Consider the following 57671-nt stretch of genomic DNA (forward strand, 5'->3'; position numbering starts at 1 on the left):
ACTGCGAGCACCTCCGACATCTCGCTATTCTCAATCGTTTTGGTTCGACCCAAGAATTCATCAAGCCGAAGTTCGGCGTTCTCGACATCATCCGCGGCCAAATGGCAGAGAACGTCCTGAACGAGGTGCCGCCTGCAGGTCGCCGAGATTTCCTGACAGATCACGTTGATTTCGTTTGCCGTCACGGCTCCATCGAGCTGACTCAATTTCAGGACGGTTCTTGGCGTTACATTTTCCAGGAGCTCATCGAGCCGAGGTAAGGGCAATTTTTCAATGATCGGTCCTTCAGAGGGTCGAGGCGAGGGAGACAAGACGACGCCTTGTTCAGGAGTAGATTTGTAAATCGTCCGAAGGGTCCCAGCCTCCTTATCGAAGGCCACCTCAAGCCCCCTGTTTCTGTTCAGCCAGTCCTCACAGGAGGCATGGTTTCCGACAAACAGCAGCACTACGAACTTGTTGGCCTGTTGAGTAATCAGCCGAAAACCATCGCCAAGGTCGAATTTCACACATGACTTGATTCTGCTCTCACCATGGTTGGTAACACGAAATCTCTTCAGATCATCCAGTCCGCTGTAATCAATTGCCTCAATAATGCCGGTGGCTTTCTCATACCGCTTCCTATTTTGCCCTCCAAGTTTAAATAATTTGTGGAGAGATGCGTCAAAATCCTTGTGACGAAGAAGTGCAACGCTCTGCTTTACTGATTTTTCTTGCTGAAATTGTTTAACCATCTGTCAATCTCATTAGACTTTTCGTTATGTTCACGCCATTTGTACCAAAATAGTAGGATGCAGTGCTCCTTCTGCATGGAACGTTCGGTGCAATGCGGCGCTCGATTTAATCGAATGCAATGAACAGACCGGTGATGTAGGTTTGGTCTGCGCCTCGCCCTACTCGTCCCGCGTATATCGGTAGACCTCGTAGAGCCGCGCCGAAACTGCTTCTTTGACGCGGAGAATGAGCTATGGACCAGCTCTGGGCCATCACCTCGGCGGCGCTGCAGAGCTGTTCCCTGATTTTAGCCGCCGCGAATTTGCAGTTGACTTCGGCCTTCCGGCAGTCACTGGCCCCTCGTTTCGCCCGCCCTTTTTTACGTCGAGTCACTTTGCGGATGTGTTCGCTGAGGTTTTCGTAGGCGCCGCGCTCAACGACACTCGCGGTGAAAATCCGCTAGGCACGCCGCTGACGGGGGCGGTCATAGTGGTGGGAGACATTTGGTACCTTCTCTGAAACCTTTCGCTTACAGGATGATCAAACTAACATAACACGACAAGATAATAGTCTTCTGAATCACGTCGTATGGTGTTAATTGGTGGATTTATTGTGAACCTTGGCCAGTCTCGTGCCTTTCGGAGAAATCAGCTTTACCATAATAAGGAACAATCGCCGTTATAAGGAGGTACTGTCTTCCTCGATTTTTACCGAAATTATCATGTTTCTCACCCGTACCAAGGGATCGTTTCTCCCAGCCACATCGATGCTTGCTGTCTCAAGAACTTTGTTTTGTCCTGTAATCTGAAACTTGCCTTGGATCCCCTCTGAAGCACCAAGCCCATGATGATGGGGGTAAAGAAGCGTCAGCCGCGGTGCTTTATAAAGATGAGCGTAGGCCATCATCTGATAGATATCTGCCTGTGAAACACCTTGTTTCGGATCGTCAACTCGAGGCGAAATCATCTTCCACTTCGTATCAATGACATGGACGACATCAGCGCCGCGGAAGATCAGGATATCGGGTTTCGTCTGAAACACCCCTCGCCCGTCTTCCTGCGCAGTCAGACAGTAAAGCCTTCCACCTTGCAGCCTCACATCAAGCCCGGTGCCGGCAAGGGCCTGCTTAACCTGTCGGCCGACATACTCCTCGAACAGCATGTTCATCTCGAACAGGAGTGCTGTTCCTTGCCCTGAACCCGTGCTGGTCGTTTGATAGCGATTGCGGAGAAACAGCTGCGCCATTCCCAACAAGTCCTGCCAGGTCCGGTTGGTTCGGTCTATGACCACCTCGCTCCAGCCCAGAGCAAATACCGGCACCGTCGATATGTCAGCATAGACAAAGGCAAGCTCGCGCAGTCTTTGGAGGTTTGCGGCACTGCGCGACATTCTGGATAGATGTGTAACGGTTGCCTTCATGATGCGGTTCAGCGCGATGTCCTCTGACAACTCGTCGAAGCGACAGGCGAGACGGCTTGGATTTGCCACATGGCGGGTGAATTGGCGCGGGAGGTCTAGCGTGCCGCGCAGGGCGCGAAGGTCGTCCTCTTGCGCGAGGTATCGTCGCAGCATGCCACGCCGAACCGCTTCAGTGAGCTTGTCGCAGAAGATCCGGATCAGGATCTCGAGAAGCGTTTCCTGCTGCCAAGCCAGATCCGTCAGCCGCCCTGTCTCGATCTTCAGATCAAGTGCTATGGCAAGCATGTGCACAAGGCGCTTACGAATTTCACCGCGCTCCTCGGCCGATCCTTCAACTGCTTCAACATCGATCTTCGGGAGGATCTCCAGGCTGCAATCCTCAGCGGAAATGACGCCCACTACCCCACGCGCGCGCAAGGCATGCCGCTGATCCTCCAGTACACCACTCTCACCTCGGCCTGCAAAGGTTGACCTCTGCGCAGCAGCCACCAGGCGAGATGCAAGATGTGCAGGAATGCAACCTGGCCCCTCGCCGTGAGGCAGCGACCTATATTCAAGCACGCTGAAAGCGGGCATCAGGCTTCGAACTCAGCGAAGTCGAAACCTCCGTGTCCACTGCTGTCCCGCTCCGCCTTGACGCGCCAGCGTTGCCGGGGACCGGCGAACGAGTCGCTTTCCATCCCTTCGGGCGCAGTCATGTCCTCGCGCACGAGGAAGCGTGGCTTGTCCTGCTTCGTATCGCCAAGAACGGCAGCAACTTTAGACCAGTCTTCATAGAAGTACTCGGCCAACAGGGGGATGACCTTGTGGCGCATGACGGCCTCGACATCGTCCCGTGTTGCGCAGCCGGTGAAATAGGCATGACCGATCTGATGCTCGCGATCGAAGAGATACTCGATCCGCTCGTTGATTGTGCGTAGCAGCTTCTGCAGGTTGATACCTTCAACATTAGCAGCCAGCACAGTCGGGTCCGGCATCAACTCGCGAAACGTGAAACGGCGGCGCAGCGCGGTATCCAACAGCGCGATGGATCGGTCCGCGGTATTCATCGTGCCGATGATGTGAAGGTTTGCGGGCACGCCGAAGGACTTCTTGGAATAAGGCAGCGTCAGCCGAATTTCATTTGTCACTCCCAGGCGCTTGTCTGGCTCCAGCAGGGTTATCAGCTCGCCGAAGACCTTTGAGATGTTGGCGCGGTTCACCTCGTCGATGATCAAGACGTGGTCGCGCGCGCCTTGGCCGACAGAAGGCGCCTTGATTTCCGGAACAAGCGTCTCAAGCTCGTCCCAGTCTACGAGCGACTGGTCCAGTTTGTAGACCGAATGTTGTCTGAATGGGTTCGGATAAATGCGGCTCCGCTCGATCCCCGCCTTGTCATGCCAAATCCACTCCACACCTCGGCGGTGGGGATGAAATGAAGCATCCGCCTCATAGAAGTACTCGCCGGTCACTCTGCCGAACGCCCGGATCCGGTCGCGGCCATCCGAGACGACGACGTAGTCTCCCACCTGCATGTCTGATCGGAACGACCAAGTGATCACCACATTGCCGTTGTGCCCGTTCGCTTCAGGCTCCTTTCGAGCCCGCCACTCGGCTAGAATTTCGCTGAGCTCATCGTAGCGCTCGTCGGACCAGTCGATATCTCCGCCCCAGCCAACATGGATTAGGCCAGTCTCCAGACCGAAACGTACCCGGTCCTCTTGGGTATGCCGCCGGCCCAAAGCCACCTTGAATACCCGAGCAGAGCGGTCCAGCCGTCCCGGTGTGTTCTCCTGCCCTGCATCTAGCCGGGCTCGCTCGCTGATGCGCTTGAAGACGCCGTCGTAAGGCTTCAGGCGGAAGCCCGTGCCACTTTCAGTTATTGCGAGATCGTTGTCTTCGCCGGTATCAGGCCGCAATCCTTCGACGAACTCCTCGTAAGACATGGATTGGTGGAAGGTTACGAATTCGATCCGACCTTCGCCAGCAAGGCGGCGATATTCGGTCATCAGGGCATTGCGGTCATCGCGCAACGGTTCGGCCGAGGTCTCGCCCAAGCAAAGGCGCACCGCCTCCCAAGCCGTGGCGTAGGTCTTGCCGGTGCCAGGGGGGCCGTAAATGATCAGGTTTGTTGCTGAAGGCAATGAGATTTCCATTGGGTCTGTCACGATCGCGGTCTCCGCTTGCCCTTGGAGCTTGTAGGTGAAGATGGTTGAGCTACTGGGGTTAGGCAGCGTGTGGATAGGCGGCGGCACTTGGGCTAACTGCTGAAGTTTTCTGCCCTCGAGCACTTGGCAGATATTAGGAAATGCATCTTGAAGACCCATTGCCGCGGCAAGTTCGCTCGCCCGGATAGAAACTGTAGTGGCACCCAGTTCACGTGCGGGTTCAATGAAGTAGTTTGCTGCGCACAGACGTATACGGTCAGCGTCACCAATCATGTAATCAAGTTTGGGAGGTGCGAATGGTCTGTCGTCCTCATCCACAATGATGAAACCAGCGTTGTGAAGCAGGGTGACTGGTCCGGTCGGCTTGTTCCATCCACCATGCACATCATGCGCCTTTGTTTCCGTGGCAAAGCCGAATATAGGCTTGGTCGGATAGACTCGTCTCTTGCGTACCCGCGTTGACCTCACCCAGTACTTTGCCGGGCTGCCAAAATCCTCGAAGAAATCCTTTTGTTCTCCTCGGGCGCGATACCTGTCGAAGGCGTCCATTGCGGCTTCGACATACCCACGGGACAGGTCGCCAGAGCCGGAGCCCAAGCCCTTGCGGAAAACCTCGTATCCCAGCTCCTCCAGTCTGGCAAAGGCTTGCGTCTCGCCAAAGCCGTTGAAGAATTCCTTGGCAGACAATGCACGCCCGTCCGGCAGATAACCCAGCGCCGCAGCCACAGTTGCTTTGGCTGGATAGGACTGGCTGCCCGTCAAGCTCTTAACCCAAACCTGCGGACGAACGAAGCCTCCACGTGCCAAGAACGTACTGAGCCCAAGGGCTTCGCAGTCGCCCATCGCAGCGTCTATCTCTTTGCGGGTCAGGAGGCTGAGCAATGCTTGGAGTGAGGCGAGACCTGTGGCGACCGCTGTCAAAGAACCGTCTTCCTTCCAGTGGTCGCCATGGCTGTTACCGTCGATGACAACTCCCGCTGCTGTGCTGATACTGCTGAAGACATGATCCACTGCGAACCGGAGCAGCGCTGGGTTATCGTCCGGGACGAGGACGCCAGATGAGACCAGATGATCACGTTCGTGCGATTTCGTTTAACAGTGGGAGAGCCCTCGCGCATTGCGGTGGACCCTGCCCGAACCAGGAAACCATCCGGAACGCGCTTCCCGAATGCCAAGGCTTGTTCCTTTCGGATCACCAGCCATTCTTCTTCCTCAGTCATACAGTACCCTTCTCCACTGCAACGCTAGGCAGCGCACATAACGTATTGACCAGCCGCATCTGCTCGACGGTCTCGCATTTCGTCTCGCGCAGACCGGGATTGCCAAACACCAGCGCCAGCCCCTTGGCTCGTGAAACCGCCACGTTGATCCGATTGAGCGAAAACAGAAACTCCATTCCCCGAGCGGTTTCATCAGCCGATGAGGCGGTCATCGACACCAGGCAGACCGGCGCCTCCTGACCTTGAAACTTGTCCACCGTGCCGACGCGAATGCCTCTTGGCAGCGCATCGCCCAGAGCGTTGACCTGTGCGTTGTAGGGAGCAACGACGATGATGTCGCTCACGCGCAGGGGACGCGTGGTGCCGTCCTTGTCAGTCCATGTACCCTGCAGCAGTTCGGCTGTGGCTGCCCGGACGGCGGCGACTTCCTTAATGGCGATCTGGGCATTGCCTTCATGTAATACTGGCAGCCAGAAGGCTCCGGCGCTTGGAAAGCACGTGCCGGCCACACCCTGTCGTTCGGCGTCAGGATGGCTCTCCAGCCGGCCCTCATAGACCTGATCCGAGATGAACCGGCAGACCTCCGGATGCATCCGCCGCGAGATGGGCAGGAAGATGCCCCGGTCAGCCGGAACGGTTGAATGATCTCCCAGCATCCACTCGAGGCAGGAGAGGTTCGCCGGCTCGGGATGTGATCCTTGAATGACCTGGGGCAACTGACGTGGGTCGCCGACCAGCACGATGTTGCGCGCAGCGCGGCCCATGGCGGCCATATTGGCAAGACCCACCTGCCCCGCCTCGTCCACGAACAGCCAGTCGAAGGCCTGCACGTTTTCGTCCCTGGCAAAGAAGAACGCCGTGCCGCCGACCACGTCGCCACCCGCTGCGGCCTGGGCGTTGTCGGTGGTGCGCAGGATCGGGCAGTTGTCCGGATAACCGTCTTCGCCACCCGAGACCTTATGGACCAGGTCGGGCGTGCTCGGCAGATCATTATCCTCGAGCGCGCTCAGGCAGCCCATCAGCACATTGCGGATGGCTTCATGGCTGTTCGAAGCCACGCCGATGCGTGCGCCCTTTCGCACAAGCGACAGGATCGTTCGCGCAGTGACGTAGGTCTTGCCAGTGCCGGGTGGTCCCTGGATCGGCAGCACGGTTTCATTCATCGCCCCGACAGCCGCAATGCTGCCTGCAACCGGATCACTTCCACCCAGCAGGTCAGCGCTGGGTCCGGTGCTCAGTCGTGGAGCCGCACGCGACAGGAGATCATCGACGGCCCCATAGGTCCGGGGGCCACATTGGTCCGCGACCACGTCGCGCACGGCCTCTGCGATTACCTTGGTGTCAAGCGGCCAGTCCGGGTGCAGTGTCAGCCGGTCGGCCAGCAGATGGTTCTTGCCCGGTCCCGCCTTGATCGTGACCTGCCGGGCCCTGCGGTCCATTTCCTCGATGGTGACAGAGACAGGCGGTCCGTCGAACACCGGGACTGTCGCCTTCTTTCCGGTTCGCAGTTTCGTCTCCTGAGAGGGAAAGCGATAGTGACGTGCAAAGGAGCGCTTGATCGGCTCCACAGGTCCGATCGCCTCTAGTCCGGCCAAGGCATCAAGATCGTCTATCAATTCGTCCTCATCCTTGGCGGTACTGTCGAATACGGCCCACTGCGCGGGCTTGACCTCGCGCTTGTGGAAGAGACCTAGGTTGAACAGCATCGCTTGCCGGTCCTCGGGCAGTCCCGAAGCGGCGAGATTGGCCCGCAGAGCTTGTGTCTCGGCATCTTCCTCCGCCTCCTTTGCGCCTGCGTCAGCACTCCACTGGGGCCAAGGTCCAGCAGGCCGGATGCCGACAAGCCAGTTCCGCAGCTCCTCGGTGGAGATGCAATCGATGCGGTTATAATCCTCGATCTCATCCAGGACGTGCTGGTCGGCTGTCTGGCGCCAGCGCTCGTAGGCGACGACTGATCCACCGGCGGTCTTGACCTCCCCCTCTCGCGTACGGCCATAAAAGACCTCCATCGACTTGATGGAATAGTTTGGCTCTGACGCGATCAGCCCGCCGCGCACCACTGCGAAGAGATCCACGAACCGTCGCTCCCGCAGCAGCCGGTCAAGAAAGGCTTCTCCAATCCCGTATTTCGTGGTCAGGCGGCGCAGGGCAGTGATCTCGTACGGGGCGTAGTGGTAGATACGCGCGCCCGGATGCCTCTCGATCCCTGCGCGGAAGAACTCCAGCAGGTTGGACATCGCTTTAGCTTCCGCATTGTGGTCATGGGCCCAGAAGGCGCGGAACTGCCCATCGCACCAGACCCCGTGCAGGTATTCCAGGCCACCCTCGACATGAGGATAGCCCTCGATGTCATAGAAGATGTCGCCGGCGCTGGGTTCCGGCAGCAGGTCGAAGCCCCTCCCCGGCTCAGGCGCGCGCAGCTGATAAGCGGGCTTTCCTGTCTTGCGGTCGTGCTGCAGGCGCGCCTGGGCGACGAGGCGCTGTCGGGTGCTTTCTGCTACACCGCGGACCGGCTGATCGAGACTGCCCAGCGCCGCCATTGTCGTGATGCCCGCCGCTTCCAGCTTCTTCACCAGCGTGCGACTGACACCCGCTACACCAAACAGACTGTCCTCGGCCTTCCAGACGGTTTCGCAATGCGCCGACCAGCGACACAGGGCGCAATCGGCTGTCGGAACGGGACGCGTTGCGCTGGGCGCAGCCACGAAGTCTTCCAGCCGTTTCCGTGCCATTCGGGCATAGGCTGCGTAGTCGGCCAGCCGCAATGTGGCGCGCTCTCCGGTTCCCAATTCGACATGAGCATCGTCGGGCATCACGCCTTGAATATCCGCCAGCATGTCGGAGTAGAGAACCAGCTGCAGGACATGCTTGGGGTACGGTCGTCGCTTGAGCTTGGTGTCTGCCACCTCGTAGCTGAAGGGACCCAGCGCCGAGGGACGATCAACCCGCAGCAGGAAATCCGACCAGCCGCCCAAGTTCCCCGACAGGAATGCTCCCTGGAACACGACCTCGGCGCCGTCTGCCAGTGCCTTACGCGTTGCAGCGGCATCTTGTGCCAAAGTCCCTCGCGCGATTTCGACAACGTGTCGGCCCGATGCCTTCAGTCGTTCCAGATGTGCAGCCTCATGCGCGTCACCCTGCTTTTGCAACAGCGAGGCGTCCTCGCTATCCGTGCCTGGCTCCGGCCCTTCGCCGCGAAGGTGCATCAGGTCCAGCGAGGTCGCATGGGCGCAGCCCATGAACCGCATCAGGTCGGTTGCTGAAAGGAGGATGTTCCCGTCTACGTTCCGCATGGGCTACCCAATCCTCAGTGAGCGCAACCCAGTAGGAATCGTCACGATAAAGGCTAATCTCCTCAGCATTCTACGCTCTGTCAATGCTTGCAGCCATAGCTTACTTCGCCAGCATTCTGTGACACGCGCGCTGTCTGGATTGTTTCGCCCTTCGCGCTTGTAGCTCAACGAGAGCGATTGCAAGGTCGGGTCAAAACAGGTGCCAAGTTGATGCTCATGCAAGACGACAAATCGCTGCGGGAAATACGGTCGTTCCTTACCGCGATCACCGGACGCATTCTGCAGCTTTCTGACCACAAGGCCGGTGTAGCCCTGGGTGCGGCGACCAGCACGCTAGCAGGTACAACCGCAGCCAGCACAATCATGGGCATCGTAGGTACGCTTGGAAGCGCTTCCACCGGTACGGCACTTGCAAGCCTGGCGGGCGCGGCCAAGACCTCCGCGACGCTATATTGGATCGGCGGCATCGCTGGAGGCGGAGCTGCGGCCGGTGCCGTTATCGTTGGTGCCGGAGCCATAGGCGCCGGGATTTATGGTTCGCGGAAAGTCAGACGTGCGCTGCTTGGGCAGACCCGTCGCGATACCCTTTCGGAGAGGGAACAAGAGGTCGTTCTTGCCATCACCACGCTAGTTCAGGCAATCGACGAAACGCTGGCCTCTAGGCGTGAGCTCGCGCGCAGGGAACTGGAACTCTTTTCCCGTATAGGGATCACACCTCTTCGAGAGGCCGTCCAGAAGCGGCTCGCTGACGGAGCCTTCTCAGAGTTGACGACCTACAACCGAGTTCGGCTGCGCGGCCACCTCAATAATCTGGAAGCTCTGCAGGGAAGATTAGCGCTATGACGCGTCGCAGTGCAGCGGTCACATTGGCGATCACGCTCGGCCAGGTCCTTGCCGGACGGCGCAATGGATGGAGCGAAGATCAGGAGCTGGTGCTGTCGGCCTTGCGCCGGTCCACGAAGAAGCTGGCCGACGCCGATGAGGACATGCTCGCAAGCTACCTGTCCGGTCTTTCGCCAGAGCAAATGCGCGGCGTGGTTTCGAATGTGAAGGGGATTTACCACGAATTATTGGTCGCTCGTGCTGAGAACATCGACGGGGATGATGTATCGGCCTGCTTGTTCGACACAACGAACCACCCTGGGGCAGACATCGAGTTCATTTTGGACGGCGACGTCATTCGCGACGTGCAGCTAAAAGCAGTCCAGACGCCGGATGCAATCATGGATCACCTCGAGCGGTATCCCGACATCGAAGTTTTGGCGACAAGCGAGGTTTCTGCGGTGCTGGGCGGCATCTATGGTGACCAAGTGATGACGTCCGGGTTCAGCAACGAAGCGCTTACCGAGGAAACCCGAAGAACGCTGGAGACCTTGGCTGGTGAGGATATCGGCGATTTTCTCCAAGATGGACTTCTGGTGTCGCCTCTCATCGGTGGCGCCCTTGTTGCGCGCTCTGCCCTCGAAGGTCGTCTGCCCAGCAGAGCCGAAATGAAGTCGGTACTGGAATTGGCTGGTATCAGTGCAGGTGCTGCCTTTGCAGTCGATGCGTTGCTTGACCTTGTTTGAGGGTCAGGACCTCAGCCCGTGCCCAGTCGACCGCTAGACTAGATTTCAGGGATGAGAGTGTCCGGCAATCTTCCTGGTGTACCTGCAGCTGGATCGGTGATGCTCTTTGCTGGCCCAAAGCGCATCACAACCCCGGAATAACCTGCCAGCGGCCGTCGTATTGACCGCATCGGCCACGACCGTCCACAAGGAGGTCCTGCTGTAACGGTGTCACCATGACTCAGCTCGTCCAGCCCCGCCTTGTGAACCCGCCCGATGGGGATCCTGGCGTTTATCTCGACTTCCGTTTCGGTCGCCGTGCCGTCCTTTTCGACCTCGGCAGCCTTGAGCCCCTGACGCCCCGAGAACTTTTGCGCGTCAGTCATGTCTTTGTTTCGCACGCCCACATGGACCACGTGGCAGGCTTTGATCCCCTCCTCCGCCTGCGCCTCAACCGGCCGCGCCCCCTGACAATCATCGGCCCAGCGGGGTTCGTGCGCCAGACCGAAAGCCGGCTCGGCGCCTTTAGCTGGAACCTCTTGAACGCGACGTCCGTCGACTTCCGCCTCGCGGTCCAAGAATTTGACGGCCAGCGCCTCTCGGCAGCAGCCGAGTTCCGCGCCCGCGACGGGTTTCGCCGCCGGGACCTGCCGCCCCCTGTAATTGGCGATGGCCTGGTCCTTGCCGAGGACAATCTCGTGGTCGAGGCGGTGGCGCTGGACCACGGTGGCATCTCCACCCTTGCCTTTGCCCTACAGGAAAGCCTTCGCATCAACGTTCGGCGGGCCGCACTTGAAGAACTCGGCGTGCCGGTCGGCCCCTGGTTGGAGATCGCCAAAGCCGCTATCCGCACGGGCGCCCCCGACGAGCAACGCATCGCGGTACCTCAAAAGGGCGAGATGCCCCTCGGCGAGCTCCGCGAGCGTGTCGTTCATATCGAACCAGGGCAGCGCGTTGCCTACGTCACTGACGCGGCGGACACTGTTGAGAACCGAGGAAGGATCATTAGTCTTGCCCGTAGAGCCGATCACCTGTTCATAGAAGCCGCCTTTACGGACGCTGACAGCGACCGTGCTCGTGTCACGGCGCACCTGACTGCCCGCGCCGCCGGAGAGATTGCGCGAGCCTCTGGCGCACGTCGTGTCATCGGCTTTCACTACTCGGCCCGCTATGCTGGATCATCCGAGCGCATCTCCGCCGAACTTGCCGCAGCGCTGGACCCCCAGGCACCTCGCGAGGTCATCGGGGAGCCCAACACCGAGGAGGAACAACCGGACTGGGTGGAACAATGGCACAGCAATGGCCTCTCGACCGAAAGAGCCCTCGCCCGCTTTGACAGCCTACCAGGCGTCGAGATGGAGGAACTGACGGGTACCTGGCGGGGCTCGGAACTGCCCACTGGCCATCCGCTCGACGGCCTTCTCGAGAGGTTCGGCTGGCAGGGAAAGCGCTTCGAGAGCAAGGAGCGCGTTCACCCCCTGATCTTCCACCCCGGCATTGCGCTCGATCCCAGCCGTTTGCCCCTGTCGGTGGCCCTGCGCTGGCCCCGCCTCGCCCGGAGCATTCCCGCGCGTGCTGGTTTTGCCTTTGTCCGCAGAACTCTGCGTGCACGTGGGCCTTCGGCAAGCTTGGCGCGCATCGAGTTTCGGGACTGTCTCAGCACCGCCATGATCTACGACCGCCAGCCGATCATCGACCACTTCCGCCGCATCGACGACAGCCGCTTGCTCGGGCTGATGCAGGTCCGTTCGGTACCGCCCTACTTCTTCCTGTTGACCGCTGAGAAGTGATGGACTCTGGGGTCCGACGGCCCCACCTCCATCGCAATGCCGGGTCTGTCTCACACCGGTGCAGCGGGCGACAAGCACGCCTCGTCGCTTAGTCCTTGTAGGGGTCGAACTCGTCCCCTCCGGCCATTCTCAACCCAAACGGTAGCTCTCTGCGTTATGGCTATTCTTTTGTACAATTACTCGCGCCAAGCGCAGTCTGATGTTCTACGTTCCTACTCCATGCTGCAGCCAAACTAACAGACCTCGTTGTTCCAGATCAGTTATGTAACTGATTGAAACGTCGATCTTACGTCTACGTCTGACGGTTGAAATCTTGGCACACGAAAGGATCGACCAAGGACAATCAGCGCGCACGTGAACTGAACGCGTCCGGAACCTGTGCGAAAGATCAGGTTTTCACAGGCCCAGGCCCCAGTTTAGTTATGCGTGTACATAATGAGTGACTTGGATGTTTTCCCATGAGCCAGAACCAGCAGCAAGCCGACCTTCGGCCGTTTGTCTCAGCGAAAGACCTGACGATGATCCTTTCCGCTATTGGCGCTTATTCTCACAATATTGAATATCGCGATCTGCAGGATCGGTTGCAGCATCAGGCCGTGTCGTGGGGTGTTGTCAGGACCTGCTAAGCTGACCTGGGACGCGCAAGCCTAAGTGGTTAAGGCCCTCCTAAAAAGAGACGAAACGGTCGGAGGTTCCATGTTGGATAATAAGCAGATGGAGCATCTAGCGGAGTTTAACAAAGCTCCGCAACAAGCCGCGTATCAACAACCAGGGATGCTGAACCTGTGCCGGCCTCAACTCCAGCACGATGAAAAAAACCGGCTCAGCTGACTACCGTTCAGATGATTAATGCCAGAACTCGTAAAGCGTGACGTGAGAGGTTTGCCATGTTTGTGAAAAAGTCTTCAGCCCCCCGCATTGTGACGGTTGATGACGGACGTGTCCTGAGCGCCGCGGATCTTCCGGATGCGGACACACGCTGGGTAGCCAGTCGAAAGCAGACGGTGGTTCTGGCCGTGAGCCATGGCCTGATCAGCCGAGACGAGGCACTAAGGCGCTATGGGCTTTCTTCTGAGGAGTTCGATGCTTGGTGCCGCGCCAACACTGCTCATGGAAAGGCGGCGCTGAGGGTCACGGCCTTGCAGAAGTACAGACGGTCACAAGTCCATACGGCACCTGAAAGTCGCATCGGCTAACCACCCAGGAAGGCTCGGATGGCCAGTGCTTGCCGATGGCAAGGCAGGCCTCCTGCCGGGTCTGGCGGATCATGGAAAGATCGTTCACGCGCATGGCCCATGTCTGCCCGCACGACCCCGAAGCCTCGTGTGCAAGATGCGTCAGGTTACCGAGTCCCGATAGGTCAGGGCCGCCTACAATAAGGAGGTTTGAACGGTGCGAGTTTTGGGTTTAGTCCCGGCCACCTTTCCCGCCACCGTTCCCATTGCCACCGCCGTTTCCGCCTCCGCCGCCATTGCCATTTCCGCCGCCATTGCCATTGCCGCCACCGTTGCCATTGCCGCCGCCGTTTCCGTTTCCACCACCGTTCCCATTGCCGCCGCCGTTCCCATTGCCACCGCCGTTCCCGTTGCCGCCACCGTTTCCGCTGCCGCCATTGTTGCCACCGCCGTTTCCGTTACTGCCACCGTTCCCGTTACTGCCGCCGTTGCCGCCACCGTTGCCACCGCCGTTTCCGTTTCCGTTTCCGCCACCGTTCCCGTTACTGCCGCCGCCGCCCGCGCTGCCACTGCCGCCATTGCTGCTGCCGCCGCCCGCGCTGCCACTGCCACCATTGCTGCCGCCGCCGTTTCCACTGCCGCCCGCGCTGCCACTGCCGCCATTGCTGCTGCCGCCGTTTCCGCTGCCGCCCGCACTGCCGCTGCCGCCGCCAGTGCCTCCGGGGTCGCTGGATATACCGTCGCCAGCGCCTCCTTTGCTGCTCCCGCTGTTGCCTTCGGTGCTATTCCTGACGCCAGCCAGATTGCGGCTGTTCGAGGTTCGCAGCCATTCGTTGTTTCCTCCGCTTGAGGCCGCCCGTCTGCGGACACCAGAGGTCGTTTGCGGCACCTCATTACCGCGGCCCGCCCCATTGGCCTGGACGGGTGCCGGCGTTTCTCTCCTCGTAGCGACAGCCTTGGGCTTTGGAGGCGCTCCTTGGCCGCCCAGCCACAGCTCCAGGTAGCCCTCCTTCGGAGACGGCGTAAAGCTGACGAAGTCCCGCGCCTGAGTGTTCAGCGAAGCTGCCAGTTCCTCGGCTGCCGCCCGATCCTGCGGGTGATAATACCGGACATGCGTCTCACCGATCGTGAAGGGTGTCGATGCTTCCTCGGGCGACCATCCTGTTTCCGAGAGCCGCGTCATCGTCTGATGCCGCCGCTCGCCCGCAAGACGCTCCGGGACATAGACGGCCAAGCGCATGGTTGGCTTTTCCGCATTCGACAACAGCAGCTGAGGGCTGGCATCCGACGCCGGCACCGGGGGACGGGCAAGCTGTGGCCGTGACACAAAGGGTGCCTGTTTGGCCTCCCCGGAAGCCGAGTCGAGTGCCATTGTGGCCATCTCGGGGCTCGTCCCGGAGCCGGGCTGTTCGGAAGCGATAGGACGTGCGGCAATCGCTGGCATGCTGGGCGCAGCAGCCGCTGTCGCTAAGGCAGGCAGCTCCAGTCCACGAGATGACGGGGCAGACAACACGTCGAGTGATGCAAAGGCAGTCTCTTGTGCATCGGCAAACGGTACAACGCCACGGCCTGGAGACCAAGTCGCCAAAGGCGGCGCCGTCACCGGTGTCGCATAGGAAGGCGCAGCATCCACGGAAGGACCAGCCGCGGAAACAGGCAGATCACCGCGGCTTTCCAGATCGATACCGCTGTTGCGGATGGCGCCAATGCTGACAAGGGAGGCGCCTGCCAGGCCGCCAATCACCAGCCCCAACAGCATCGGAGGCACACGACCGCCAAAAGGGGTCTTTCCCCTTATCTGCGCCAAGGCCGCAAGAACCTGACGCGAACCAAAGAAATAGGGTATGGGGCCTGCGGCTTCTGGCTGCTCGTCTTTAAAAGCGCTTATGAGTACCGGCGCGGCTGGCGTCGGTACCATGATAGGCAGGTCGGCGCGTTCGGAAGGCCTGACGCTTCCGCGTTCGGCCGCCTGCTGCTGCTCTGCCGCACGCTGCCGCAGCACTTCCTCTCGCTTTGCGCGGGCAGCCGCTACCCGTTGTTTCCATTCTTCGGGATTATAGGGCAGTAAGTTGGCAACCGGAGCATCAGCAGCAGGCTGGTGCTGCGGTTCTCGCGCAGGCTGAACCATAACTGTACCACCTAAATGCGCGCCGTTCTGACGCGTCTGCATCCATAAATACCACCTCCGGACCCGATCTACAAAGCCGAGAGGATCTGACGGTTGCGGACCGGCGGTTATTCGCAGGACAGTTGCGGGACGAGTGGGGCCGGTGATTGAACGGGCATGTAGCACATTTTGTAGGATACGATTACGCCTGGGGTCCTCAGTACCATGCTCGTGTCTCCGCTCACGAGCATTGTCATCCCTCATCTGCCGCACGCAGTGAGCAGCGCAAGACACCTGTCTGCCCAGACGCTGTAAGGACCCCGCGGCCAAAATCGGTCTGCCGATGCCAAGGCCGGATCCTTACCGGCGCAGAGTGCGTTGGCAGTGGTACTGACAGATCGTCTTGCCGATCCGGTCCAACCATCGCAAAGAAACGTGTGGGACTCGTCATGAAGCTGTTCATTCACGGGGTACCTGACACAGGCTATATGTGGACCCCGCTCGTGGAAGCGCTGGATCTCTCACAGGACAGATGCGCTGGTGCCCTTGGGCGGATCATGGTGAACCGCCATCACACCTCTAGCTAAGCGCAAAAGGCTCGGCGTGAAAGGATCGGCACTCTTTGGAAATCGTCGCGCCTCTTAGCACCGTCACTCAACCATTGCGTTGACGCGTTAACCAACTGCACACTGCGAATGTACTTGGTCACGCCCTCACATGTTTAACGGAATGCTCGGATGGTTTCGAAAGCATTTACCCCTCGTCTTGCAGCACATAGCCCGGCGCTGGGGCAGAGCCGGACGTCTCGCCGAGGATCACTGCCAAGTCACTGTCCTCGGAAGAGACAGATGTCGTCATAAGTTACCTTGAGGAGGAACCCCAATGATACGTATCGCTCTAAGCGCCGCCCTCTTGGCGGCGGCGGCCACGCCGCTTGCCGCTCAAAATCGGATCGACGGGCAGGCGCCCAATGCCCCTGCTCTGTCACCTTATGGCAGCTATGCCGTCGGGGTGAGGCAGTTCGACTTGGTCAACAAGAACCAGATCAACATTGTCGCTATCGACCCCTCAGCCGAAGAACCCGCAGAGTTGCCGCGATATGACCGGCCGCTGACGGTAGAGATGTGGTACCCGGCCGCAACGGACTCGATCGGCGCTACATCCTTCAACACCTATCTACGCGACGGCGTAACCGAGGTCACCCTGGAAGGGCGCGCCATCCGCAATGCCGCGCCGCCCCCGGAGACGAACCCCTTCCCGCTTGTCCTGATGAGCCACGGCTACCCTGGCAATCGCTTCTTAATGTCCCATTTGGCCGAGAACCTCGCCTCGAAAGGATATGTGGTCGCCTCCATCGACCATACCGACTCGACCTACCGCGATCAGGGTGCCTTCGCGTCAACACTGGTCAACCGGCCGCTGGATCAGTTGTTCGTATTGGACGAGATGGCGCGGCTCAATGCGGACGCCAGTTCCGGAGTGGCCGGGCTGATCGACACGGACAACACGGGCCTGATCGGTTATTCGATGGGCGGGTATGGCGCTGTCGTGACGGCCGGCGGCGGCCTCAGCGAGAACGCAGTAGGTTTCGGCCCCCAGGACACGCTGGCCATCCACCGCGAGGGCAGTGAAACGCATGACGCCCTGCCCGATCCCCGCATCAAGACCGCCGTTGCCATCGGCCCCTGGGGCATGAATGTCGGCCTGTGGGATGCCGAAGGCTTGGCCGGGATCGAGATACCGATGCTGTTCATTGCCGGCTCGGACGATGAGACCTCGGGCTACGAAAACGGTATCCGCAAGATCTGGGAAGGTGCGACCAGCGTCGACCGCTCGCTGCTGACCTTCGAGGGTGGTGGCCACAATACCGTAGCACCGATCCCGGCCCCGATCGAAAGCTATGCCGCAGGCGTGTCCGGCCACTATACCGATCCGGTCTGGGACACGGTGTTCATGAACAATGTCGGCCAGCATTTTGTAACTGCCTGGATGGACATTGAGTTGAAGGGCAACTCAGCCATGCAGAGATATCTCGACCTCCAAGCGAATGGCAGCGACGGCGTCTGGTCGGTCGATGAAAGCGGTGCCTTCACGGACGATCACACCTATTGGTTCGGCTTTCCCGAAGGCGCTGCCGAGGGGCTCCGGTATGAGGTCCTGAGCGCCGAAGTGGCGCCGGTCCCGCTGCCAGCATCGGTTTGGCTGCTGGGGGTGTCAGTCGCAGGCCTTGGCGCTCTCCGCAGCAGGCGCAACAGGAAGGCGTGATTGTCCTTGTCTTAGTGGCATGGGATGCAGGTCCCGTGCCAATCCGCCATCAACAGATCCTTCCTGTTTCCAGTCTTAGCTCCGCCCCCTGCATTCGACCTGAGACCCCGCTCTTTTTGGGTCCTTCCCGGGCAGTCACGTATGCGGTGGGCTTTGTCCCGCACATTCTCTAGTTGCACCTCCAAAATCGGGGTTCGCACCCGGTTCGCGGTTCGCACCTGCCGCTCAAGGTCGGTGCCACTCGTTGCAACTGGCTGGAACAAGGCGGCAGGCCGACCGTTGAGCAAAACTCCCTGTTGGAACTGGCCCCGCCGTGACTGGCGGGGCGCTTTTCCTCTACAATTGGCCGCCAAGTCAGCCGGAGGATGCAGCCATGGATCTGGAGCGCGCGATAGAGATCGCAGCCGGTGCTCATCGTGGGCAGCGGGATAAGGCAGGAGAGCCGTTTATCCTGCACCCGCTGCGGGTAATGAACGCTTGCTCGACCAGGCCCGAGCAAATCGTGGCTGTGCTTCACGATCTGGTCGAGGACAGCGAGTGGACGCTCGAGGACCTGCGCAGGGAGGGTCTGTCAGAAGACTTGGTGGCCGCGGTTGACGCCATGACCCGGCGTGAGGGCGAGACCTACGTCGACTTCGTGGACCGCGCGGCGCGCAATCCCATCGCGCGGACCGTCAAGATCGCGGACCTGCGCGACAACCTCGACATGACCCGCCTCGCGGATCCCACGCAGTCCGATGTGCAGCGGTCGCAGAAATACGTAGAGGCGCTCAGGGCGCTGGGCATGTCGCCCGAGTAAAGAGGCGGAGCCTTCCGGCACGCCTTCTGGGTCTCAGCGCTCGCCCTTCCGCCAGTCCCACGGCAAGACGAACTCGCTGCTCCAGATCCCACGCTGCGCCACCCGGGCCACGACTTCCTCCGGATCATAGATGGGGCCGCCGTATTGCCGATAGGCGACAGCCCAGCCGCTCTCAACCATCCACGCGTTCAGGTTCTCTGCCCCTGCCCGGCAGATCCCGACGATCCGTCCATAGCGGTCCCTGTCCTGCTCTTCGCACCTGACCCCCCGCCCAGCGATGGCGGAAACAAGCGCTTTCTCGGCATCTGCCCCGCATGCCCAGTTCCGACCAGCGCGCCGGCATGTTTGTCCCGCTTCAGGTGCGTCGATACCGAAAAGCCGCACACGGGCTCCTGCCACGTCCAGCGTATCGCCGTCGATGACAGTGGCATTCCCTGCCTGCTGATCGGCCAGAGGCTCGCCGGTGATGACCTCCTGCAGCATCTCTGTCAGCGCTTGGCGCAGCTGCGGATTGCCATCTCCGATCAGGAACAGCGCAGCGACAAGGGCAATAGCGGCAAGCCAAACCTTTGGGCCTGCACGGCGCTTTGTTTTACGGCTCTTCTTCATGCCAGCGGTGTCTAACAGGCGCAGAGCATCGGCAATACCCAAGCGCTCACGATTGGTGGTCTACGGAGATGCGGCGATGTGGGCCCAGCGGCATCCATAGGGTGCAGATCTGAACAACAGTAGGCCCCGGTTGGCGGTGGGTCTCGAAAGGGGCGCCCAAACGGGATGGCTAAATGAGTCAGATAAGGCAGAGGAAAAGCTATAGGACATGCGAGCCGTACGGACGAAAGCGCATTGAAAGGCGATCTGGATGCGAGACCCGTCCCAAGGCCACCGGGAAATGAGAACGCCCGTCTATGCCTCACTTTCCTGTTCCGGTCTGCTAAACAGAGAGCTCCGCTTGATCCGGAATGACGCTCCGTCGTCGAGCGCTTCAGAGCACCTCGAGCTTCACGCGGCCGACACCGGTTGAAACGAGGCCAATGTCCTCTGCCGCTTCCTTGGAAAGATCGATCACCCGGCTACGTGCGTGAGGACCACGATCGTTAATCCGCACCACAACCGACTCGTCAGTCGCTTCGTTCGTCACGCGAACGCGCGTTCCGAAAGGCAGGGTCCGGTGAGCGGCGGTCAGATCGTTCATGTCGAAGGTTTCCCCGTTCGCTGTTTGGCGCCCGTGGAAGCCGGGTCCGTACCAGGACGCCATTCCGGCTTGCTGCTTCCCAGCAGAGCCGCCTTCGTGCGCCAAAGCGACGGGTACCATCGCTAAAGAAGCAATCGCTGCAATTGCAGCCCGGCGAATGAATTTAGGCTTGATCAAGGGTCACCTCGGATTGGGACATGTCTCGCTGTCAGGTGCCGTCTGGACGCTGACGGCTCCCGAGGCAATGAAAGCATGGCCGCGGTTCCACCCGCTCCCCGGTTCAAGCGAGACCTCGCCAAACGCACTAGTCGCGGCCGGCCGATATCCGCCACCCAGGGCAGGTCGTTAGAACGTTACGCGCAGCTCCCTTGACAGAATGGGCCCGAAACGACCTCGAGCGCGCCTCTTTCGAATGTGGTGAGGCCTTATGACACCCTATGATTTCACACACAGACTCGTGGCCTTCCACGCTGGAGGACAGCAACCGCTGCGGAGAACAGAGCGCTCAGGCTGAGGCACAGCTTGGCCTGACGCAGGCCGCCCGTGCCGCCATCCAGCGTAGACTCGCTGCGCGTGGCTATTACATAGCCCGCATCGATGCGGTCTTCGGTGCGGGGACACGGCGCGCGATAAGGGTTTGTCGCGGATCCCGGCCGACGCGAACCCGCCTGGATCGTTTCCCGGACTCGCCGCGTTAAACCCCATGCAGCCGCAAGTGCCCAATCCCGCCTCGACACTCAACTTTACCCGCCAAGGCTCGGGAAAGCCGCTACTCATGCTGCACGGCCTCGGCGGCAACATCGCCTCATGGGACAATCTTGCTGCCGATCTGGCGATGACGAACGAAGTCATTGCGCTGGATCTGCCAGGCCATGGCGCGTCGCCTGTGACGCCTGGCTCGCGCACCTTTGGTGGCATCGCCGATGAAGTGGCCGATTTCATCCGGGCCGAAGGTTTTGAAGGCATCGCTGCCGTCGGCATGTCGCTGGGCGGACGAGTGGTTCTGGAGATGGCCCGCCGCGGCCTTGTCGGCGCCACGGTCGCACTTGCCCCGGGCGGCTTCTGGAATGACAGGGAGCGGAAGTACCTTAAGGCGTCGCTCATTGCTGGTGGCAATATCTCGAGGATCGCCCGCCGCGCGCTTCCCGTTCTGACACGCTACAAAGTTGGTCGCGCTGCCCTTCTGGCACAGATATCAGCAAAGCCAGGACAGGTTCCGCAGGATACCGCGCTGCGGGAGCTTCGTTCCTTTGCAAGCACCCCGACCTTCAAGGACCTGGTGCGCGATCTGGCCGAAGGGCCGACACAGGAAGGAAGCGCGAGTACACCGGGGCCCGTGACGATCGTCTGGGGACGCAAGGATCGGCTGCTGCTGCCACGGCAGGCCGAGCAGGCGATGCAGGCGTTTCCCGAGGCGCGGCTCCACTGGGTGGATCAGGCCGGCCATTACATCTCATGGGACGCACCGGATGAAGCACTGCGTCTGAGCCGGCAGGGGATCGCGTCAACAGGCAGCACCACAACTGCCTGAAGCAGCCGGCTTCTGCGAACAGCTTCAAGCTCCCTCCCCTCTCGGGTTTTTATCTTAGTTTTCCTGATGCAGTGGGCGTTGTCGCGGGCATTTTCAGCTGCGGGTAGAAATCGGCGTCGCACCTAAGGTCTGCAGGTTCGTACCAGCCAGAGTGCAAAGGGCGAAACAGCAAAGTCCAGGGTCAGGTAAGCGCATCGAACGTAGCGGTGGCATTCCGAATAGCAAGGCCGGCCCCCTGACTACCGACCGCCTGAAAACACATCGCTCGGTACGTGGCCTAAGGCTACGACACCGTGTCCCCTGCCATCGCATCACTTTGCTCAGCCAATCAAGGCGCTTAGCAACGGACGGACCGCACCGGATGCATTAGGCTGCCCTGTCCGTTTTAGGCGCCACAGGCAGGTGGCAAACTTCACACGCACGAACCGACCGCCTGAAAACCCGTCGATCGGTTTTGCCTTCCGCGGCCCGTTTTGCTCGCGCTGCTTTTCAAGCCCCAACTTTCCTGCGGCCGGTGTATACGAGAGGAGTTCGTTTGGCGTCGATCAGCGGCTGCATTTTAGTCCGCATCTAGTCAGTATTGATCCGCGATCTCGACCCTGGATCGCGTTGGCCCAATAAACGAGACTTGCGGAGAGGGAGGACGTCATGCAGTTCCAGCGCACCATCGGGATCGACTACTCTGGAGCGGAAACGGCAGACTCCAGCCTCCCGGGCCTGCGGGTCTATCAGACCGAAGGCGGTGGCTCTGCCCTGGAGATCGCCCCGCCACCAGGCCCCAAGCGCTACTGGACGCGCCGGGGGCTTTCCATATGGCTGATCGAGCGCCTCGCCGAACCCATCCCCACCATCGTGGGCATCGACCACGCCTTCTCCTTTCCCGAGGCCTATTTCAGTAAGCATGCCCTGTCCCGCGACTGGGATGTCTTCCTCAACGACTTCCATCATCACTGGCCTACGGACGCACCCAGCCTCTACGTCGACTTTCTGAGACATCAGGGGGATGCAGACGCGGCGCTGGCAGCCCGCCGTACTGGTGAGACGCGCTGGCGCCGCAGAGTGGAGGAATTGGCCCGAGCAAAGTCAGTCTTTCATTTCGACGTCACAGGTCAAGTCGCCAAATCGACCCATGCTGGCCTGCCCTTCTTGCGCCGTATCCGCCGTGCGCTGCCGAACCTGCACGTCTGGCCGTTCGATGGGTGGGAGATACCCCAGAACCGTTCGGCGCTGGTCGAAGCCTATCCCCGCCTTTACAGCGCCGCATATACTGCAGAGGACCGGACACCTGATCAACACGACGCATTTTCAACAGCATCATGGCTGCGCGATGCGGATGCGGAGGGGCGGTTGGCTGAGGCTTTGGCACCAAGGCTGAGCGAGGCCACCGCCCGTCTTGCGCGGCACGAGGGCTGGATCCTCGGCGTGATGTCAGACCAACCGCCTGCCTCGAAAACAGCGGCGGGCAAGGCAGTCAGGTCTCAGCACTCTCGCTCAGCCAAAGGAACTACAAGACCTGGATATCGCAATCCCAATGGTCAGGTGGTGATTGCTCCAACAGGCCGCGCTGGTACGGACCACAACCAGCAGGTCTATCACCTTTGCTGCGGGCAGTGCGGGCTGAACTACGGAGCAAACGGCTCGGACATCCACGCACGCAAATGCCCAGCTTGCGGCGGCGGCAAGCCCGGGCTGGTGATCTGAGGGTACGGCCCTTAGCCGCCATTCACTTGTCTCAGCATGCTGCAGCGCGCTCAGACAATGCTCACACTGGGTAGACCATCTCGTGTGCCTGCGCCCAACTTAACCCTCATGCACTGGTAACGCATTTCAGAGTAAGAAGTCCTGCTCGATCAGCGAGACCAGTCTTGAGAGTTCAACCGAAAAATCAGCTCTACTGTCTCCGTCTGTGTCTGCCAGAACCAAGGTGGTGGTGTTGCTACGCTGATAACGCAGTTCGCCTGCAGAACCTGAGAAGCTTGCCGTTCCAATAAACGCGAAGGCTTGATTGCCGAAGAGGTGCAGGTCTGCGTCCATAGAGGCTAGATTTATCCTGTCGCCCTGTAGGCGGTTAAAGTCGGAAATTAAGTCCCGTCCCACTGCCCCTATACCTGACTCAAGCCTGTTACCGAACACAAATTGATCTGCTCCGAGGCCGCCTGTCAGGTAGTCTTTACCTAGTCCACCTACCAAGCGGTCACTGCCAGCACCGCCCATTAAGGCGTCGCTTCCATTATCGCCGATCAGCCTATCATCGCCGGCACCGCCGGCCAGGGTGTCAGCACCCCCGCCACCGTTCAGGAGGTTGTTGCCGGCATTGCCGGTGAGACGGTTGCTCAGCGTGTTGCCGGTACCGTTGATGCTTGCGCTGCCTGTCAGGACCAGGTTCTCGACATTTGCCGAGAGGACATGGGAGACGGAGGTGTGGACGGTGTCTGTTCCGGCAGTGGCGGCCTCGACAACCCGGTCGCCGACGTTGTCCAAGATGTAGCTATCGTTTCCGGCACCGCCGGCCAGGGTGTCAGCACCCCCGCCACCGTTCAGGAGGTTGTTGCCGGCATTGCCGGTGAGACGGTTGCTCAGCGTGTTGCCGGTACCGTTGATGCTTGCGCTGCCTGTCAGGACCAGGTTCTCGACATTTGCCGAGAGGACATGGGAGACGGAGGTGTGGACGGTGTCTGTTCCGGCAGTGGCGGCCTCGACAACCCGGTCGCCGACGTTGTCCAAGATGTAGCTATCGTTTCCGGCACCGCCGGCCAGGGTGTCAGCACCCCCGCCACCGTTCAGGAGGTTGTTGCCGGCATTGCCGGTGAGACGGTTGCTCAGCGTGTTGCCGGTACCGTTGATGCTTGCGCTGCCTGTCAGGACCAGGTTCTCGACATTTGCCGAGAGGACATGGGAGACGGAGGTGTGGACGGTGTCTGTTCCGGCAGTGGCGGCCTCGACAACCCGGTCGCCGACGTTGTCCAAGATGTAGCTATCGTTTCCGGCACCGCCGGCCAGGGTGTCAGCACCCCCGCCACCGTTCAGGAGGTTGTTGCCGGCATTGCCGGTGAGACGGTTGCTCAGCGTGTTGCCGGTACCGTTGATGCTTGCGCTGCCTGTCAGGACCAGGTTCTCGACATTTGCCGAGAGGACATGGGAGACGGAGGTGTGGACGGTGTCTGTTCCGGCAGTGGCGGCCTCGACAACCCGGTCGCCGACGTTGTCCAAGATGTAGCTATCGTTTCCGGCACCGCCGGCCAGGGTGTCAGCACCCCCGCCACCGTTCAGGAGGTTGTTGCCGGCATTGCCGGTGAGACGGTTGCTCAGCGTGTTGCCGGTACCGTTGATGCTTGCGCTGCCTGTCAGGACCAGGTTCTCGACATTTGCCGAGAGGACATGGGAGACGGAGGTGTGGACGGTGTCATTCCCTCCGTTCTCAAGCTCAACAACACGGTCACCGAAGGAAATGTGATACTGATCATTTCCACCCGCACCGATTAGGTCCTCTGCATCCGAGGTGCCACGCAGGGTATCGTTCCCCTGACCGCCAACCGTCTTGTTGTCATCAATGATATCGATCCGAATGACCTGCATATTACCGCCATCAGCGAAGGTCATGTTGCCTGAAAGTTGCACCGTCAAATAAGCGGTCTCAGTCTCCTCGGCTATGCCGTCTCTGGTGGCCGAGATTGAAAGTGCCTCAGTCCTACTGGTAGGGAACGTCGAAACAGCATTGATCCAGTTACTTCCGGCGAGCATTCCGAGGTCATAATTCGATGCCGTGCCACCGAGCACTGACGTTTCGTAGCTATAGCTAACCCAGTGGTTGATCATACCTGTAAAGTTCAGTGCTTGATCCAGCGTCTGCCCTTCGCGAATGGTGATCACCTCTGGTAAGGTGTCCACATAGGTGGCCAGCAAGGGCGGCGGAGATCCAGTTAATTCGAACGATGTGTCGAATCCCAGGGCGCGCAACTCGGAATTGGTGTAGGTCCGGTTGTTGCCGTAAACATCCTGGATCTCGACGCGTTCTATGTCGACGACGCCAGCAGCATTAGCCGCAGAGTAAAGATACTGGTAAGAAGCCCGCCCGTCAGACCAGTCGTCTGACGTCATTCCAAAAATTCCAGCCAGATCCCAGTCGCTGAAAGATGGAGCGCCACTGACGCCGAAACTATACGTTAGATCGCGATCTAACCAGATCCACACCTGATCGATTTCGTTACTGTCGCTACCTGCAGCAGAGAATTCCACGACGGTATTGCCGCTGCTCAGATCGACATGCTTAGGCAGGTTTAGTTCCGTGAGCACCGGCGCGATCATATCTGCATCGACGCTGTGCACAATAATCTCGGTGTTGAAGCCAAGGTCACGCAAGGTCTGGGCGGGGATCGTCGTCCGATTGCCTTCGAGGTCCACGACCTCGATGTCCGTGATATTCAGAGGACCTGCAATGTTGTGGGGTAGGATCGACTCGGTATAGCTGTGGCTACCATCGGCCCAGTCGCTGCCCCATCCGTGAATGATCTGAAAATTGTATGATCCCGAGGTCGTCGCAAGTGGTCGATCATAGTTGACAACCACATAATCTATCCCGTCTGGATCCTGGATGCTTGCCGCTAAAGTCAGTTCGATCTGGCCGTTGCGCAGGTCGAGGATAGAAGGAACGGTGAGAGAAGTGATCTGCGATGGAGCAGTGTCAACCATGGAAAAAACCTGAGCTTGTGCGAAGCGAAATACGGCGCTTCTCCGCACCAGAGCAAAGGCGCACTTTCGTAAGGCTTTCAAGAGCTTTTGTAAAACAGGCTTAACGTCCGGTTATGTCAAGATCGAAAGAGCACACGCGTCGAACATCAGAGAACGGGAAAGCCTTTGACCTGTCCCAGGTCGTCCATCGTTCATAACAAGGAACCTTTGTTATTGTGCGCTGTCACAATTGCATCACGCCGCTTTCCGCCCTTCGCGTCTTCTGCTGCGATATCGCCGTCCTTTCATACGCGGGGCAGTCATATTGCGGGCCTTATCGCCGATGTAATCTATCTCAGCCGCTGTTGTTGCGAACGCATTCGAGAACAGGTCAGGAAGATATCTCCAACTCATTGATTGGGGGCCGGTTGACAGCACCCACCCCATCGGAACAAAACAGGAACTCCAACTTTTCGTCTGCAACCGCTTTCCTGGGTGCCCTCCGTCATGCCCCCGTCCTTCAACCCCGCAATAGCCGCCCTGTGCGATCAGATCGCGCGGATGGAGGGTGAGAGCGGACCGACACGCGAGGTGCTGCCCTTCGGCGTACCGGCGCTTGATCGCCGCCTGCCGGGAGGTAGACTGGCCTTGGGCTGCCTGCACGAGGTGGCAGGTGACGGCAACGGCGCGGTGGATGGGGCTGCGGCCTCCTGCTTTGCGGCCGGCATCGTCGCCCGTCTTCGTGGACAGGTTCTCTGGTGCGTGACACAGGCGGGTCTCGGCCCGGACCGGGTGATCTATGTGGAGGCCGGCGATGACGTCTCGGTGCTGGCCTGCATGGAGGACGGGCTGCGCCATGGTGGCTTGGGCGCGGTGGTGGCCGATGTCGCGCGGCTCTCGATGACTGCGTCCCGGCGGCTGCATCTCGCCGCGAAAGGACCTGGCACCCCCGGCATCGCGCTGCGCCGCTGGCGCAGGCAGCAGGACACCTATGACTTCGGCCAACCTACGGCGGCGATGACGCGCTGGCGCATCTCGGTCCTGCCCTCCGCGCCCCTGCCCGTCCCCGGTCTCGCCCGGGCCCGCTGGCTCATCGATCTGATCCGGGCACGGGCAAGCGATTCTCTCGATATTGAACTAGAGGCGTGTAATGGCACGGGTCATATCGGTCACCCTGCCGCTCTGGCCGATCGACCGGCTCAGGCGGTCAGCGCCTGAGGAGGCACCTGCGTCGGACGAGAGGCCGCTGGTGCTGGCAAGCCGGGTCGGCAATCGCCGGCTGGTGACCGCGGCCTGTTCGGTAGCGCAGGAGTTGGGCCTTTCCGTCGGCATGCCGGTCAGCAAGGCCCAGGCGCTGGTGCCGGGGCTGCAGGTTGTGCCTCATGATCCGGCTGCCGATGCTGTGTCCCTGGAGCGGCTGGCGCTCTGGGTCTTGCAGCGGGTCTTGCCCATCGTAGCAGTCGATCCGCCGGACGGGTTGGTGATCGACTCGACTGGCGCTGATCATCTCCATGGCGGCGAAGAGGCCATGCTGGAGACGCTAATCGGCAGGCTGGTGATGTCGGGCGTGACCGCTCGGGCAGCCATCGCCGATAGCTGGGGTGCCGCCCATGCCCTGGCCCGCCATGTCGCGGAACCGATGCATGTGTCCGAGCCGGGCGTGGCCGAGGCCTTACTCGCCCCCCTACCCCTTGCGGCGCTGCGGCTGCTGCCCGCGACACTTGCCAGCCTGGGCACCTTGGGCTTCACCTGCATCGGCGATCTTCTGCATTAGCCCCGCGCACCTTTGACCCGGCGCTTCGGCCTGGACCTCTGCCGCAGGCTGGATCAGGCCTTGGGGCAGGCGTCCGAGCCGATCGAGCCGCTGCGGCCCGCGGACCTCGTCGAGGTGCGCCGCGGCTTTGCCGAGCCGATCGCTGCCGCCGAGACCATCGCCCGCTATATCGGCAAGCTGGTGGTGAAGCTTTGCGGTGCCCTTGAAGAACGCGGCCTTGGCGCGAGGCAGCTCGATCTTCTTTGCTGGCGGGTCGATGCCCATGTCCAGACGGTGCGCCTGGGTCTAGCCCGCCCGCAGCGCGACCCGCAGCGGCTGACCCGGCTCCTCTGCGAGAAGATCGAGACCATCGCGCCGGGCTTCGGCATCGACATCCTGTCGCTGACGGCGGTGATGGTAGAGCCGCTGGAAGCCCGGCAGATGGCCAGCTCGCTTCTGGAAACCGCCGCTCCCGATCTTTCCGGGCTGGTCGATGTGCTGGCCAACCGCGTCGGCACCCGCGGCGTCTACCGCATGGCCCCGGTGCCCAGCGACGTGCCGGAGCGCTCTGTGACCCGCATTCCGGCCCTCTCCGAACCGGGCGGTGTCGGCTGGCCCGATCACTGGCCGCGGCCTTCCCGCCTCCTGCCCCGGCCCGAGCCGAACGAGACCCTGGCGCTCTTACCCGACCATCCCCCCGTCTGGATCGCTTGGCGCGGCATCCGTCGCAAGATGGCCCGCGCCGACGGACCCGAGCGGGTCTTCGGCGAATGGTGGAAGCGCGATGCTGAACTGATCGCGGTCCGGGACTACTTCCGTATCGAGGACGAGGCGGGAGAACGCTATTGGGTGTTCCGGGCCGGCGACGGCGAGAACAGTGAGACCGGCAGCCACCGCTGGTTCCTGCATGGGGTGTTCGGATGAGCCGGAACCCCATGACCGAGTGATGCGAGTTCGAGGCTGAACTTTGCTTAGTAAGTCCCTGCCTTGGCCGGCCCGCGCTCTGTGAAGGCGTAGAGGGCTGGAGCCGGGCGCGTGTCCCACCCCCGAACTCGAGAAGGTGCTGGGCAAGACCCTCGTCGTGCCGCTCTTTCAGGAACAGGCAATAAGGTTGCGATCGAGTGATCGGGCTTCACGCCCGGTGAGACCGACATGCTCATAGAGTTCATGGCCACCTTCAAGTTAACCAGCGAGGGTATGTCTTCAAGGACAAGCTCGTGACGAGGATGGTCCGGGGCGCCTTTGACGTGGACTTCGCCGAGCGCACCTTCAGACAGTTGGAAGGCTTCAGCTCCTACGGCTTTCCCGACAGCCATGCCGCTTATTCGCGCCCGTGGCCTATCCAATAAGGTCTTCGGTCGGGAACGCGTGTACAAATCACCCGTGCCCTGGCGTCGTCGCTCCTCTCGCAACGATGCACCCCTCCTAGACGCGGAACAGCTGCGCTTGACGCCAGGCGCGCTGTCCCTGCCTCACCTAGATAAGAGTTGCGGCTTAGATCCAACTTTGCGATGAATGGCGGCCAAGGATTTCCTCTCTGAGTGGTTCGACAGTCTCTTGGACCTACCCCGCGCAACCCTTGCAACTGCTCTGGCGGTTCTCTCTTTTCTTCTCTTTGCCGGCTTGATCGCAAGTTGGCTTCGAGCAGGTCTGCATCGGCGAGCGACCAGAACGCGCGGCAATGTTGTGGCCTTTGAACAGAAGCGACGACATCGACCGCGCAGACCGCCAGTTCCCAGACGGGGATGGGCTCGGCTGGCGCCTGCAGGGCTCATCGCTCTGGCTGCTGGTCTTGCAATATGGTTTGACTTCGAACGTGACCTGTCGACCCGTCGCGAACCTTCCCTACGTGGCTCGGTCACCCACGTCCGGGATGGTGATACGATTGAGGTGGCAAGCGTGCCGGTTCGGATCGCCAATCTCGACTGCGCGGAAATGTCCACGGCCGGGGGGCGGACTGCTCGCGAGCGGATAATGCAAATTGTGAGAGGTCAGCAGGTCGCTTGTAACCTGGAGGGCCGAAAGAGCTACGACCGTGAGGTAGGAACCTGCGTCTTGGCATCCTCAGGCGAAGACTTGGGCGAGATCCTGATCGGCGAGGGCGTGTGTGGGCGCTGGTAAGATGCGTCAAGCCCCGGAGCAGCATTGCCCCGAGTATCCGCCAGATGGCAAAGCTCCGGGCAATGTTCAGGGCGATGTGAAATATCGCCAATCGAGAGCGCGTCGGAGACTCGCACCGGCAGCCCGGTCCTAAACGCAGGAACGGGTCCTTCCTGCATCTCAAATCCTATGCGGTGGGATCGAGCGCGGCGCTTTCCTAGCGACGAACTGAAAAACACCCATTTCGTTTCGTTTTGATGCCGCACCCAGCAAATGCAGGAGCTCTCGGGTCAAAAAGGGCCTCCGAAACGAAATGGGGGGGTGGGGGTCATTTCGTTTCGGCCCCTCTGACGACACAGTTCAGCGAGCGTCGCGGAGGCTGCGGGCGACGCAGCAGTCGCCTGAGCTCTGCCGCGCTGTAGTCGTTGAAGAACAGGCTTCGTCCATGGCGCCGAGGAGCGCTCGGGCAGCGGAACGCGCAGCTCCAGAATTGGTCCTAGCCTGCCATCAGGAAGATTAACGCGAGCCCAAGCGCCAACCCCGCTGCCGTTGACAGCCACCCTCGAAGCCCGATCAGCGCATAGGAGATGATCACGCACCCTCCCCCGACAAAGGCGGCGGAGAGCAGCGCAGAACCCGGCGCCTGAGCCAGCCGGATCAGGTCCGGGCGTGCGATCATGCCCAGGGGAATGAGGTAGAGCCCGATGCCCAGAGCCATGGCCGTCATGGCCACCCGCAACCAGTTCTCCTGCGCCATGCCGGCGGCGATGAAGACTGCGCCGCAGACCGGCGGCGTGATGGTTGAGAGGAGCGCAAACCAGAAGACAAAGAGATGCGCCTGGAGCGGCTCCAGACCCAGAGCCGTCAGTGCCGGTCCCGCCACCGAGACGCAGATGACATAGGCGGCGGTGGTCGGCACCTCCATCCCCAGAACAAGGCAGGCGAGCGCCGTCAGCAAGAGCGACGGCCACAGGTAGCCATTGGAAGCTGACAGGATCAGCGAGGTGATCTTCACGCCCAGCCCGGTCATGGCCAGCACGCCGATGATGATCGACGCGCAGAGGATGATTGCGGCAATGAGCGAGACCTGCCGCGCCGCGCCGATCAGCGCCACCTCCGCTCTCGCCGCCGCACGCCGCAGATCAAGGCGCATATCCGCACCGGTCAGGAGCAGGACCGTGCCGGCAATTATCGCCAGTGCCGCAGAATACTGCGGCGTGTAGCCAATCCAGAACATCGCCCCCAGCAGCACCGCGAAGGGCACCATGAAGAAGGCGGAGGTCACCAGGACCTCTTTTGGCGCAGGTTGCTGCTCTGGCGGCAGTCCTCCCAGATCCAGACGGCGCGCATAGGCGTCGATCCCGAACCAGACCACCGCGAAGTAGAGAAGCGCCGGCAAGAGGGCCGCCGTGATGATCTGCGTATAGGGCGTGCCGGTCAGCTCGACCATGACAAAGGCCCCTGCCCCCATCAAGGGCGGCATGATCTGTCCTCCGGATGAGGCCACCGCCTCGACCCCCGCCGCGATCCGGCGTGGGTAGCCCATCCGGATCATGGCCGGGATGGTGACCGCGCCTGTTGAAGCCACATTGGCCGAGGCCGATCCCGAGATGGAGCCAAAGAGGGCCGAGGCGATGACCGAGACCTTGCCGGCGCCGCCACGCAGCCGGCCTGCGACGGCAGCGGCGAGGTTCATGAACCCCTGCCCCGCCTCGCCCGCATTCAGAACCGCGCCCAAGATGACGAAGATTGCCACCACCCCGACCGAGACGCCGGTCAACTGGCCAAAGATCCCGCCTTCGGCCAGGGTCATCGTGCCCATCAGGCTGGCGGGAGGCAGTGGTGCATGGCCGAACTCGCCGGGTACATGCTGACCGAAGGCGGCATACAGCAGGGCGATCGCCGTCACGACCGGCAGGGGCTAGCCAATGGCGCGGCGTGCCGCCTCCAGCACTGCAAGCAGCAGGACGCCTCCAACGGCATACTGGAACCCGGTTTCGACGAAGCCATACTGATCGGCCAGACGATCCGCGCTGACGGCAATCCAGACCGCCGCGGCCATTCCCGCCAAAGCCAGCGCAACGCCGAAGGCCGAAACCCATCGATGGGCACGCTGTTCGGTGAAGAGGAAAATCCACGGCAGGATCAGCGCCACGTGCAAGGGGCGCGCCACCAGGTTCGGCACGAGCCCTGAAAAGATCAGACCGAGATGAAACGCAACCAGCAGGAACGCGGCGAACAGCATGACTGCCCGCCGCGTTTTCGAAAGGGACGGCTGGCTCATTCGGCGTGAGCCACGCCCGCTTCGTCGTAGTAGCGTGCTGCACCCGGATGCAGCGCCTCGAGCGCCGCGACCTGCTCCGGGGAGACGCCTGCCCACCAGGGCGCCGTTGCGGCCATGGCCTCGCGCTGGGTCCAGAAGGCCTTGGTCAGCTCGTATGCGGTATCATCGTCCATGGCCGTGGTGGTGAAGGCGATGACCGGCAGTCCGGTCGTCACGATGTCCCCGCTCTGACCGGGATAGACATCACCGGGAATGACAACGCGTGCCTGCCCCGTCTGGGCCACTTGCTCCTCGCTCAGCGACAGGAGCCGCACCTGCTGGCTAGCCGCAGCCTCTATTACGTTCGGCGCCGGGAAGCTGCCGGCGGTCACGAAGCCGTCGATCTGGCCGTTCTTCAGGGCGTCCCGCCATTGGAGAGTTCCGCGTCTGCAATGGTGACATCCTCCATCATCCCGAAGAGCTCGAGATACTTCTCGCCCTCCGTTGCCCCGAAGCTGCCTTTCCCGAGCAGGATGCTCTTCCCCTCGAACGCCTCAAGCGTCGTCGGGCCTTCGCCGCCCGCCACTACGAAGTGCATGGTCAGCGACGGGATGGGAAACAGCGACCGGATCTCGTCGAACTGCGGGGCGTTCCTGCCCTCGAAGGCGCCGCTCCCGGCCTGTGCGTCCTCCACCAGCGATGGCGGCGCGGTGAAGACATAGTCCGCTCCACGCGCGCGAACCTCCATGACGTTCTGCACGGACCCCTGGCTTTCCTCCACCGTCATGACCAACTCGCCACCCGAGGCGGCTTTCATGCCTTCGGCGAGCTCGACTCCCATCTGGTAATAGGACGTGCCGGTCTTGGCCGACTTGTAGGTCAGCCGCGTCTCCGCCTGCGCAGCGCCTGCCGCCAGCACCACCGCCCCCGCCAGCACCGCCTGTGTCCAATGTCGCATGTCTTGTCCCCCTCATTGTCAGAGGCGACATGAACCGGGAGGGAGGAGCAGGTGTCAAGGAGGTGCCTCCCGCAGCTCGCAAAGCCAGCTCCGCGTGCGGAAGAGCCGTGGCCGATCAGCTAGGCGCTTTTCTATGATGCCCGCGCTCTTTGCGGCTGCTTCCACACGCTTCAACCGCTAATGGAAGCAGCTGAACACGAACAATCAGGAATGGAGGTTGTGATGACGTTGAATCCGAGTTGGGACGAGGCTGTGGCCTTTGCTCGGAAGAGGTTGGACCAGCTCCTTCCTGCGCTGGAGGACATGGACGGCGCGGATTTCGTATACATCCAAACAGCCGTCGAGGGGGCGGTCAAGCTGAATAATTTAGCTTTCTCAGACACTTCGTGGGTACCTGAGGCTGAAAAGCTGGGGCCTTGGTCATCCAGAAGATCAACGAGCATTCCGGGGGAAGAGCTCGCGTCAGTAGGTGACGTGGATGAGCTACACTCGCCCTACATCTCCGAGTTGAGAAATATGCTGTCCAAGGCAACGCACGAACGAGGAGCTTTCGAAGCTGTATCCCGTCATGCAGCCGATCTGCGGGCGCTTGGGCTGCCTTGGTGCGCAGAATTGGAGGAGTTCGTGCTTGCAGGTTTGTGGCGCAAGATGGTTCGTCCCGCCGCCCGTCGCAGAGGACAAACTCACCCGGTCCGCGACAACATAATCTGCTTGATCTTGGGCGAACTGGTTCAGGGCTTCGGCGTGACCCTGACGCGCAATGAAGGGTCAAGTGATCGACAAAGCGCTTGTGACATCCTTGCAGCAGCAATGCCGAAGGGTGCCAGGTTTCCCAAAACCTATGTCGCGGTTAAGCGCATCTGGTACGAGAGCCCCGCCGAAATGAGAGAAACCTTCCTTCAACCGGAGAACGTAAAAGTAGCAGAAGCTTGATCAACCGTCCGGGACGCTCGGCCTGACCTATGGGTGGCCGGTGCGTCTAGCGTGCATTCTGCACGTATGTGGCAACATGTTCCGACGTTCTCGTCAGGCATCTTGGTGCAAGCTCGCCAACGAGATGGGTAGTCACCTCGTACAGGGGAGAACGTCGATGACGTTTACCCTGCGCTTCGCCGCTCTGTCACCCGCTCCCAGGGATACGCCGGAATGAGAAGCAACTTCTCGCAGCTCAAGGCGATGCTGCTTGGTAGCAATGCTGCTCTGGCTCTGTGTTGGTCTCCTGCTCCAAGTCCGTCTTCAGAATTACAGAGTACGCGGTGTGACGACTGACCAGGTCTTGATCAGGGCATCCCTCGTCCCGTTGATGCAGAACCTCTTGTGGACCACATCAAAGATCCTATGCGCGGCGGTGCTTCAGCCATGGTGGCCACGGGCGATTACCAGCTTCACCGCCACCAGGGAGCTGGTTCAGGAGGCAGAGCATGAACCCTGTTCAGGCGGTAGGGTTACCACCCAAACGCATCCGACAGGCAGATCGCCAGATCCAGCGTGTGGCGCGCACCGTACTCGCTATCACCCTGTGTGCACAGTGCAGCTGATGATGCGTTCGCCCGCGTCTTGTCCGGGCAACACTGCGGCTACCGGCGATCTTCGTCTTGGTGCGTCCTCAGGGGCATGTGTATCTCGAAAGAGGGCTGAAACTTGATCCACGACTGATCCGGGATCTTCCGCCACCTTCCGCCTTGCCTCGGCAACATGCGAAAGGAACCAACAATGACTGAAGAAATCTGGCGCTTGCCCCGTGTGGCAGCAACGATCGGCATGGGCCGCTCGTGGATCTACCTTGCGGTTCAGGAGGGGCGCTTCCCCGCGCCGGTGCACCTGGGTGCGCGCGCGGTTGGCTGGAAACGCAGCGACGTGCAGGCGTGGCTGGATAGCCGCGGCAAGAGGGTGCTGTAATGGCCGCGCGTCCCTCGAAGCGGAAGTCTGGCCGCCGCGATTATGTGAATACAGAAGCACTTTTCTGGGCTGAGGCCTTTCTGAAGATGCCGATGGGCCCGAAGACCCTTCTGCTGTTTCTCGCCCGCAAGGGCGACAACTACGGCTGCAGCTACTACAAGCAAGAGGATCTTGCCGATAATCTTGGTTGCTCGCCGCGGAGCGTTCAGGCTCATCTACGCAGCCTGCAGAACTATGGGTTGATCCGTATCATTGGCCGGTGTGAGACCCAGAAGCAGGTGAGCAATGTCTACCACGTCATCGGCTGGGTAGGTCGCGAACAGCTGCCGCCTCTCGGCCACCCCAAGCTAGGAAAGTACATCAAGGAGCCGACACACGCAGATTATCTGGAAGCGCTCCGGAAGCAAAATTCAGTCCCTCAACCGGCAGAATCTGCCGACCATAATAATAACACTAAAATACTTACTACTTCTGGCGAAGGGGATGTGCTCGAGACCTGCATCGCGGCACTCGGCTCCTGGATTGGGACCCGTGAAAAGAACCTCCTGCGCGACGACTACCTTAGCCTGTTCCACCTGATCGAGCATGGCTACGGCGTTGAAGCCCATATCCTGCCTTTGCTGCGGAAAAAGGCCGAGACGCGCCGTAAGGCTCGTCTCATCCGTACTTGGGACTACTTTGGAGATGCAATCGCGGAGCACGCGGCTACGGTTGAAAAGGAACTCGACAAGGCCTTTCGCGAAGTGCCGCAGCGCAAGCTGGTGCGCACCGACCCGAAAGAGGAAAAGGAGCGCGCCGCCCTTCAGCAGATTTTCGACAGCGTGAAGCGTATGCCTCCCGGCACGGGTCTCGGCGGAGGCGCGGAGTGATGGAGAACCGCACTCACCGTCCGGCGGTCGACCTTAGCTCGCCCAGTCCCGAAGGCGCCTCGCGCCCTTCCGACTCCCTTTGCCATGCCATCGGCTCTGCCGCGTTGATTCCGCAGTTGCAGGCAAAGATGGCTGGCTTTCCGTCCACCTTCACACTGCGCATGCTGGGAGTGATCCGCTTCGATCCTGCAGCCATCGCTGCCGTGCTTTTCGGCCTGGGAAGCGTGTGCCAGCGTTGTTGGAGCCTCCTGACATGACCCGCGGCTCCAACCCCCTGCCGGCTGGGAAGATGACGGCGCCTGAGCGCCGGCGCGAGCTCTGCGCGCTCCTCGGGCTCGGCCTCATTCGGCTCCGGATGCGCAACAGCGACTTTACGGAGACGGTTCGCAACGGAGTGGATCTGGCGACTACACATCCGGCTCGAGCAGAGCGGTAGTGCGGACGAGCGAAAGCAATGAAGAAGCAAATGACGAACGTTGATCCCATTCCCGCACGTCTGGCCGCCCTGAAAGGGGCGCCGGCGACCGAGCTGAAGAAGCAATGGCGCGAGCTCTTTGACAGCGCGCCGCCGCCCTTCAACCGCCGCTACCTCGAGAGCCGCCTCGCCTACCGCATCCAGGAACTGGCCTATGGCGGCTTAAAGCCGGAGACCATCCGCCGTCTCGAGCGGCTGGGCGAGGAGCTGGACGGCGGTGATCGCACCAAGAGCCGCGTCCGCGCCGATCTGATGCCGATCACCGGAACGCGCCTCATCCGTGAGTATCAGGGCGTCGAGCATGTGGTGGCCGTCACTGTGGACGGCTTCGAATGGCAGGGGCGGCCCTACAAGTCGATCTCCGCCATTGCCCGCGCAATCACCGGTACCCGCTGGAACGGCTGGGTGTTCTTCGGCCTCAAGAACCACCGGAGCCGGGCATGACGCGCGCACTGGAGAAGACGAACACAAAGCCGATTGTTCGCAAGCTCCGCTGCGCGGTCTATACCCGCAAATCCTCCGAAGAGGGGCTGGAGCAGGAGTTCAACTCGCTGCACGCCCAGCGCGAGGCCTGCGAGGCTTATATCGCCTCCCAGCGCTCTGAGGGCTGGGTGCTGGTGCGCGATGAATACGACGACGGGGGGATCTCCGGGGGCACGTTGGAGCGCCCTGCCCTGCAGCGGTTGTTGACCGACATCGAGGACGGGCTGGTCGATGTGGTGGTGGTCTACAAGATCGACCGGCTGTCGCGCTCGCTGATGGACTTTTCGAAGCTGGTGGAAGTGTTTGACAGAAATGGCGTGACCTTCGTGTCGGTCACCCAGTCCTTCAACACCACCACCTCCATGGGCCGGCTGACGCTGAACATCCTGCTGTCCTTTGCGCAGTTCGAGCGCGAGGTTACCGCCGAGCGCATCCGCGACAAGGTGCGAGCCTCCCGCATGAAGGGCATGTGGATGGGTGGTCCCACGCCCTTTGGCTATGCGGTCAAGAACCGCAAGCTGATCCTCGACGAGGAGGACGCCCAGCACCTGCGCTGGATCTTCGCGCGCTTCCTGGAGCTCGGCTCCTGCACGGAACTGGCCCGCGAGGTGGCAAAGCAGGGCATCCGCACCAAGCGCGGCAACCGAATCGACAAGAAAGCGCTCTACCGGATGCTCAACAACCGCGTCTATATCGGCGAAGCGGTGCACAAGGGCGAAAGCTACCCCGGCGAGCACGACGCCATCATCGATCGCGGCACCTGGGACAACGTCCATGCCATCCTGACGGACAGTCCGCGCTCCCGCGCCGCCCGCACCCGGGCGCAAACGCCGGCGCTGCTGAAGGGCCTGATCTATGGCCCCGATGGCGCGGCCTTCTCGCCCAGCCACACCCGCAAGGGCGGCAAGCTCTACCGCTACTACGTGAGCCAGGCCGTGCTCAAGCATGGTGCTGGGTCCTGCCCCGTGGGCCGTGTCTCTGCGGGCGAGATCGAAGCAACCGTCATCGACCAACTGCGCGCGGTGTTCCGGCAGCCGGAGATCATCGCCGGCACGTGGAAGGCGGCACAAGCGCAGGAGAGCGATGGCAACAGCGGAATTGCGATCAGCGAGGCCGATGTCCGCGACGCCCTGCATCAACTCGATCCGCTCTGGGGCGAGCTCTTCCCGGCCGAGCAGGCGCGTATTGCGGCGCTGCTGATCGAACGGGTCGATGTGGGCCCGGGCGGGCTATCCGTGCGGCTGCGCATCGATGGGCTGAGCGGTCTTGCTCACGAGATGCGGGCCCAGGACGTGGAGCGCGCGGCATGAACCTCGCTGCTCCTGTTCCCGAGACCATGACCTTGCATGTGCCGTTCCGCGTGGTGAAGCGTGGCGGACGCAAGGAGATCCAGTTGCCGAAGAACGCGCCCCAGACCCGCAGGAGCGACAGCACCCTCGTCAAGGCGCTGGGCCGAGCCTTCCGCTGGAAGCGCATGCTAGGGTCCGGCGAGTTCGCAACCATCAGCGAACTGGCCGAGCACGAAGCCATCGCTCACTCGTACATGACCCGGGTTCTGCGCCTGACGCTGCTCGCGCCGGACATCATCGAGGACATTCTCGATGGCAAGCATGGTCCCGACCTGACGCTGCCCCGCCTGCTGGAGCCGTTTCCGCCGGAGTGGAACCGTCAGCGGGCGTACTGGACTGCAGCGCTGCAATAGCAGCCGCCCGCTGTCCCCGACCCACACCGCCTGACTGAAGACATCTTCCGCTCAGGCGTCCCCCGATCTTCGAGGACGAACGGCATCGCCCTTCCGGCGAGCAATGCCTGTCGGCCTCGTGGATGCTCACCTAAACAAACCTCAAGAAGGACCATGACGATGAAAAAGCACGAAGGCCACACTTGGTGGGACCGCGAGTTCATGCAGCAGTTGGCGAAAGATTTCGAACCGCAATTTTGTGTCGGCTTCATGGTGCTCGCATCATACGTCGATGATCGCGGTGAACTGGGCTACCAGAACGCCGTCGATGCCCTGGTCGCAGCAGATAGAGACTTGGACGAACCCAAGGCCAGAGAGATGATAACGCAATTCACCGCAAAGGGGATGGTGACTGAACAAGGTCAGTCGCTCGTGTTCCCAGGGTTCGGAACGGACTTCATCCCGAACCAGAAAACACGGGCGGAAGACTGACGAACTCGCTGACAGCGCAGCGCTGGCCGACTAGATAATGGCAAGATGCCCATGCGTAGAGAGGCTCCCCTGCAGAGGCATGCCCAACCTATCGTAGGGCGCGTGCCCGCTCCATTCCGGTGGGGAGGTCATGTTTCTTACTTGGAGGCAACGTAGCCCGACAATCAGCGGCGCCGAGCCGCCTGTAGTTCACCTGCGGACCCACCCTTGAGCTTGGTGAAGCCGCGCCCCTTGGCGCGGCTTCAGCCACTTATCCGATCCTGCTTGGAAGAATTACTGCGCCAGGTGCCCAGCGCCAGGTGCCGAGCAACACATGAGCCGCTGAAGCAGCAGATTAACCGTATCTCAACCAGTACATCGGCAACCTTTGCAGTGACACTTGCAGAAATCACCTCCTCCCAATCCCGCCGCATTTGCGAAGGACGAATGCTCTATCTGGTATGGCCTTGTGACGATCTCTGGAACCTGCTGCCGGCTCACCCGCCGGTCAACCGCGACAGCAAGCGAGACCGCCTTCCGTCGGCAGAAACTCTGGAAAGAAGCCAGGAGCGGATCCTTGATTGGTGGCAGCGAGCCTGGTTGCGGCAGCCAAGCACCGCGACGCGCTTTCACGCCGAAGCGCAGGCATCTTTGCCACTGATGGCCGGAACAGCCGATGAGCCTTCGGCGGTGTTTGCAGGACTCCAGGCGAGACGCTTCACGCTGCGTGCGGATCAGCAGGTGATGGAGTGGTCCCCTTGATCGGACATGTCACTGCACAGTGCCGAGGATTAGACCTGAGGCTTGCCAGTGCGTCGCGTTCGGCCCTAAGCTGCCGGTCGGCTGTCGCGGATGCTGCTCAGCCGCGTTCCCGGAAGCTGCCTTTCGGACGCGACGCAGCGAGATCGCTGCCGGCCTGATATCAATGCGGGACATTGAGGCTGCCCTTTGCAAACGCAGCGCCTACCAGCATGGTTGTCGCGTGATCTGCCCGTACAGGCGAAGAGCGGTCTGATGGCAGCGCGCATGGTAACCGCGGCGACATCGGGAAAGAAGTAGCTCATACAAAAAGCAGCGAACGGAGCTGCGGCTTCTCTGCCGAAGATCTGCGCCGCCTCAGGGCGTCATTATAGGACTTCCAGTTCATCGTGCGGTAGCGGACAGCTTCGGGCTTGCTTATGCTGAGACGCTTACGCTACCAGCCCGGCCGCGAGAATTGCGCGGCAGGATGAGTTCTACACCAATGCAGTTCCGAGACAGCGAAAGCCTCGGTGACTTTTGGCGGCAGATAATGCACTTGAAATGCAAGCGAGTTCATTCTCTCACCAACACCGACTTAATTCCGACAGACACGGAATATCCGTTAGACAAGGCGATTATGACTGATGAAGTTCGAGCCAATGGCGCCGTTGTGATAGATAAGGTGCGAGCATCGAAGGCTGGGCACGCTTATCACGAGGCTTGGGCTGCACGCACGGCGCTGGAACTTCTGCTCCCTGTAACCAATCTCACTGCAATCACGCTCGAAGGTTTCGACGAGTTGGACGAGCAGGAGCTTGGGATCGGTGCCGTCGAAATCGCTGACCTTGTCCGGTATCACGGGGGCACCGACGTTGCCCAGTCGCAGCGAGTTGACATAGTCCAGTTCAAATACTCGATTGCCAGCGCTGAAAAAGCGGTTCGCGCGGCGGATCTTGCCTCCACGCTCGTCAAATTCGCGATCACCGATGCAGAGCTTCGTGCTGCCCATGGCGACGATCATGTCGAAAATGTCGTCCGCTATGAATTTGCCACGAACCGGCCGATCCATGAGAACCTGGCCCCGGCGATCAACGCATTGATCGCCGGGGCCGATGTCGACGGCGACGTGCGTCGCCAAGCAGGGCAGTTGACAAGAGCCCTTAATGAATATCCTCACGAGACCTCTGGATTGCTGCGGCGATTGGAGCTTGTCGGCAGCAAAGGGAGTCTGGTTGACGCGGAGCGACACGTTTCCGCAACGCTCGCCGCATGGAGCGAACCTGGCGATCCCGACGCGGAAAAGCGCCTGTTAAAATTGCGGAACCTCATCAGAATCAAGGCCGGTCCTGGTAGCGAAGCCGACAAGCGGATTGATCGCGTGGCCGTCTTGGCAGAGCTGGAGGTCGACCACGAAAATCGCCTCTATCCAACGCCTGACGCATTCCCAGAGGTACGGGATGTCGTTCAGAGAGACGTGCTTTCCGAAATAGTCGCGCGGGCGCGGGAAGCTGGCGGCCCTCTCATCGTTCACGGCGCCGGCGGTATGGGCAAGACCGTGCTGATGCAGGGGATCGCTGATAAGATGCGCTCCGACGGACCCGTAGTTTTGTTTGATGGGTTCGGCGCGGGCCGGTGGCGCGATCCGGCCGATGGCCGGCACCTTCCTGATCGGACACTGGTGCATCTTGCCAACCTGCTCGCCGGCGAAGGGTTGTGCGATGTCCTCCTTCCCGTAGCGGATGTCACAAGCCTTCTAAAGGCCTTTCGCCGCCGCCTGGCCCAGTCAGTGGCCACTGCCCGGAACACACATCCCTACGCGCACCTGTCATTGGTTCTGGATGCAATCGACCATGCCGGACTGGCCGCCGATGAGACTGCGACCTCATCCTTCGCGCATTTGCTTTTGCGCAGCATTAGCGTCGAACCGATAGATGGCGTTCGGTTGATCGCCTCCTGCCGAACAGAGAGGCTGATGATCGCTATCGGTGACAACGTTCTTCGCAAATTCCTAGTACCATTGTTCTCGGATGCCGAAGCGCGGACGCTGATCACACGGCGTGTGCCGGATGCTTCCGCCGATGAAATTGCCGCGTTGCTTACAAGGTCTGGCCGCAATCCCCGTTGTCTCGACAGTTTGCTGTCGACCGGGCGGCCATTTGATCCGTTGCAGTTCCCGGATGCGCCCGACGAGCCGCAAGATATTCTGGATGCTCTGCTTCGAAAGCGCCTTGAAGATACGCGTAATACCGCGCGTGCACGCGGGGCCAAGGACGCAGATATCGACTTGTTGCTCGCCGGCATCGCCTTGCTTGCGCCCCCAGTCCCGATCGAAGAGCTTGCTGCAGCTCACGGTCTTATGGGGGAGGAGGTCGAGAGCTTTGCTGCGGACTTGGCGCCGCTGCTTGAGAGAACGCCGCATGGTTTGATGTTTCGCGACGAGCCGACTGAAACCCTCATCAGATCGACCTACGGCACCGATCAAGCTAGCCGAGATCGGATCATTTCTGCCCTGCAGGGAAGGCAGCTCACTTCGAGCTACGCTGCCAGGGCATTACCCGCGTTGTTGACCTCTCTTCGCGATGCAGATCAGCTTATCCACCTTGCCTATGATCTTCGCGTTCCTGCCGGAGCCTCGCTAGTTAGCACTAGGGACATCCGCCTTGCCCGGATTACGGCCGCGATCGCCCTTTCAGGCGAGCTTGGCAGGCATGACGATCTGCTGAAGCTCTTGTTGGAGGCCTCGCTCGTTGCCGCCGGCCATGAGCGATCCGATCGTTTTCTCTACGAGCATCCTGATCTTGCCGCCGTCTCTGCTGATCCCGAGGCGCTGAGACGGCTCGCCTTCACCAATGTCGGGTGGCCGGGTGGAAAACACTCTGCGCTAGCGTTGGCGAACGCCTTCGCCGGTGATCGTGATGAGGCTCGGCGGCACGCGCGAAGGGCCATCGATTGGTACAATTGGGCAGCTCAAACGAGGCGAAGCACCTGGTCCAACACGGCTAACGTGTCACGGAGTTGGGACGATGTCGGCTTCGCCTACGTTGAAATGTTAGCCGGAAATGACCTCCGTGTAGCCCGGTTCATTGATCGCAAGGGCGAAGCCCAAGCCTTCGTAAAATTCAGCGAGCTGTTTGATCTGCTTGAGCGGCACCAGACAACAGCCCAGGCCCCCTCGGCACACGTCATTTTGAGATTGCCTAGATGCCGGCTTGCGTCGCGAGCACTGTTTGCGGCGGCGCTCCAATTTAACGAACATGACCATACCCAGGACAAGCGCGTGCTCAATGCGATGGCCGCCGCGCCGCCGCTCACCGACCAGAGCGCGAGTTTGGCTATGGCGAGTGTGCTCGCCAGTGCAAGAGCAGCCGATCTTGGAATGATCGCGGAGGGCATCGCACTGATTGAAGGCGCAGGGCTGAAGGCCAAAACGATCTACGACTATTCAAGCTGTCACCCAATCGATCGCACGGTACATGTGAGCTTGGCCGCTGCTGGTGTGAAAGCCGCGTTGCGCGGAAAACCGCCCACCCTGATCGACATCGCCCCGTCTGAGCTTATCAACCTCGTCGCAAAAAGTGCCCGCAATCGCGGCCCGGCGGTATTTTCACGAGCCCTTTCGCAGAAGCTGACCGAACCGAAATATGACGGTGGTAGGCCACGGCGGAAGCGCCGCAGCTCTGTCGATGACAAAGTCCGCGTGGAATATTCTCGTGCTCTGAGCGGCCGGATCAATCCGCTTCTTCGCTACGCGCAGGACATCGCAAGCATTGTGCGCCCGCCTGCTGGACAGACGCGAGCCGAAATGCTGAATGCGGCCTTTGATCGCGTGGTAAGCGATGTCGAGCAGGCCTCGAGCTACCCCTATCGCGACGGGGAGTAACGAGCGAAAGTTGGTGATGCCCTGAGGGGCGGCATATCATGGCGGTGTTCACGCGCCGTCAGTTCTCAGCCGAGAAAGGGATATGCCACATGCCAGAGAATACCATCACCCAACTCCCCGATCCACCGGGATTTAGCGCCGATGCATTCACCGACGTTCTCCGCAATGGCGCGCGCAAGCTGATCGAACAGGCGATCCACGCCGAGCTGGCCACGCTCATGGCCGCGTTTTCCAAGGAGAAGCTTGAGGATGGGCGTGCGCGCCTGGTGCGCCATGGACACTTACCCGAACGCGAAGTGATGACCGGGATTGGTCCGGTGCCGGTGAAAGTGCCACGGGTGCGAGATCGAAAGCCCGGTGAGGACAAGATCACCTTCACGCCCAGCATCCTGCCGCGATACCTGCGCAAGGCGAAATCCGTGGAGGAGCTGCTGCCCTGGCTTTACCTCAAGGGGGTCAGCACAGGGGACTTCAGCGAAGCCTTGGCAGCGCTTCTTGGTCCGAACGCACATGGGCTTTCCGCCAAGACGGTCACGCGGCTGAAGGCGGATTGGTGGAACGACTATGAGGCCTGGCAAAAGCGCGACCTGAGCCATCGGCGCTTTCTCTACATCTGGGCTGACGGGGTGTATTTCAAACCGCGCATGGCCGAGGAAAGGCAATGCGTTCTGGTGATCGTCGGGGCTGATGAATATGGCCACAAGGAGCTTCTGGCGATGATCGACGGCTTCCGCGAAAGCGCTGAAAGCTGGCGTGAGCTCTTGCTCGATCTCCGACGCCGGGGCCTGAAGCAGGATCCCAAGCTGGCCATCGGCGACGGCGCGCTCGGGTTCTGGACCGCCCTGCGCGAGGTCTTCGCCACCACGCGCGAGCAGCGGTGTTGGGTTCATAAGACAATGAATGTGCTCAACGCGCTGCCGAAATCGCTGCAGGACAAGGCCAAGGGTCATCTCCATGACATCTGGCAGGCGGAAACCAAGGCCGAGGCCAACGCTGCTTTCGATTTCTTCGTCGAAACCTACGGGGTCAAATACGACAAGGCCGTCGCCAAGCTGGTCAAGGATCGCGAGGCGTTGCTGACCTTTTACGACTACCCGGCCGAACACTGGAAACACATCCGGACATCGAACCCAATTGAAAGCACCTTCGCGACCGTTCGCCACCGCACAAAGCGCACCAAAGGTTGCCTCAGTCGCAGAACCGGACTGGCCATGGCCTTCAAGCTGATGATGTCAGCGCAGAAGAAGTGGCGAAAGCTCGACGGCCAGAACCGCCTGCCGGAGATCATCCAGGGGGTTGAGTTCCGCGACGGCCTCCGCCAACTTCAAGCCGCCGCCTGATCAAGCGTCACCAACTTTTGCCCATATTTCGCGACGGGAAGGCTTATCTAGCGCAAACGGGATTCCTAGCAATTTTCTATGTGGCCGATGCACTGGGCGCGATAGACCCCGCGCTCGCCAAGAGGATGGTGGATTGGCTGGCAACCGCCCCGGGCTTGTACGCTTCCGACCTGACAGACGTAGTGGCTCGACTGTCGCGGAGCAGTGCATGCCATGATGCCGCGCTTACCCTCGCTGGCCATGTCGAGCGCAAAATACAGCTCGATACGGACGTGGGGTCGCGAGTCACCGCCTATGGACGTCTCGCCCGAGCGGTGTGGCGGGTCAGCACCCACGAGGCAGCCGCATATTTCAGGCGAGCGCTCGATCTGGCGGAAGCCATCGGATCGGACGATTTTGATCGTACCAATCATCTGCTCGAACTGACGGGTCACTACAAAGGCGCGGAGTTATCACCAGAGGCCTCTCATACCCTCGCTCGAATATTGGAGCTCAATCAGGGCGAGGATGGACGCTTTCCATGGATCGAATATGCCCAAACCATGGTGCCAATCGCTGGCCGAGGCACGCTAGCAATGCTGGCCCGACTGGATGATCGGGATGTTGCGAGGCTCAGTTACTCGCTTGGCCCCACTCTCACGGTCCTCACGCGCCAATCGAAATTGTCAGCGGTGACGGCGGCCGCGCTCTTTGGTCTGGCTTCACCCGCTGAGGCTTGGACTTGGAACATATCGAATTTCGCATCCGAGGCGCTCCCGAACATTCCGCAAGTCCACCACGAATGGTTCTTCAATCTACTGCTCGTGGAAATCGATCGCGATGATCAACTTGCGCCGACCCGCGAAACCATCGAAGGACTCCACCGGTTAGCTGAAGGGACTCTTCCTGCCACATCTGCCTCTCGGTTGCGGATCGAAGGACTGCTTCGTCGGCGTGGACCGCAAGCCGAAGCGCCGACGCCAGCAGTTACCGCGGCGGCGACTGCAGAGGCTCCGGAAACCTACCCGATCGATCTCACCGATCCGGACGAAATCGATCGGGAGATACTGCACAAGGAAGTGGATCAGGCTGGCCGGCGCTGGCCGGCTCGAACATTGCTCGAACTCGCTGGGCGGGCCTCTACCCCGGCGGAACGCCTGGGTTTCGTCCAAGCCGTCGTCGAGGCCGGCAACGCCACTCTCGCGGACAAGGTCAGAGCGTTGGATGATCATATCGTAGAATGGAGCAAGACCTCTGCGGCCATGCGTGATGCGTTGCCCGAACTAGGCCTCCGCCTCGCGGCAAAACATGCCAGAGAATTGGCAAGCTCCAGCACTGATGCTTGGAGCGCTTGGCGCGGACTAGAGAAGTACTTCTGCGCCGACCGAACTGCTCTGGTCGAGGGTGTAGTAGCGGGACTTCGTAGCGTTGCCGATGAGCTGGAAGGGAACGCGTGGCTTGGCTTGGCGGCACGTCTAGCCGCCAAGGTCAGCGATCAAGCGATTGCGAAAGGATTAGAGCGGTTCCTTACCACCAGTGCCGAAAAGCTGCCGGCCGAAGTCGGTGACGGCCCTTGGAGCGACTGCCTTTCGGTGCCGGGAGATGAAGCAGACGTCGTAGCCGGGCTGGTGTGGGCTCGGCTAGGTCATCCGGTGGCGGCGATGCGCTGGCGAGCGGCCCATGCCGTGAGACGCCTGGCTGAAGTTCAGCGCTTCGATATTCTGGACGAACTCGTTGCCCGCTTTGCTTCCGGCTCGGGATTGCAGTTCATTGATGCAAAGCTCCCATTCTACCCGATGCATGCGCAGCTGTGGCTGTTGATTGCTCTTGCCCGGGTCAGCAAGGACCATCCCGAAAGGCTAGCCGCACATCGACAGTTCTTCGAACGGGTCGCGCTGTCATCCGAATTTCCACATGTAGTGATGCGCGCATTTGCGATCGATGCACTGCGGGAAATCGCCCGGCTGCTCGACCCTGCCGAGAACCAAGCACTGCTCGACGTCATTTCGACAAGCAACGTGTCGCCGTACGATTACAATCCGAAAGAGGGCTACAGCGAGCTCCGCTACGTCGAGAGACCGGGTTCGTCACCGCGCCCCGAAGATGCCTTCCATTTGGACTACGACTTCGACAAGTACCAGCTTAAGCGACTGCGCCAAGTATTTGCCCGCCCGGCATGGGAAATAGAGGACAGGATAAGTAGTTGGGTACGCCGCTGGGACAAGTCCGTGCGGGGCATGCATGAGTGCCCACGCACCGCGAGCTACGCTGATACGTGGTCGTCTGGGTATGTTCCGGACCGTGATCCCTATGGCGGATATCTTGGCTGGCACGCGCTAATGCTGGTCGCGGGCGAACTTCTCGCTTCGCTGCCAGTCGCCGGCAACGACTGGCGCGGGGACGCCTGGTCCGCTTTCTTGGACGACTACCGGCTATCGCGCGTTGATGGTTTGTGGCTGGCTGACCTCACCGATACATTCCCGCTTGATCTGGCCAGAGAGTCCGACATCAAGATGCCGGAAAGCGGCGACAAGCGCCACACCACTCGAGACGACAGACAATTACTCGCACCCTTGCTGGGCATTAGCGATGGGAAGCTGACGGCCGTCTGGATGCCCGTTTCGGGCAGTTGGTCGATCGGTAGAGACACGACCCTAACTATTCGAAGCGTCCTCGCAAATGAAAGCGATGCACGCTCGGTGGTCATGACTTTGCTTTCCGACGAACCGTTCTTCCGGTGGCTTCCGGACGACGAAGATGAGATCAGCCGCCATTTCGGGAAGGAAGACCATAGTGTTCAGCCTTGGGTTGCCGTGACACCCAACACCCAGCGCCAGCTCGATCGTCACGATCCCTATGGTACTAGCTCCGCCCTCGGACGGCCCTTCCCCGTTGGTTTTACCCAGAAGGTGCTGGGCATCGCACCGAGCGACCCAGTTGTCCGCCAGTGGGCAGGTGCTAACGAGCCACAATTCTACGCAGAGGCTTGGGGCGCTGAAGGAGGCCGGGGCGAACACGCGTGGATCGAGACGGGGTCGCGACTCTTTGTGAGGACAGCTTCGTTGAAGGCGCTGCTGGAGGCCGTTGATCGAGAACTCGTCATCTTTGTCAAACTGCAGAAATATCATCGCGGGAAATCGAACGGGCGCGCCGGCGATACGAGCCCCTTCACGCATCGCTCGCTCATCGCTGTTTCCAATAGAAGCGGCGAAGTCAGGCTGCCGCAGCGCTTGTCCCCCAAGACCAAGCGCGCGCTCGACGCACTCGATGCCAATCGCCGCCGGGATTTCTATCCGCGGTTTAGAGCCATTGCAGGCCTCCCGGACGAGTGGCTAGCTCACAAACAACAGGCTCCACAGTTCGATGCCGAGAGCTTTCGTAAAATTATCGAAGGTCTGGCACCGGATGACACAGGACTGTGATAGGCTAAGCGCAAGCCAGATCAGGTTCGACCGCAATCGTCATCATCGCGACGAACGGGAGTACTTTGTTCGCCTGCGCGACGGCTACGACCTTCGGCTTCCTACGCACTTTCAGCCTCATATCATCCAAGCTTGCTCGCGTCCGACTGCCGAGCGAAGCGCAGCACGGCGGCAGCTCCGGGCACCAGCAGTCGCCTAAAGTAGCCATCGCCCTGCTCGCTAATCCCTGTCTGTCGGTCCTTGCCGCCGCTGGATTGGGCGCGAGGGGTTAGCCCAAGCCAAGCTGGAGAACTAGGGCGCAAACTGAAAGAGGCTGTCCGCTTCTCCGGGTTCGCCGCACTTGCCATGCCGCACTTTCATCTATCGGCTTTCCCGCCCATAATTCCGGTTCGAAGTACCGCGCCGTAGCTCAAATCTACGCCCTCCGATAGCTCGTGATCGCCCACCTGCCGCAAAACAGAAGAGCTGCCAGCTGAACCGCCCCGGGTTTACCGGAGAGTAAAACACTCAAAGGATGAGCCCTATGTCAAAGCCGAGATTCACCCCCGCCTATCCGGCCGAGCTTCGCGAACGCGGTGTTCGGCTTTTCCGAGAGAACCGTGGCGACTATGCCAGCGACACGGCTGCCTACAGGGCGATCGCGCCGAAGCTTGGCTGTTCGCCCGACAGCCTGCGCGTCTGGTGCCAGCAGGCCGAACGTGATGCCGGTCAGCGCGGCGGTCTGACGAGCGCGGAGAAGGACCGGATCAGGGAGTTGGAGCGCGAGGTCCGTGAACTGCGCCAGGCCAATGAGATCCTGAAGAAGGCCAGTGCGTATTTCGCAGCGGCGGAGCTCGACCGCCCCTTCCGCAAATGATCGCGTTCATCGACGATCACCGTTGTGTCCATGGTGTCGGGCCGATCTGCCGGGTTCTGGGGATCGCACCATCGACGTATCATGCCTTCAAGGCCGTCGAGCGTAATCCCGATCTGGCGTCGGATCGGGCCAGGCGGGATCGCTTGGACATGGCTGCCATCAAGGAGGCTTTCGATGGCAGCCGAGGCAGATATGGCGCGCGCAAGGTCTGGCACCAATTACGCCGCGAAGGGCACGATATCGCCCGCTGCACGGTGGAGCGGCTGATGAAGGGGATGGGATTGCAAGGCGTTGTCCGCGGCAAGAAGGTCATCACGACCCACCCCGATGCGGCTCAGCCTTGCCCGGACGACAAGGTGAACCGGACCTTCGCCGCGGATATGCCAAACCAGCTCTGGGTCAGCGATTTCACCTATGTCTCAAGCTGGCAGGGCATGGTCTATGTCGCCTTCGTCATCGACGTCTTCGCCCGGAAGATCGTCGGCTGGCGCGTCTCGAGCTCGATGACGACTGGTTTCGTGTTGGATGCTTTGAACCAGGCTATCTGCCAGAGGACCCCATCCGAGACTGACAAGCTGATCCATCATAGTGATCGAGGCAGCCAATACCTGTCGATCCGATATACCGAACGGCTGGCTGAGGCAGGCATCGACACCTCGGTCGGCAGCGTCGGGGACTCCTATGACAATGCCCTCGCGGAAAGCATCATTGGTCTGTTCAAGACCGAGGTCATCAAGTTCCTCGGACCCTGGAAGTCCGTCGGTCCGGTCGAATGGGAAACCTTGAAATGGGTCGACTGGTATAACAAGACGCGCCTGCACAGCGCCATCGGTTACGTCACGCCGAACGAAGCAGAGGAGGCCTTCTACGCAAGCTTGAACGCAGCCGAAAAAGCAGCCTAATCATTGAACCACAAACTCTCCGGTAAACCCGGGGCGGTTCAAGCATCACGAGAGCCGAGGTTCGACCGCAGGTCCACTACACAAGTAGCCCCTCAAGTCGGAAGTCCAACGCAGTCCCCAGAAAGCTGATATCTTTCAGCAGGTTGAAAGCTAAACACTAAACCAACCCAGTCATCAGGTTTGGAGAAATTCAGGCGCTAGAGAGCATGTTCCAGCCTCGGCGCATAGGACCAAGTCAAGAGCACCGCCCGTACAACCCTTTAAAACAATGGGAAATCCTGCCGCAGTTACAACAAGAGACATGTTTCGAAGTGGGAAATGGCGGACAGTGAGGGATTCGAACCCTCGAGACGGTTCCCCGCCTACACACTTTCCAGGCGTGCGCCTTCGACCACTCGGCCAACTGTCCGTGCGCGCGGTCTAGCTTGTGTCGGCGACAGGTGCAAGTCAGAGCTTTGCGATACGTTGCTGAAGTTCTGCAAGCTGACGACGGATTTCTGCCATGTCCTCCGATCCCTCGCCCCCGGATGCCGCACGATGCTTGGAAGCAGGCTTGCGCGCGGGGGTGCTTTCAGCAGGCACGGAGTCGCCGTCCAGATCCTCGGGTTCGGGGCCTGACGTGCCAGACCATCCGCCCAGAAGCGCCTTGAGAAAGGCCTGCTGCTGCCGATGCATGGCATCAAAGCCGGGCACCCGGGCGATGGGGTTCGGCATGACGGCCATGTTTTCCATCAGCTTTGACTGGCTTTCGCGCAGCATCTCGAAGCTGGCGGCCAGGAATTGCGGAACGACGGAATGGGCACTTGTGGCATAGCTGCGGACCAAGTCAGTCAGCACGTCGATGGGCAGGACGTTTTCGCCCCGGCCTTCGTGTTCGGCAATGATCTGCAACAGGTACTGACGCGTCAGTTCGTCACCGGACTTCAGGTCGACGATCTTGACCTCTCGGCCCTCGCGGATGAACGAAGCGATGTCTTCAAGCGTCACATAATCGCTGGTTTCGGTATTATACAACCGCCGGCTGGCATAGCGTTTGATCAGAAGCGGCGTGTTCGGTGCGGGCATGGCGGACCCCGGTCATGCAATTTCCTGCATGATGGGTGCTGCATCCGCAAAAGGCAAAGCAATTTTCTGCACTTGCCAAGGGACTGGTCAGGATCGGATCCCCTGGACATGAAAAAAGGGGCGGTGCCGCCCCTTCCTTCAAGATCGTCTGTCGATGCGATTACTTCGCGGCGACGGTGGTCGCAGCAGTCGCGGCCTTCTTCACGGCGAGCTGGTTGTCGCGGACAACGGTTTCCGCAACATTGCGGGCCTCGACAGCCACGTCCTTGCCTGCGGTCAGCATCAGATCGACGGTGTCCATCTGCACTTTTTTCGCAACTTCGGCGTAGGCGGCCATGTGTTCGGCAGCAACTTCGGCCGAAGCGGAAGCAAAGTCGGTCAGCGACTTGGCGTAATCGGCCGGTTCCTGCTTGACGGCAGCCAGTTCACCCACGCGGGCGATGGCGTCCTTGGCCCACTGGGCCGAAATCTCGGTCGAACGCTCGGCTGCGGTCAGCGCAACGCGGGCCAGTTTCTCGCCCAGAACGCCTTGCGATTTGAACGCTTCCTGGAACGACGAGGTGTCGATCGGGAAGTTGGCCATCATGTCCTGGAAGGTCTTTGCAAAATCGGGGGTCTTCGCCATGTCATTCACTCCTGTCAACGCCGCGGAAGGACGGGTTCGATGAGAGAGGTTTCCGCAGCCAAAGCCATTCTCGTGATGGGAATATGAATGCTGCGGCGCGGCATTTCAAGTATTTTATGCTGCGCCGCAGAAATTTGTTGCCTTCCAAGCAACCCGTTCTTGCAAGTGATTGTTATACCAACCCTCAGGCTGCCCTTTCGTGGACATAGGTGCCGGGTGCCGGACCAAGTCCATCGCCGGGTTCGCGCGCCGGAACCATGCGCCCTGCCCTTTCGGCCAGCCAATCGCTCCACCGGGTCCACCAGGTGCCGGGCGCGAAGCTGGCTGATTCCTTCCAGGCCTGATACCCGCCGCTGAAATCACTGCTGCCCATGTAATGGCCGTATTTCTTCTTCGTGGGCGGATTGACGATCCCGGCGATATGGCCCGATTCCGACAGGATAAAGGTCTTGTCGCTGGACCCCATCCCGGCGATGCCGCGCCAGCAATCCTTCCAAGGGGCAATATGATCGGTCTCGCAGGCAATTGCGCAAACCGGAGTCGTCACGTCGGACAGATGCAGCTTGTGGCCCATCAGGTCGAAACCGTCCGTGGCAAAGGCATTTCTCTGGCACAAGCCGCGCAGGTACTGCATCGCCATCCTGCCCGGCAGATTGGTGCTGTCGCCGTTCCAGAACAGCAGATCAAAGGCGGGCGGCGCTTCGCCCATCATGTAGCTGCGGATGGCCGGTCCCCATACCAGGTCATTGGGGCGCAGAAAGCTCATGGTGCGCGACATCAGTTGCGCGCGCAGGATGCCATGGCGCTTGACCTCGTCGGCGATGCCATTCACGAAATCGTCTTGCAGGAAGCTGACGAACTCGCCCTGGTCGGAAAAGTCAGTAAGGCTGGTAAACAGCGTGGCGGATTTGACCCGGTCGTCGCCCCGCTGCTTCAACAGCGCCAAGGCAAGCGACAGCGTGGTGCCTGCGATGCAATAACCCACGACGTTCAGCCGGGGCTGCGCGGTCAGGTCGCGGACCTTGTCCATCGCCTCCAGATAGGCCGCGACATAATCCTCCATCCCGGTATCAGCATAGGTGGAATCGGGGTTCTTCCAGCTGACGACGAACAGCGTATGGCCCTGTTCGGTCAGCCATCTGATCAGGCTGTTCTGCGGCTTGAGGTCGAGGATATAGAACTTGTTGATCCAAGGCGGAAAGATCAGCAGCGGCGTTTCGAAGACCTGATCGGTCGTCGGCTTGTACTGGATCAGTTCGTAGAGCGGCGTGCGATGGACAACGGTCCCTTCCGATGTGCCGATGTTCTGGCCCACGGAAAAAGCCTCGCGGTCCGCCAGCGACACGACAATGTCGCCATTGTTGCGTTCCACGTCGCGGACCAGGTTTTCCAGCCCCTTGACCAGGCTTTCCCCCTCGGTCTGGACCGCGCGTTCCAAGGCATCGGGATTGGTGGCCAGAAAGTTCGTGGGCGCCATCATGTCAACGATCTGGTCGGTCATCCAGCTGATGCGGCGCCGGTCGGTTTCGTCTGACACTTGCAGGTTCTGCGTGGCTTCCTTCAAGGCCTTGGCGTTGATCAGATACTGCCGCTTGACGAAGCTGAAATAAGGATGGCTGCTCCACAGCGGGTTGGCGAACCGCTTGTCGGACCCGGTATCCTCGGCTGCAGGATCCGCTTGCCCCAGCGTCAACGCCCGATGCGTCTGGGCATAGTTCTTCAGGGTCTCGCCCCAGTAATTGACCTGGGTTTCCATCACGCGCCCCGGCTGCTCGGACACCGTCTTGACCCAGGCATTGGCAGCCGTCATCAGCAGATCCGGGCCTGGCGCCTCGATGCCCGGATTTGGCCGGGATCGGGCTGCCAGCGCAGCCACAAGCCGCTGTCCCAGCGCCTCGATCCTTTCGATGTTCTCGGCCAGCTTGCGGGCAGTCGCGCCCGAGGACCCGCGTGCCAGGGCTTCGGCCATGGCCTGGGGCGCGCGGCCCGTTGGGGCGGCTGGATCCGATGGCGCGGGGGCGGCCTGATCCAGTTGCAGCCGCGGCGCCGCTACCTGCGGGGGGTTATCCGGGGCGGGGGCCGATTCTATGGGCGCGGGCTGTCCGGTGGCCGTCTGTGTGCCTGCATTGCCCGTCTTATCGTCAATCACTGGCGAAGACTTTTCAGTAATGTGCGATTTGCGCCGCGCCCCGGCAACTTTCTTGCCTCCAGATCCTGCACTTCTTGCCATGATCCCGGTTCCCCCCTATGACCAGAATCATAATAGGCGCAGGGCGGGCAATGCGCAAACAAGGGTTTTTCGGACCCAATTGCCCCAGCGATGCGTTCCGCCATGACGCAGCAACGAAAGGATGGCCCCGGTGGCGATCAAGGGTATCAAGGGCATCGTGTCCTATGACGCAATGGAAACCATTCGGAACACCAACGAATGGATGGGGGCATCGGCCCGGGCAATCGCATCCTATCCCATATTCGCGCTGAACCCCCATCCCATGTTCAAGCTGATGAGCGCCTGGGGCCGCGTCACCGAACGCAGCTTTGCACGCATGGTGATCAAGCCGGACTGGGAAATCCCGCCCATCGCCGGGGAACAGGGCCAGGATCACATCGTCTATGTGGAACCCGTGATGAAGCGGCCCTTCGGCGACCTGATCCATTTCCGCGTCGCGCGGCGGGATGTCCAACCCCGCAAGGTGCTGCTGATCGCACCGATGTCGGGCCATTACGCCACGCTGATGCGGTCCACGGTGACATCCCTGCTGCCTGATTGCGAGGTTTACGTCACCGACTGGCACAATGCCCGCGACATTCCGGTCAGCGAAGGCAAGTTCGATATCGAGGATTATACCCAGTATCTGGTCGATTTCATCCGCCACCTGGGACCGGATACGAACGTGATCGCCGTCTGCCAGCCCGCGCCGCTGGCCCTGGCCGCGACTGCCATCCTGGCCGCCGACGATCCTGCATCCCAGCCGCGTACGCTGACCCTTATCGGCGGGCCGGTCGATCCCGATGCGGCCGCGACCGAGGTGACGGATTTCGGCAACCGCATGACCATGGGCGAACTGGAACATACCATGATCCAGTCCGTGGGCTTCAAATATCGCGGTGCCGGGCGCATGGTTTATCCGGGGCTGGCGCAGTTGTCCTCGTTCATCGCCATGAATGCCGAAACCCACGCCAAGGCCTTTATCGACAAGATCTGGGCCGAAGCACGCGGCACCGGGTCCGAGGGGGACAAGCACTATAAATTCTATGACGAATACCTGGCCGTCATGGACATGACCGAGGAATTCTATCTGTCCACGGTCGATCGCATCTTCAAAAAGGGCGAGGTCGCCAAGAACCAGTTCGTGGTCAATGGGCGCCCTGTCGATATCGGCAAGATCACCGACGTGGCCATCATGACGGTCGAGGGATCGAACGACGACATTTCCGCCCCGGGCCAATGCGTCGCGGCACTGGCCTTGTGTACCGGTGTTCCTAGCGGACGCAAAAAGGAACACTTGGAACAGGGCGCTGGTCATTACGGCATCTTTGCGGGCAAGTCATGGCGTCTGAACATCCGGCCCTTGGTGCTGGATTTCATCGACGAACACATGGCGGTGCCCGAGGCGGTCATGCCGCGCAAGCAGCGGGTTCGCGGCGGCATTGCGGCCGATTGCGGCGTAACCGATCCGTTCACCGACAGCAGCAAGATCGCCGTCTAGCAGCTGCCCTGCATCAAGTATCCTGGCATCGGCGGCCATTACAGGCCGGGCGTCGTCAGCGCAGCGCCTGCCTGATCCAGTCGGCAATTGCTGCGATCAATTTCGGGGTGAGGCCGGGCGACAGTGCCTCGCCCGCGATGACATGGGCGTCTGGATCGTCTTCCGGTCCCGGCACGACCTTCAGCACCGTCACACCGCCGCCCCATTCCGCCGCGATCCTGGCCGACGCGGCATGATCCACGATCCTGTCCGCATCCGACCAGATGAACAAGGCAGGTGCCCCGGCACCATCGAAACCGCCCCAGCGTGCCTGGCGCAGCAGCGTGCCGACCGCCAATGTCGCGGACAATGGATAGCAACTGGTCCATCGGTCACGGTGCCTGCCGTTTCGCGTCACAAAGCACCGTTCGGGATCTCCTGCAAGGCGGATGATCGACCGCGCAAAGGGCAGATCCAGCAACCGGGCCGTCCGCGCCCGCAGCCGGAAATTGGGCGAGATCAGGACCACTCCGTCCATCATTCGTCCCATCTGTTCGTCGTGTGCGGCAAGGGCAGCCAAGGTTGCGCCGGTGGACATTCCCATCACCACCACCCGGCGGCCCAGTCGTCGCGTGGTATCAAGGCCCTGCCCCAGCTCCCGCCACCAGTCCTGCGCCGTCGCTGCCGCCAGATCGGCCCCGTCGGTGCCGTGCCCCGTCAACCGGATCGCCAGAAGATTGGCCCCCAGGTCGTGCGCGACCTGTTCCGGCAAGGGCCGCAGTTCCGCAGGGCTGGCCGAAAATCCGTGGATGTAAATGATGGCCAGATCGGTGACCTGCCCCGGCTGTCCGGCCCATTGCAGATACGACGCAACCTCGGGCCGAATTCCCGCCTCGCGCGTGGCCAGCCAGGATTGCAGGTCTGCCGGCTTTGGCGCGAAACCCTGGTCGGGGCGCAACCTTTCCCTGGGGACAAGGATCCACAGCATCCCAAGCGCGGCCAGCAGGGCAAGCGAAAGTCTAAGCCAGAACATCGTCGATGGATTGGCCGATCAGGGACAAGCATGGGGGCGAGGAAAAGCGATGGTCCTCCCCCTTGACCAGCGTCAGCCGGATATCCTGCCCGTCCGCGTGGTCCAGCAGGCGCATGGCCCAGTCCACGGGAACATCCGCGTCTGCCGTGCCTTGCAGCATCCGAACCGGAAAAGGCAACGGCAAAGGCTGGGTCATCACCAGATGGTCGCGCCCATCCTCGATCAGGCGGCGGGTGATGACATAGGGCTGACCGGCATATTCGCTGGGCAATTCGATGCGTCCCGCCGTCATCAGCGTGCGGCGCTGCGCATCGGTGAACCCCGACCAGAACCCCTGCTCGGTGAAATCGGGTGCGGCGGCGATTGTCACCAGCCCCGCCACGCGTTGCGGCATGGCGCGGGCCACAAGCAGGGCGATCCAGCCCCCCATGGACGATCCCACCAGCACCTGCGGCCCGTCGGTCAGCGCCGTGATCACATGACAGGCGTCCGCGAACCAGTCGCCGATGCATCCTTCCTCGAATGTGCCGCTGCTGTCCCCGTGGCCGGAATAATCGAAGCGCAGAAAGGCGCGCCCGCGTTCTCGCGCCCAGTTGTCAAGCCAAAGCGCCTTGGTGCCGGTCATGTCAGACTTGAACCCGCCCAGGAACACCACGCCCGGCCCCCGCCCGTTGCTGCGGTGGAATGCGATGCGCCGGCCGGTGGGGGTTTCCAGATATCCGCTCATCTGCCGCCTTTCGTTGTCTGCCTGCTTACCTTGACAGTTTTCCCGCCCCGGTCCAAGGACAGCGGCAAGACAACCCGCAACCGGGCGTTCCGTGGGCGCCAAACCGACGAGGAGGACATATGTCCCAGATTTCCCTGACTTTCCCCGATGGCAACGCGCGCCACTATCCCGCAGGCATCACTGCCGCGCAGGTCGCCGAAAGCATCGCGCCCAGCCTGGCGAAACGCGCGATCTCGGCCAGCCTTGACGGGCGGCACATCGACCTGGCCTGGCCCATCGACGGCTCGGGCGCGATCAGCATCCACACGATCAAGGACGACGCCCCTGCCCTGGAACTGATCCGCCATGACTTTGCTCATGTCATGGCGCGTGCGGTGCAAGAGATCTGGCCCGATGTGAAGGTCACCATCGGCCCGGTGCGGGATTACGGCTGGTTCTATGACTTTGACCGCAGCGAACCCTTCACCCCCGAGGATCTGGGCCGGATCGAGGCGAAGATGCGCGACATCATCGCCGCCCGCGATCCCGTTCGGACCGAGGTCTGGGACCGCGACCGCGCCGTCGCCTATTACAAGGACCGGGGCGAGCCGTTCAAA

At 60.9% G+C, this 57671-nt stretch carries 46 protein-coding genes, 1 tRNA gene, 1 pseudogene and 1 other annotated feature (2 of these 49 cut by a window edge); of the genes and pseudogenes, 29 read left to right on the plus strand and 19 right to left on the minus strand.

All coding sequences use genetic code 11. The features are described from left to right. Positions 1–731 carry the 5' portion of a UvrD-helicase domain-containing protein gene (locus LZ585_RS08965; protein WP_234853248.1) on the minus strand. Its footprint begins 1099 nt before the window's first position, so 731 of the gene's 1830 nt are visible here — the first part of the coding sequence; its start codon is at positions 729–731; its stop codon lies off the left edge, out of view. A gap of 226 nt (positions 732–957) precedes the next feature. Here LZ585_RS08965 and LZ585_RS08970 point away from each other — a divergent pair, with 226 nt between their 5' ends. Then, positions 958–1230 carry a hypothetical protein gene (locus LZ585_RS08970; protein WP_234853249.1) on the plus strand — a complete coding sequence of 91 codons (273 nt, stop codon included), beginning with the start codon at positions 958–960 and terminating at the stop codon, positions 1228–1230. Positions 1231–1389: 159 nt separating this feature from the next. Here the strand turns inward: LZ585_RS08970 and LZ585_RS08975 are convergent, their stop codons facing one another. The 3 genes from LZ585_RS08975 to LZ585_RS08985 form a co-directional block, all read right to left on the minus strand. Then, a complete protein-coding gene (locus tag LZ585_RS08975; protein ID WP_234853250.1) occupies positions 1390–2619 on the minus strand; it encodes an McrC family protein in 1230 nt (409 codons plus the stop codon). An 86-nt stretch (positions 2620–2705) separates the two neighbouring features. Further along, complete coding sequence (locus LZ585_RS08980) at positions 2706–5288, minus strand: AAA family ATPase (RefSeq protein WP_234853251.1); 2583 nt, start codon at positions 5286–5288, stop codon at positions 2706–2708. Positions 5289–5493: 205 nt separating this feature from the next. Next, positions 5494–8790, minus strand: coding sequence for a TM0106 family RecB-like putative nuclease (locus LZ585_RS08985; protein ID WP_234853252.1), 3297 nt, complete (start codon positions 8788–8790; stop codon positions 5494–5496). Positions 8791–9006: 216 nt separating this feature from the next. On the opposite strand from LZ585_RS08985, the gene LZ585_RS08990 reads away from it, so the two are divergent. From LZ585_RS08990 to sciP, 5 genes are all read left to right on the plus strand, one after another. Beyond that, a complete protein-coding gene (locus LZ585_RS08990; RefSeq protein ID WP_234853253.1) occupies positions 9007–9633 on the plus strand; it encodes a hypothetical protein in 627 nt (208 codons plus the stop codon). Continuing rightward, positions 9630–10358 (plus strand): hypothetical protein, encoded by a 729-nt coding sequence (locus tag LZ585_RS08995; protein WP_234853254.1) that lies wholly within the window; start codon positions 9630–9632, stop codon positions 10356–10358. Before LZ585_RS08990 ends, LZ585_RS08995 begins: the two co-directional genes overlap by 4 nt. A 215-nt stretch (positions 10359–10573) precedes the next feature. Next, a complete protein-coding gene (locus tag LZ585_RS09000; RefSeq protein WP_234853255.1) occupies positions 10574–12127 on the plus strand; it encodes a GXWXG domain-containing protein in 1554 nt (517 codons plus the stop codon). Between the two features lie 458 nt (positions 12128–12585). After that, on the plus strand, positions 12586–12753 hold the full coding sequence (locus tag LZ585_RS09005) for a hypothetical protein (protein ID WP_234853256.1): 168 nt from the start codon (positions 12586–12588) through the stop codon (positions 12751–12753). 261 nt (positions 12754–13014) lie between these two features. Then, positions 13015–13323 carry a CtrA inhibitor SciP gene (gene sciP / locus LZ585_RS09010; RefSeq protein ID WP_234853257.1) on the plus strand — a complete coding sequence of 103 codons (309 nt, stop codon included), beginning with the start codon at positions 13015–13017 and terminating at the stop codon, positions 13321–13323. Between the two features lie 211 nt (positions 13324–13534). Here the strand turns inward: sciP and LZ585_RS09015 are convergent, their stop codons facing one another. After that, positions 13535–15472 carry a hypothetical protein gene (locus tag LZ585_RS09015; RefSeq protein WP_234853258.1) on the minus strand — a complete coding sequence of 646 codons (1938 nt, stop codon included), beginning with the start codon at positions 15470–15472 and terminating at the stop codon, positions 13535–13537. A gap of 819 nt (positions 15473–16291) precedes the next feature. Here LZ585_RS09015 and LZ585_RS09020 point away from each other — a divergent pair. Together LZ585_RS09020 and LZ585_RS09025 are read left to right on the plus strand one after the other, a co-directional pair. Then, positions 16292–17674, plus strand: coding sequence for a poly(ethylene terephthalate) hydrolase family protein (locus LZ585_RS09020; RefSeq protein WP_234853259.1), 1383 nt, complete (start codon positions 16292–16294; stop codon positions 17672–17674). 373 nt (positions 17675–18047) lie between these two features. Beyond that, positions 18048–18473 carry a phosphohydrolase gene (locus LZ585_RS09025; protein ID WP_234853260.1) on the plus strand — a complete coding sequence of 142 codons (426 nt, stop codon included), beginning with the start codon at positions 18048–18050 and terminating at the stop codon, positions 18471–18473. 33 nt (positions 18474–18506) lie between these two features. Here LZ585_RS09025 and LZ585_RS09030 read toward each other — a convergent pair whose 3' ends face one another. Both LZ585_RS09030 and LZ585_RS09035 read right to left on the minus strand, forming a co-directional pair. Next, positions 18507–19082 carry a thermonuclease family protein gene (locus LZ585_RS09030; protein ID WP_234853261.1) on the minus strand — a complete coding sequence of 192 codons (576 nt, stop codon included), beginning with the start codon at positions 19080–19082 and terminating at the stop codon, positions 18507–18509. Between the two features lie 373 nt (positions 19083–19455). Beyond that, entirely contained in the window at positions 19456–19842 is a 387-nt protein-coding gene (locus tag LZ585_RS09035; protein WP_234853262.1) for a septal ring lytic transglycosylase RlpA family protein, read from the minus strand. Positions 19843–20102: 260 nt separating this feature from the next. On the opposite strand from LZ585_RS09035, the gene LZ585_RS09040 reads away from it, so the two are divergent. The 3 genes from LZ585_RS09040 to LZ585_RS09050 all read left to right on the plus strand — a co-directional run bounded on the left by LZ585_RS09040 (position 20103) and on the right by LZ585_RS09050 (position 22897). After that, complete coding sequence (locus tag LZ585_RS09040) at positions 20103–20363, plus strand: peptidoglycan-binding domain-containing protein (protein ID WP_234853263.1); 261 nt, start codon at positions 20103–20105, stop codon at positions 20361–20363. Positions 20364–20368: 5 nt separating this feature from the next. Further along, positions 20369–21196 carry an alpha/beta fold hydrolase gene (locus LZ585_RS09045; RefSeq protein ID WP_234853264.1) on the plus strand — a complete coding sequence of 276 codons (828 nt, stop codon included), beginning with the start codon at positions 20369–20371 and terminating at the stop codon, positions 21194–21196. 648 nt (positions 21197–21844) lie between these two features. After that, on the plus strand, positions 21845–22897 hold the full coding sequence (locus LZ585_RS09050) for a hypothetical protein (RefSeq protein WP_234853265.1): 1053 nt from the start codon (positions 21845–21847) through the stop codon (positions 22895–22897). 126 nt (positions 22898–23023) lie between these two features. On the opposite strand, the gene LZ585_RS09055 is transcribed toward LZ585_RS09050, so the two are convergent. After that, complete coding sequence (locus tag LZ585_RS09055) at positions 23024–25885, minus strand: calcium-binding protein (RefSeq protein WP_234853266.1); 2862 nt, start codon at positions 25883–25885, stop codon at positions 23024–23026. A gap of 486 nt (positions 25886–26371) precedes the next feature. Between LZ585_RS09055 and LZ585_RS09060 the strand changes: the two genes are divergently transcribed. From LZ585_RS09060 to LZ585_RS09070, 3 genes are read left to right on the plus strand one after another with little or no spacing between them, the layout of a single operon-like run. Beyond that, positions 26372–27082: an ImuA family protein gene (locus tag LZ585_RS09060; RefSeq protein ID WP_234853267.1), complete on the plus strand. Its 711-nt coding sequence runs from the start codon at positions 26372–26374 to the stop codon at positions 27080–27082. After that, on the plus strand, positions 27015–27638 hold the full coding sequence (locus LZ585_RS09065; protein WP_256445612.1) for a Y-family DNA polymerase: 624 nt from the start codon (positions 27015–27017) through the stop codon (positions 27636–27638). The genes LZ585_RS09060 and LZ585_RS09065 overlap by 68 nt, the downstream gene beginning before the upstream one ends. Before the next feature lie 12 nt (positions 27639–27650). Then, positions 27651–28541: a DinB/UmuC family translesion DNA polymerase gene (locus tag LZ585_RS09070; protein WP_234853269.1), complete on the plus strand. Its 891-nt coding sequence runs from the start codon at positions 27651–27653 to the stop codon at positions 28539–28541. A gap of 1672 nt (positions 28542–30213) precedes the next feature. Here LZ585_RS09070 and LZ585_RS09075 read toward each other — a convergent pair. Genes LZ585_RS09075 through LZ585_RS14895 form a run of 4 tightly spaced genes read right to left on the minus strand, consistent with a single transcriptional unit; the run spans position 30214 to position 32938 of the window. Then, entirely contained in the window at positions 30214–31626 is a 1413-nt protein-coding gene (locus LZ585_RS09075; RefSeq protein WP_234853270.1) for a TRAP transporter permease, read from the minus strand. A 12-nt stretch (positions 31627–31638) separates the two neighbouring features. Beyond that, on the minus strand, positions 31639–32001 hold the full coding sequence (locus LZ585_RS09080; RefSeq protein ID WP_234853271.1) for a hypothetical protein: 363 nt from the start codon (positions 31999–32001) through the stop codon (positions 31639–31641). Further along, positions 31998–32372: a TAXI family TRAP transporter solute-binding subunit gene (locus tag LZ585_RS14890; RefSeq protein WP_315857592.1), complete on the minus strand. Its 375-nt coding sequence runs from the start codon at positions 32370–32372 to the stop codon at positions 31998–32000. The genes LZ585_RS09080 and LZ585_RS14890 overlap by 4 nt, the downstream gene beginning before the upstream one ends. 23 nt (positions 32373–32395) lie before the next feature. Further along, complete coding sequence (locus LZ585_RS14895; protein WP_315857593.1) at positions 32396–32938, minus strand: TAXI family TRAP transporter solute-binding subunit; 543 nt, start codon at positions 32936–32938, stop codon at positions 32396–32398. Between the two features lie 222 nt (positions 32939–33160). Between LZ585_RS14895 and LZ585_RS09090 the strand changes: the two genes are divergently transcribed. The 12 genes from LZ585_RS09090 to LZ585_RS09145 all read left to right on the plus strand — a co-directional run bounded on the left by LZ585_RS09090 (position 33161) and on the right by LZ585_RS09145 (position 48178). Then, positions 33161–33871, plus strand: a complete 711-nt coding sequence (locus LZ585_RS09090; protein WP_234853272.1) for a hypothetical protein — start codon at positions 33161–33163, stop codon at positions 33869–33871. A gap of 780 nt (positions 33872–34651) precedes the next feature. Next, positions 34652–34837: a helix-turn-helix transcriptional regulator gene (locus LZ585_RS09095; protein ID WP_234853273.1), complete on the plus strand. Its 186-nt coding sequence runs from the start codon at positions 34652–34654 to the stop codon at positions 34835–34837. After that, positions 34837–35706 (plus strand): helix-turn-helix domain-containing protein, encoded by an 870-nt coding sequence (locus tag LZ585_RS09100; RefSeq protein WP_234853274.1) that lies wholly within the window; start codon positions 34837–34839, stop codon positions 35704–35706. Before LZ585_RS09095 ends, LZ585_RS09100 begins: the two co-directional genes overlap by 1 nt. Next, positions 35706–35963, plus strand: a complete 258-nt coding sequence (locus LZ585_RS09105; protein ID WP_234853275.1) for a hypothetical protein — start codon at positions 35706–35708, stop codon at positions 35961–35963. The genes LZ585_RS09100 and LZ585_RS09105 overlap by 1 nt, the downstream gene beginning before the upstream one ends. Before the next feature lie 209 nt (positions 35964–36172). After that, the gene (locus LZ585_RS09110) at positions 36173–36625 is read left to right on the plus strand and encodes a DUF2924 domain-containing protein (RefSeq protein ID WP_234855797.1); all 453 of its coding nucleotides are present in this window, start codon (positions 36173–36175) and stop codon (positions 36623–36625) included. Next, on the plus strand, positions 36622–37974 hold the full coding sequence (locus tag LZ585_RS09115; protein ID WP_234853276.1) for a recombinase family protein: 1353 nt from the start codon (positions 36622–36624) through the stop codon (positions 37972–37974). Before LZ585_RS09110 ends, LZ585_RS09115 begins: the two co-directional genes overlap by 4 nt. Next, a complete protein-coding gene (locus LZ585_RS09120) occupies positions 37971–38366 on the plus strand; it encodes a hypothetical protein (protein WP_234853277.1) in 396 nt (131 codons plus the stop codon). Before LZ585_RS09115 ends, LZ585_RS09120 begins: the two co-directional genes overlap by 4 nt. Positions 38367–38525: 159 nt before the next feature. Beyond that, positions 38526–38837 carry a hypothetical protein gene (locus LZ585_RS09125; protein ID WP_234853278.1) on the plus strand — a complete coding sequence of 104 codons (312 nt, stop codon included), beginning with the start codon at positions 38526–38528 and terminating at the stop codon, positions 38835–38837. 426 nt (positions 38838–39263) lie between these two features. Next, complete coding sequence (locus tag LZ585_RS09130) at positions 39264–39578, plus strand: hypothetical protein (protein ID WP_234853279.1); 315 nt, start codon at positions 39264–39266, stop codon at positions 39576–39578. Positions 39579–40059: 481 nt separating this feature from the next. Then, positions 40060–43437 (plus strand): NACHT domain-containing protein, encoded by a 3378-nt coding sequence (locus LZ585_RS09135; protein WP_234853280.1) that lies wholly within the window; start codon positions 40060–40062, stop codon positions 43435–43437. Between the two features lie 89 nt (positions 43438–43526). Beyond that, positions 43527–44777, plus strand: a complete 1251-nt coding sequence (locus LZ585_RS09140) for an IS256 family transposase (RefSeq protein ID WP_234855798.1) — start codon at positions 43527–43529, stop codon at positions 44775–44777. 80 nt (positions 44778–44857) lie between these two features. After that, positions 44858–48178 (plus strand): ATP-binding protein, encoded by a 3321-nt coding sequence (locus tag LZ585_RS09145; RefSeq protein ID WP_234853281.1) that lies wholly within the window; start codon positions 44858–44860, stop codon positions 48176–48178. 4 nt (positions 48179–48182) lie between these two features. On the opposite strand, the pseudogene LZ585_RS09150 reads toward LZ585_RS09145, so the two are convergent. Next, positions 48183–48462 (minus strand): annotated as a pseudogene (locus LZ585_RS09150) (transposase); the annotation flags it as partial. A 239-nt stretch (positions 48463–48701) separates the two neighbouring features. On the opposite strand from LZ585_RS09150, the gene LZ585_RS09155 reads away from it, so the two are divergent. Next, positions 48702–49936, plus strand: a protein-coding gene (locus LZ585_RS09155) for an IS3 family transposase (protein WP_390625059.1) whose coding sequence is annotated in 2 segments (ribosomal slippage) — positions 48702–49002 and positions 49002–49936 — 1236 coding nt in all. Because the reading frame shifts where the segments join, the coding sequence is not laid out codon by codon here. Further along, positions 48989–49105, plus strand: a sequence feature (AL1L pseudoknot). Its footprint overlaps the gene before it by 117 nt. 319 nt (positions 49937–50255) lie before the next feature. Here LZ585_RS09155 and LZ585_RS09160 read toward each other — a convergent pair. The 4 genes from LZ585_RS09160 to phaC all read right to left on the minus strand — a co-directional run bounded on the left by LZ585_RS09160 (position 50256) and on the right by phaC (position 53595). Continuing rightward, positions 50256–50345: transfer RNA gene (locus LZ585_RS09160), tRNA-Ser, on the minus strand. A 38-nt stretch (positions 50346–50383) separates the two neighbouring features. After that, positions 50384–51001 (minus strand): polyhydroxyalkanoate synthesis repressor PhaR, encoded by a 618-nt coding sequence (gene phaR / locus LZ585_RS09165; protein WP_234853283.1) that lies wholly within the window; start codon positions 50999–51001, stop codon positions 50384–50386. Positions 51002–51161: 160 nt separating this feature from the next. Next, on the minus strand, positions 51162–51626 hold the full coding sequence (locus tag LZ585_RS09170) for a Phasin (protein ID WP_234853284.1): 465 nt from the start codon (positions 51624–51626) through the stop codon (positions 51162–51164). A gap of 184 nt (positions 51627–51810) precedes the next feature. Beyond that, complete coding sequence (phaC, locus tag LZ585_RS09175; RefSeq protein WP_234855799.1) at positions 51811–53595, minus strand: class I poly(R)-hydroxyalkanoic acid synthase; 1785 nt, start codon at positions 53593–53595, stop codon at positions 51811–51813. 382 nt (positions 53596–53977) lie between these two features. Between phaC and phaZ the strand changes: the two genes are divergently transcribed. Further along, positions 53978–55336: a polyhydroxyalkanoate depolymerase gene (gene phaZ / locus LZ585_RS09180; protein WP_449301139.1), complete on the plus strand. Its 1359-nt coding sequence runs from the start codon at positions 53978–53980 to the stop codon at positions 55334–55336. 55 nt (positions 55337–55391) lie between these two features. Here phaZ and LZ585_RS09185 read toward each other — a convergent pair whose 3' ends face one another. Next, on the minus strand, positions 55392–56348 hold the full coding sequence (locus LZ585_RS09185; RefSeq protein WP_234853285.1) for an alpha/beta hydrolase: 957 nt from the start codon (positions 56346–56348) through the stop codon (positions 55392–55394). Beyond that, complete coding sequence (locus LZ585_RS09190; RefSeq protein WP_234853286.1) at positions 56335–57075, minus strand: alpha/beta fold hydrolase; 741 nt, start codon at positions 57073–57075, stop codon at positions 56335–56337. Before LZ585_RS09190 ends, LZ585_RS09185 begins: the two co-directional genes overlap by 14 nt. Before the next feature lie 119 nt (positions 57076–57194). Between LZ585_RS09190 and thrS the strand changes: the two genes are divergently transcribed. Further along, positions 57195–57671, plus strand: the 5' portion of a protein-coding gene (gene thrS, locus LZ585_RS09195; protein WP_234853287.1) for a threonine--tRNA ligase. 1470 nt of this gene lie beyond the right edge of the window; 477 of the gene's 1947 nt are visible here — the first part of the coding sequence; the start codon lies at positions 57195–57197; the stop codon falls past the right edge of the window.

This window comes from Paracoccus everestensis, assembly GCF_021491915.1.
In the GTDB taxonomy this organism is placed as follows: domain Bacteria; phylum Pseudomonadota; class Alphaproteobacteria; order Rhodobacterales; family Rhodobacteraceae; genus Paracoccus; species Paracoccus everestensis.

Excerpts from the sequence above, each read along its gene's own strand:
- LZ585_RS08970 (WP_234853249.1), top strand. The coding sequence starts at position 958 with ATGAGCTATGGACCAGCTCTGGGCCATCACCTCGGCGGCGCTGCAGAG.
- LZ585_RS08985 (WP_234853252.1), bottom strand. The coding sequence starts at position 8,790 with ATGCGGAACGTAGACGGGAACATCCTCCTTTCAGCAACCGACCTGATG.
- LZ585_RS08990 (WP_234853253.1), top strand. The coding sequence starts at position 9,007 with ATGCAAGACGACAAATCGCTGCGGGAAATACGGTCGTTCCTTACCGCG.
- LZ585_RS08995 (WP_234853254.1), top strand. The coding sequence starts at position 9,630 with ATGACGCGTCGCAGTGCAGCGGTCACATTGGCGATCACGCTCGGCCAG.
- LZ585_RS09000 (WP_234853255.1), top strand. The coding sequence starts at position 10,574 with ATGACTCAGCTCGTCCAGCCCCGCCTTGTGAACCCGCCCGATGGGGAT.
- LZ585_RS09005 (WP_234853256.1), top strand. The coding sequence starts at position 12,586 with ATGAGCCAGAACCAGCAGCAAGCCGACCTTCGGCCGTTTGTCTCAGCG.
- sciP (WP_234853257.1), top strand. The coding sequence starts at position 13,015 with ATGTTTGTGAAAAAGTCTTCAGCCCCCCGCATTGTGACGGTTGATGAC.
- LZ585_RS09015 (WP_234853258.1), bottom strand. The coding sequence starts at position 15,472 with ATGCAGACGCGTCAGAACGGCGCGCATTTAGGTGGTACAGTTATGGTT.
- LZ585_RS09020 (WP_234853259.1), top strand. The coding sequence starts at position 16,292 with ATGATACGTATCGCTCTAAGCGCCGCCCTCTTGGCGGCGGCGGCCACG.
- LZ585_RS09025 (WP_234853260.1), top strand. The coding sequence starts at position 18,048 with ATGGATCTGGAGCGCGCGATAGAGATCGCAGCCGGTGCTCATCGTGGG.
- LZ585_RS09030 (WP_234853261.1), bottom strand. The coding sequence starts at position 19,082 with ATGAAGAAGAGCCGTAAAACAAAGCGCCGTGCAGGCCCAAAGGTTTGG.
- LZ585_RS09040 (WP_234853263.1), top strand. The coding sequence starts at position 20,103 with ATGATTTCACACACAGACTCGTGGCCTTCCACGCTGGAGGACAGCAAC.
- LZ585_RS09045 (WP_234853264.1), top strand. The coding sequence starts at position 20,369 with ATGCAGCCGCAAGTGCCCAATCCCGCCTCGACACTCAACTTTACCCGC.
- LZ585_RS09050 (WP_234853265.1), top strand. The coding sequence starts at position 21,845 with ATGCAGTTCCAGCGCACCATCGGGATCGACTACTCTGGAGCGGAAACG.
- LZ585_RS09055 (WP_234853266.1), bottom strand. The coding sequence starts at position 25,885 with ATGGTTGACACTGCTCCATCGCAGATCACTTCTCTCACCGTTCCTTCT.
- LZ585_RS09060 (WP_234853267.1), top strand. The coding sequence starts at position 26,372 with ATGCCCCCGTCCTTCAACCCCGCAATAGCCGCCCTGTGCGATCAGATC.
- LZ585_RS09065 (WP_256445612.1), top strand. The coding sequence starts at position 27,015 with ATGGCACGGGTCATATCGGTCACCCTGCCGCTCTGGCCGATCGACCGG.
- LZ585_RS09080 (WP_234853271.1), bottom strand. The coding sequence starts at position 32,001 with ATGAGCCAGCCGTCCCTTTCGAAAACGCGGCGGGCAGTCATGCTGTTC.
- LZ585_RS14895 (WP_315857593.1), bottom strand. The coding sequence starts at position 32,938 with ATGCGACATTGGACACAGGCGGTGCTGGCGGGGGCGGTGGTGCTGGCG.
- LZ585_RS09090 (WP_234853272.1), top strand. The coding sequence starts at position 33,161 with ATGACGTTGAATCCGAGTTGGGACGAGGCTGTGGCCTTTGCTCGGAAG.
- LZ585_RS09095 (WP_234853273.1), top strand. The coding sequence starts at position 34,652 with ATGACTGAAGAAATCTGGCGCTTGCCCCGTGTGGCAGCAACGATCGGC.
- LZ585_RS09100 (WP_234853274.1), top strand. The coding sequence starts at position 34,837 with ATGGCCGCGCGTCCCTCGAAGCGGAAGTCTGGCCGCCGCGATTATGTG.
- LZ585_RS09105 (WP_234853275.1), top strand. The coding sequence starts at position 35,706 with ATGGAGAACCGCACTCACCGTCCGGCGGTCGACCTTAGCTCGCCCAGT.
- LZ585_RS09110 (WP_234855797.1), top strand. The coding sequence starts at position 36,173 with ATGACGAACGTTGATCCCATTCCCGCACGTCTGGCCGCCCTGAAAGGG.
- LZ585_RS09115 (WP_234853276.1), top strand. The coding sequence starts at position 36,622 with ATGACGCGCGCACTGGAGAAGACGAACACAAAGCCGATTGTTCGCAAG.
- LZ585_RS09120 (WP_234853277.1), top strand. The coding sequence starts at position 37,971 with ATGAACCTCGCTGCTCCTGTTCCCGAGACCATGACCTTGCATGTGCCG.
- LZ585_RS09125 (WP_234853278.1), top strand. The coding sequence starts at position 38,526 with ATGAAAAAGCACGAAGGCCACACTTGGTGGGACCGCGAGTTCATGCAG.
- LZ585_RS09130 (WP_234853279.1), top strand. The coding sequence starts at position 39,264 with ATGCTCTATCTGGTATGGCCTTGTGACGATCTCTGGAACCTGCTGCCG.
- LZ585_RS09135 (WP_234853280.1), top strand. The coding sequence starts at position 40,060 with ATGCAGTTCCGAGACAGCGAAAGCCTCGGTGACTTTTGGCGGCAGATA.
- LZ585_RS09140 (WP_234855798.1), top strand. The coding sequence starts at position 43,527 with ATGCCAGAGAATACCATCACCCAACTCCCCGATCCACCGGGATTTAGC.
- phaR (WP_234853283.1), bottom strand. The coding sequence starts at position 51,001 with ATGCCCGCACCGAACACGCCGCTTCTGATCAAACGCTATGCCAGCCGG.
- LZ585_RS09170 (WP_234853284.1), bottom strand. The coding sequence starts at position 51,626 with ATGGCGAAGACCCCCGATTTTGCAAAGACCTTCCAGGACATGATGGCC.
- phaC (WP_234855799.1), bottom strand. The coding sequence starts at position 53,595 with ATGGCCGAAGCCCTGGCACGCGGGTCCTCGGGCGCGACTGCCCGCAAG.
- phaZ (WP_449301139.1), top strand. The coding sequence starts at position 53,978 with ATGGCCCCGGTGGCGATCAAGGGTATCAAGGGCATCGTGTCCTATGAC.
- LZ585_RS09185 (WP_234853285.1), bottom strand. The coding sequence starts at position 56,348 with ATGTTCTGGCTTAGACTTTCGCTTGCCCTGCTGGCCGCGCTTGGGATG.
- LZ585_RS09190 (WP_234853286.1), bottom strand. The coding sequence starts at position 57,075 with ATGAGCGGATATCTGGAAACCCCCACCGGCCGGCGCATCGCATTCCAC.